The 55,787-nt window shown below is 66.5% G+C and carries 55 protein-coding genes (2 of these 55 only partly in view); 16 read left to right on the top strand and 39 right to left on the bottom strand.

The features are described 5' to 3' along the window. Both VF716_RS12265 and VF716_RS12260 read right to left on the bottom strand, forming a co-directional pair. Nucleotides 1-919: the 5' portion of an alpha-glucosidase gene (locus tag VF716_RS12265; RefSeq protein ID WP_017244392.1), read on the bottom strand. 710 nt of this gene lie to the left of the window's left edge; 919 of the gene's 1,629 nt are visible here — the first part of the coding sequence; the start codon lies at nt 917-919; the stop codon falls past the left edge of the window. A gap of 147 nt (nt 920-1,066) precedes the next feature. Continuing rightward, nucleotides 1,067-1,615 (bottom strand): sugar O-acetyltransferase, encoded by a 549-nt coding sequence (locus VF716_RS12260; protein ID WP_011914504.1) that lies wholly within the window; start codon nt 1,613-1,615, stop codon nt 1,067-1,069. Between the two features lie 164 nt (nt 1,616-1,779). Between VF716_RS12260 and VF716_RS12255 the strand changes: the two genes are divergently transcribed. Next, on the top strand, nt 1,780-2,403 hold the full coding sequence (locus VF716_RS12255; RefSeq protein WP_017244394.1) for a glutathione S-transferase family protein: 624 nt from the start codon (nt 1,780-1,782) through the stop codon (nt 2,401-2,403). Between the two features lie 47 nt (nt 2,404-2,450). Here VF716_RS12255 and VF716_RS12250 read toward each other — a convergent pair whose 3' ends face one another. From VF716_RS12250 to malE, 5 genes are all read right to left on the bottom strand, one after another. Continuing rightward, on the bottom strand, nt 2,451-2,879 hold the full coding sequence (locus VF716_RS12250) for a hypothetical protein (RefSeq protein WP_095460750.1): 429 nt from the start codon (nt 2,877-2,879) through the stop codon (nt 2,451-2,453). A gap of 136 nt (nt 2,880-3,015) precedes the next feature. Beyond that, nucleotides 3,016-5,763, bottom strand: a complete 2,748-nt coding sequence (malT, locus tag VF716_RS12245; protein WP_095460751.1) for an HTH-type transcriptional regulator MalT — start codon at nt 5,761-5,763, stop codon at nt 3,016-3,018. 93 nt (nt 5,764-5,856) lie between these two features. Beyond that, complete coding sequence (gene malG, locus VF716_RS12240) at nt 5,857-6,747, bottom strand: maltose ABC transporter permease MalG (RefSeq protein ID WP_003283570.1); 891 nt, start codon at nt 6,745-6,747, stop codon at nt 5,857-5,859. Between the two features lie 10 nt (nt 6,748-6,757). Then, entirely contained in the window at nt 6,758-8,323 is a 1,566-nt protein-coding gene (malF, locus tag VF716_RS12235) for a maltose ABC transporter permease MalF (protein ID WP_017244397.1), read from the bottom strand. A gap of 67 nt (nt 8,324-8,390) precedes the next feature. Further along, on the bottom strand, nt 8,391-9,578 hold the full coding sequence (gene malE / locus VF716_RS12230; protein ID WP_045633478.1) for a maltose/maltodextrin ABC transporter substrate-binding protein MalE: 1,188 nt from the start codon (nt 9,576-9,578) through the stop codon (nt 8,391-8,393). A 250-nt stretch (nt 9,579-9,828) separates the two neighbouring features. Between malE and VF716_RS12225 the strand changes: the two genes are divergently transcribed. Then, complete coding sequence (locus VF716_RS12225) at nt 9,829-11,901, top strand: alpha-amylase (RefSeq protein ID WP_095460752.1); 2,073 nt, start codon at nt 9,829-9,831, stop codon at nt 11,899-11,901. Beyond that, the gene (locus VF716_RS12220) at nt 11,898-13,010 is read left to right on the top strand and encodes a hypothetical protein (RefSeq protein ID WP_095460753.1); all 1,113 of its coding nucleotides are present in this window, start codon (nt 11,898-11,900) and stop codon (nt 13,008-13,010) included. Before VF716_RS12225 ends, VF716_RS12220 begins: the two co-directional genes overlap by 4 nt. A 174-nt stretch (nt 13,011-13,184) precedes the next feature. Here VF716_RS12220 and mta read toward each other — a convergent pair whose 3' ends face one another. Continuing rightward, nucleotides 13,185-14,846: a glucan 1,4-alpha-maltotetraohydrolase gene (gene mta / locus VF716_RS12215; RefSeq protein WP_014597652.1), complete on the bottom strand. Its 1,662-nt coding sequence runs from the start codon at nt 14,844-14,846 to the stop codon at nt 13,185-13,187. Nucleotides 14,847-15,231: 385 nt separating this feature from the next. Here mta and VF716_RS12210 point away from each other — a divergent pair, with 385 nt between their 5' ends. Next, the gene (locus VF716_RS12210; protein WP_013983953.1) at nt 15,232-16,524 is read left to right on the top strand and encodes a maltoporin; all 1,293 of its coding nucleotides are present in this window, start codon (nt 15,232-15,234) and stop codon (nt 16,522-16,524) included. 116 nt (nt 16,525-16,640) lie between these two features. Next, a complete protein-coding gene (locus VF716_RS12205) occupies nt 16,641-17,564 on the top strand; it encodes a MalM family protein (RefSeq protein ID WP_386414727.1) in 924 nt (307 codons plus the stop codon). A 112-nt stretch (nt 17,565-17,676) separates the two neighbouring features. Here the strand turns inward: VF716_RS12205 and sugE are convergent, their stop codons facing one another. The 6 genes from sugE to zwf form a co-directional block, all read right to left on the bottom strand. After that, on the bottom strand, nt 17,677-17,997 hold the full coding sequence (gene sugE, locus VF716_RS12200; protein WP_013983955.1) for a quaternary ammonium compound efflux SMR transporter SugE: 321 nt from the start codon (nt 17,995-17,997) through the stop codon (nt 17,677-17,679). Between the two features lie 268 nt (nt 17,998-18,265). Further along, complete coding sequence (locus VF716_RS12195) at nt 18,266-19,129, bottom strand: aldo/keto reductase (protein WP_283270240.1); 864 nt, start codon at nt 19,127-19,129, stop codon at nt 18,266-18,268. Nucleotides 19,130-19,141: 12 nt separating this feature from the next. After that, nucleotides 19,142-20,770: an NADP-dependent glyceraldehyde-3-phosphate dehydrogenase gene (locus VF716_RS12190; RefSeq protein ID WP_045159631.1), complete on the bottom strand. Its 1,629-nt coding sequence runs from the start codon at nt 20,768-20,770 to the stop codon at nt 19,142-19,144. 68 nt (nt 20,771-20,838) lie between these two features. Continuing rightward, nucleotides 20,839-21,576 carry a bifunctional 4-hydroxy-2-oxoglutarate aldolase/2-dehydro-3-deoxy-phosphogluconate aldolase gene (locus VF716_RS12185; RefSeq protein ID WP_135265865.1) on the bottom strand — a complete coding sequence of 246 codons (738 nt, stop codon included), beginning with the start codon at nt 21,574-21,576 and terminating at the stop codon, nt 20,839-20,841. 18 nt (nt 21,577-21,594) lie between these two features. Further along, nucleotides 21,595-22,308 carry a 6-phosphogluconolactonase gene (gene pgl, locus VF716_RS12180; protein WP_125921124.1) on the bottom strand — a complete coding sequence of 238 codons (714 nt, stop codon included), beginning with the start codon at nt 22,306-22,308 and terminating at the stop codon, nt 21,595-21,597. Then, a complete protein-coding gene (gene zwf, locus VF716_RS12175; RefSeq protein ID WP_003283592.1) occupies nt 22,295-23,764 on the bottom strand; it encodes a glucose-6-phosphate dehydrogenase in 1,470 nt (489 codons plus the stop codon). Before zwf ends, pgl begins: the two co-directional genes overlap by 14 nt. A 170-nt stretch (nt 23,765-23,934) precedes the next feature. On the opposite strand from zwf, the gene VF716_RS12170 reads away from it, so the two are divergent. Then, nucleotides 23,935-24,804 (top strand): MurR/RpiR family transcriptional regulator, encoded by an 870-nt coding sequence (locus VF716_RS12170; RefSeq protein ID WP_013983959.1) that lies wholly within the window; start codon nt 23,935-23,937, stop codon nt 24,802-24,804. A gap of 123 nt (nt 24,805-24,927) precedes the next feature. Here the strand turns inward: VF716_RS12170 and VF716_RS12165 are convergent, their stop codons facing one another. From VF716_RS12165 to mdtD, 4 genes are all read right to left on the bottom strand, one after another. Beyond that, entirely contained in the window at nt 24,928-25,896 is a 969-nt protein-coding gene (locus VF716_RS12165) for a glucokinase (RefSeq protein ID WP_020306021.1), read from the bottom strand. Next, on the bottom strand, nt 25,893-27,719 hold the full coding sequence (gene edd, locus VF716_RS12160) for a phosphogluconate dehydratase (RefSeq protein WP_440552721.1): 1,827 nt from the start codon (nt 27,717-27,719) through the stop codon (nt 25,893-25,895). Before edd ends, VF716_RS12165 begins: the two co-directional genes overlap by 4 nt. Before the next feature lie 97 nt (nt 27,720-27,816). Further along, nucleotides 27,817-28,077: a hypothetical protein gene (locus VF716_RS12155; protein WP_037004345.1), complete on the bottom strand. Its 261-nt coding sequence runs from the start codon at nt 28,075-28,077 to the stop codon at nt 27,817-27,819. Nucleotides 28,078-28,289: 212 nt separating this feature from the next. Continuing rightward, nucleotides 28,290-29,717, bottom strand: coding sequence for a multidrug transporter subunit MdtD (gene mdtD / locus VF716_RS12150; RefSeq protein WP_020306016.1), 1,428 nt, complete (start codon nt 29,715-29,717; stop codon nt 28,290-28,292). A gap of 336 nt (nt 29,718-30,053) precedes the next feature. On the opposite strand from mdtD, the gene VF716_RS12145 reads away from it, so the two are divergent. The 4 genes from VF716_RS12145 to VF716_RS12130 are packed head-to-tail and all read left to right on the top strand — an operon-like array spanning nt 30,054 to nt 33,172. Continuing rightward, nucleotides 30,054-30,587 (top strand): iron transporter, encoded by a 534-nt coding sequence (locus tag VF716_RS12145; RefSeq protein ID WP_011914526.1) that lies wholly within the window; start codon nt 30,054-30,056, stop codon nt 30,585-30,587. Then, on the top strand, nt 30,587-30,925 hold the full coding sequence (locus VF716_RS12140; protein ID WP_011914527.1) for a cupredoxin domain-containing protein: 339 nt from the start codon (nt 30,587-30,589) through the stop codon (nt 30,923-30,925). The genes VF716_RS12145 and VF716_RS12140 overlap by 1 nt, the downstream gene beginning before the upstream one ends. Nucleotides 30,926-30,944: 19 nt before the next feature. Continuing rightward, a complete protein-coding gene (locus VF716_RS12135; RefSeq protein ID WP_013983964.1) occupies nt 30,945-31,802 on the top strand; it encodes an FTR1 family iron permease in 858 nt (285 codons plus the stop codon). Next, nucleotides 31,799-33,172 carry a 4Fe-4S binding protein gene (locus VF716_RS12130; RefSeq protein WP_011914529.1) on the top strand — a complete coding sequence of 458 codons (1,374 nt, stop codon included), beginning with the start codon at nt 31,799-31,801 and terminating at the stop codon, nt 33,170-33,172. The genes VF716_RS12135 and VF716_RS12130 overlap by 4 nt, the downstream gene beginning before the upstream one ends. Before the next feature lie 97 nt (nt 33,173-33,269). Here the strand turns inward: VF716_RS12130 and VF716_RS12125 are convergent, their stop codons facing one another. The 3 genes from VF716_RS12125 to VF716_RS12115 all read right to left on the bottom strand — a co-directional run bounded on the left by VF716_RS12125 (nt 33,270) and on the right by VF716_RS12115 (nt 36,220). Beyond that, on the bottom strand, nt 33,270-33,965 hold the full coding sequence (locus VF716_RS12125; protein WP_197861084.1) for an anaerobic ribonucleoside-triphosphate reductase activating protein: 696 nt from the start codon (nt 33,963-33,965) through the stop codon (nt 33,270-33,272). Next, a complete protein-coding gene (gene nrdD / locus VF716_RS12120; RefSeq protein WP_011914531.1) occupies nt 33,962-34,117 on the bottom strand; it encodes an anaerobic ribonucleoside-triphosphate reductase in 156 nt (51 codons plus the stop codon). The genes VF716_RS12125 and nrdD overlap by 4 nt, the downstream gene beginning before the upstream one ends. 72 nt (nt 34,118-34,189) lie before the next feature. After that, a complete protein-coding gene (locus VF716_RS12115; RefSeq protein WP_440552740.1) occupies nt 34,190-36,220 on the bottom strand; it encodes a ribonucleoside triphosphate reductase in 2,031 nt (676 codons plus the stop codon). Between the two features lie 219 nt (nt 36,221-36,439). On the opposite strand from VF716_RS12115, the gene VF716_RS12110 reads away from it, so the two are divergent. Together VF716_RS12110 and VF716_RS12105 are read left to right on the top strand one after the other, a co-directional pair. Next, nucleotides 36,440-37,117, top strand: coding sequence for a Crp/Fnr family transcriptional regulator (locus VF716_RS12110; RefSeq protein ID WP_011914533.1), 678 nt, complete (start codon nt 36,440-36,442; stop codon nt 37,115-37,117). Between the two features lie 48 nt (nt 37,118-37,165). After that, nucleotides 37,166-37,549 (top strand): putative zinc-binding protein, encoded by a 384-nt coding sequence (locus VF716_RS12105; RefSeq protein ID WP_011914534.1) that lies wholly within the window; start codon nt 37,166-37,168, stop codon nt 37,547-37,549. 139 nt (nt 37,550-37,688) lie between these two features. Here the strand turns inward: VF716_RS12105 and ubiT are convergent, their stop codons facing one another. The 5 genes from ubiT to norR form a co-directional block, all read right to left on the bottom strand. After that, a complete protein-coding gene (gene ubiT, locus VF716_RS12100; RefSeq protein WP_014597668.1) occupies nt 37,689-38,183 on the bottom strand; it encodes a ubiquinone anaerobic biosynthesis accessory factor UbiT in 495 nt (164 codons plus the stop codon). Next, nucleotides 38,177-39,067 carry a U32 family peptidase gene (locus VF716_RS12095; protein WP_125919281.1) on the bottom strand — a complete coding sequence of 297 codons (891 nt, stop codon included), beginning with the start codon at nt 39,065-39,067 and terminating at the stop codon, nt 38,177-38,179. The genes ubiT and VF716_RS12095 overlap by 7 nt, the downstream gene beginning before the upstream one ends. A gap of 14 nt (nt 39,068-39,081) precedes the next feature. Next, nucleotides 39,082-40,077, bottom strand: coding sequence for a ubiquinone anaerobic biosynthesis protein UbiU (gene ubiU / locus VF716_RS12090; protein WP_014597669.1), 996 nt, complete (start codon nt 40,075-40,077; stop codon nt 39,082-39,084). A gap of 203 nt (nt 40,078-40,280) precedes the next feature. Further along, nucleotides 40,281-40,490, bottom strand: coding sequence for a hypothetical protein (locus tag VF716_RS12085; RefSeq protein ID WP_011914537.1), 210 nt, complete (start codon nt 40,488-40,490; stop codon nt 40,281-40,283). Between the two features lie 73 nt (nt 40,491-40,563). Beyond that, entirely contained in the window at nt 40,564-42,090 is a 1,527-nt protein-coding gene (gene norR, locus VF716_RS12080; RefSeq protein ID WP_285532935.1) for a nitric oxide reductase transcriptional regulator NorR, read from the bottom strand. A 145-nt stretch (nt 42,091-42,235) separates the two neighbouring features. Between norR and ytfE the strand changes: the two genes are divergently transcribed. The 4 genes from ytfE (at nt 42,236) to VF716_RS12060 (ending at nt 44,544) form a co-directional block, all read left to right on the top strand. Next, nucleotides 42,236-42,952 carry an iron-sulfur cluster repair protein YtfE gene (ytfE, locus tag VF716_RS12075; RefSeq protein ID WP_041755762.1) on the top strand — a complete coding sequence of 239 codons (717 nt, stop codon included), beginning with the start codon at nt 42,236-42,238 and terminating at the stop codon, nt 42,950-42,952. Then, the gene (locus VF716_RS12070; protein WP_020306005.1) at nt 42,949-43,467 is read left to right on the top strand and encodes a hypothetical protein; all 519 of its coding nucleotides are present in this window, start codon (nt 42,949-42,951) and stop codon (nt 43,465-43,467) included. Before ytfE ends, VF716_RS12070 begins: the two co-directional genes overlap by 4 nt. Before the next feature lie 134 nt (nt 43,468-43,601). Then, nucleotides 43,602-44,285, top strand: a complete 684-nt coding sequence (locus tag VF716_RS12065; RefSeq protein WP_011914541.1) for a Crp/Fnr family transcriptional regulator — start codon at nt 43,602-43,604, stop codon at nt 44,283-44,285. A gap of 67 nt (nt 44,286-44,352) precedes the next feature. Continuing rightward, on the top strand, nt 44,353-44,544 hold the full coding sequence (locus VF716_RS12060) for a hypothetical protein (protein WP_013983973.1): 192 nt from the start codon (nt 44,353-44,355) through the stop codon (nt 44,542-44,544). 257 nt (nt 44,545-44,801) lie between these two features. On the opposite strand, the gene VF716_RS12055 is transcribed toward VF716_RS12060, so the two are convergent. The 13 genes from VF716_RS12055 to VF716_RS11995 all read right to left on the bottom strand — a co-directional run. Beyond that, complete coding sequence (locus VF716_RS12055; protein WP_049340509.1) at nt 44,802-46,643, bottom strand: nitric oxide reductase activation protein NorD; 1,842 nt, start codon at nt 46,641-46,643, stop codon at nt 44,802-44,804. Between the two features lie 83 nt (nt 46,644-46,726). Beyond that, entirely contained in the window at nt 46,727-48,151 is a 1,425-nt protein-coding gene (locus VF716_RS12050) for a cbb3-type cytochrome c oxidase subunit I (protein ID WP_011914544.1), read from the bottom strand. A 43-nt stretch (nt 48,152-48,194) separates the two neighbouring features. Next, complete coding sequence (locus tag VF716_RS12045) at nt 48,195-48,635, bottom strand: c-type cytochrome (protein WP_011914545.1); 441 nt, start codon at nt 48,633-48,635, stop codon at nt 48,195-48,197. 254 nt (nt 48,636-48,889) lie between these two features. Further along, nucleotides 48,890-49,396, bottom strand: a complete 507-nt coding sequence (gene ahbB / locus VF716_RS12040; RefSeq protein ID WP_011914546.1) for a siroheme decarboxylase subunit beta — start codon at nt 49,394-49,396, stop codon at nt 48,890-48,892. Beyond that, nucleotides 49,371-49,814 carry an Lrp/AsnC family transcriptional regulator gene (locus VF716_RS12035; RefSeq protein ID WP_014597674.1) on the bottom strand — a complete coding sequence of 148 codons (444 nt, stop codon included), beginning with the start codon at nt 49,812-49,814 and terminating at the stop codon, nt 49,371-49,373. Before VF716_RS12035 ends, ahbB (VF716_RS12040) begins: the two co-directional genes overlap by 26 nt. Further along, complete coding sequence (gene ahbB, locus VF716_RS12030) at nt 49,807-50,319, bottom strand: siroheme decarboxylase subunit beta (protein ID WP_014597675.1); 513 nt, start codon at nt 50,317-50,319, stop codon at nt 49,807-49,809. Before ahbB (VF716_RS12030) ends, VF716_RS12035 begins: the two co-directional genes overlap by 8 nt. After that, nucleotides 50,316-50,774, bottom strand: coding sequence for an Lrp/AsnC family transcriptional regulator (locus VF716_RS12025; RefSeq protein WP_440552720.1), 459 nt, complete (start codon nt 50,772-50,774; stop codon nt 50,316-50,318). Before VF716_RS12025 ends, ahbB (VF716_RS12030) begins: the two co-directional genes overlap by 4 nt. Nucleotide 50,775: 1 nt before the next feature. Next, nucleotides 50,776-51,951 (bottom strand): cytochrome D1 domain-containing protein, encoded by a 1,176-nt coding sequence (locus VF716_RS12020; RefSeq protein WP_197861092.1) that lies wholly within the window; start codon nt 51,949-51,951, stop codon nt 50,776-50,778. Then, nucleotides 51,948-52,289, bottom strand: coding sequence for a c-type cytochrome (locus VF716_RS12015; protein ID WP_015275759.1), 342 nt, complete (start codon nt 52,287-52,289; stop codon nt 51,948-51,950). Before VF716_RS12015 ends, VF716_RS12020 begins: the two co-directional genes overlap by 4 nt. A gap of 18 nt (nt 52,290-52,307) precedes the next feature. Beyond that, nucleotides 52,308-52,622, bottom strand: coding sequence for a c-type cytochrome (locus VF716_RS12010; protein WP_015275758.1), 315 nt, complete (start codon nt 52,620-52,622; stop codon nt 52,308-52,310). Nucleotides 52,623-52,940: 318 nt separating this feature from the next. Then, entirely contained in the window at nt 52,941-53,816 is an 876-nt protein-coding gene (locus tag VF716_RS12005) for an ethylbenzene dehydrogenase-related protein (RefSeq protein ID WP_125883072.1), read from the bottom strand. A 47-nt stretch (nt 53,817-53,863) separates the two neighbouring features. Further along, on the bottom strand, nt 53,864-54,472 hold the full coding sequence (locus tag VF716_RS12000; RefSeq protein WP_011914554.1) for a cytochrome c3 family protein: 609 nt from the start codon (nt 54,470-54,472) through the stop codon (nt 53,864-53,866). A 69-nt stretch (nt 54,473-54,541) separates the two neighbouring features. Beyond that, a protein-coding gene (locus VF716_RS11995; protein ID WP_014597680.1) for a nitrite reductase crosses the window boundary here: on the bottom strand, nt 54,542-55,787 show its 3' portion. Its footprint extends 437 nt past the window's final position; only the last 1,246 of its 1,683 coding nucleotides appear in the window; its start codon lies off the right edge, out of view; it ends in the stop codon at nt 54,542-54,544.

Below are 55,787 nucleotides of genomic sequence, written 5' to 3'. Positions count from 1 at the left end.
GGCTGCACTGCTCGGTCAGCAGGTCGAAGGAATAGGCCATGTGCAGGGTGTCGCCGCCACTGGTGTAGGCGGCCATGGTGCGCAGGGATTCGTCGCAGCCGATCTCGGCCACCGACGAAGCGCCGGGGTAACGCTGCAGCAGGGCGCGCAGGCGGCGCAGGAAGGCCAGATTTTCCGGACGGGTCTTGTCGTAGATGTGCCGCTGGTAAGCGTAGGGGTTGTCCACGCGCACGCCGATACTGCCCTCGCGGATCTCCAGGTTCGGCGGGTTGTCGCGCAACTCGAGGTCGTGGAAGTAGAAGTTGGCGGCGTCCAGGCGGAAGCCGTCCACGCCGAGCTTGAGCCAGAACTCCATGTCGTCGAGCAGCTGATCCTGCACGGCCGGGCAGTGGAAATTCAGGTCCGGCTGGCTGGACAGGAAATTGTGCAGGTAATACTGCCGGCGCCGGCTGTCCCAGCTCCACGCGGGGCCGCCGAAAACCGAGAGCCAGTTGTTCGGCACGGTGCCGTCCGGCTTGGGGTCGGCCCAGACGTACCAGTCGGCCTTGTCGTTGTCGCGGCTGGAGCGGCTCTCCACGAACCAGGGGTGCTGGTCCGAGGAATGGTTGAGCACCTGATCGATCAGCACGCGCATGCCGCGCTCGTGGCAGGCTTCCACCAGCCGGACGAAATCATCCAGCGTGCCGAACAGCGGGTCGACGCCGCGGTAGTCGGCCACGTCGTAGCCGAAATCCTTCATCGGCGAGGTGAAGAAGGGCGACAGCCAGATGGCGTCGACGTTGAGGCTGGCGATGTAGTCCAGCTTGTGCAGCACGCCGGGCAGGTCGCCCACGCCATCGCCGTTGCTGTCGAAGAAGCTGCGCGGGTAGACCTGATAGATCACCCCGCCGCGCCACCAGTTCTGAAGTTGCTCGGACATACCACGTACCTTGAGTGAGCGTGAAGACGGGGCCACTCTAGGTGCGGCAAGCGGTCGCAACATCCTCCGGCGGCGGGCGGGCGCAGGCGTAACAGGCGGGCGTAGCTGGCCTGCCGAGCGAGGGCGTAGAGCGGCCCAGCGAGCCGGTCAGCGCACCCGCGCCGGGTTGCCGACCACGGTGGCGCCGGCCGGCACGTCGCGGGTGACCACGCTGCCGGCACCGATCACCGCATCGTCGCCCACCGTCACACCCGGGAGGATGATCGCCCCGCCACCGACCCAGACGTTGCGACCGATATGGATCGGCCGACCGAACTCCACGCCCGAACGACGCGCCTCGGGGTCACGCGGATGGTCGGCGGTGTAGAGCTGCACCGCCGGCCCGATCTGCGCGCCGGCGCCGATGTGCACCTCGACCACATCGAGAATCACACAGTTGAAATTGAGAAAGGCGCCTTCGCCCAGGTGGATGTTGTAGCCGTAGTCGCAGTGGAACGGCGGACGGATCACCGCGCCGGCACCGACCGAGGCCAGCCGCTCGGCCAGCAGCGCCCGGCGCTCGTCCGGCGAGGCTGCCAGCGCTGCGTTGTAGCGCACCATCCAGGCCTTGGCCGCGGCCTGGTCGGCGAGGATTTCCGGGTCGCCTGGGTGGTACAGCTCGCCCGCCAGCATCTTCTGTTTCTCACTCATCGCCATGGCAACGCCTCCTTCGCTGAAAGCCCGAGGGTGCCACAGCGCCCGCCGCGCCTTCCTCCTCCCTGACGGTCGCGAGCGGATGAGACGATCGACGGTCGCGCCTTCGCATTAACCGCCGGGCTCGACTAGGGTTGTTGCACCTCTCCCCGTCCGGAGCACTGCCCGTGAAACTGATCGGTCGCTACATGTCGCCATTCGTCCGCCGCGTCGGCGTCAGCCTGCATCTGCTGGATATACCGTTCACCAACGAGCCCCTCAGCGTTCTGACGGATAGTCTGAAGATTCGCGAATACTCGCCGCTGGGTCGAGTGCCCGCCTTGGTGCTGGACGATGGCCGGGTGCTGATCGACAGCAACGCCATCCTCGACCATTTCGATCAGCAGGCGGGCGCCGAGCGAGCGCTGCTGCCGCTGTCCGGCGCCGAGCGCAGCGAGGCGATGAACCTGCTGGCCTTCGCCGTCGGTGCCTGCGAGAAAACCGTGGCGGCGTACTACGAGCGCGATCGTCGGCCGGAAGGGCTGGTGTGGGACGATTGGTACCGCCATTGCGAAGACCAGGCGCGTGGCGCGCTGGCCTTGCTGGATGCACGCCAGGCCGAGCGCGCCGAGCGGCCCTTGCTGGGCGAACGCATGAGCCAGGTGGATATCAGCGCGGTGGTCGCCTATGACTTCGCCCGCCTTACCCTGCCCGACACGCTGGCGCCGGACGGCGCATTCCCCCACCTGGCCTCAGCGTCTCAGCGCGCCAACAGCCTGCCCGCCTTCGCTCAGACGCAGTGGAAGGGCTGAGCGGCGCACCGCAGGCCGCGCGCTAACAGTGCGCTGCCCCGGCGTACTCAGCGCGGCGCGCGAACCTGCGCCACCACCTCGTCCAGGGTCGGGTTGGCTTTGCCCATGCCATTGAAGAACACCGCCGGGATGCCACCGTTGAGCACCGCAACGGTACGCTGCAGCTGCGCCTGCTGTTCGGCGCTGGGGTTGGTCGTCTCGGTACTGAAATGACTGGAACGCTGCACCGCGATGCCCGTGCGGGTCAGCCCGGCCGCCAGCTCGTCGGCCCGCCGTGCGGCGTCGGAGGGGCAGTTGACCGGTGCGAAGACCATCACCACGCCCGAGCGCGCGCCACCGGGCATCGCCACCGGGACGAACCCCGAGGGGCTGCTTGCCGTGCCTGCCTGGAGCAGCGCCTCCTGCGGATGCCCGCTCCACAGCTTGTAGCCGAGACCCAGGACGGCGGCGATAAACAGGACGCGGGTCAGGCTCATGGGCGGCCCCCGGCGTGCAGTGCGGCGCCGGGCGCACGCCGGCCGGTTCGCTGAGCTGTCTTCATCATCCGCCACGTCCCTGTTGTGCTGTACGGACAGCGAGCATAGCCGCTCGCCCGGGCGGCGGCGAGCGGCCCTACTCGCCCTGAATCTTGCTCAACAGGTCGCGCGCCAGCTGCACCGCTTCGCTGCGGTGGGTGATGTTGAGCTTCTGGTAGAGGCTGCGGATGTGCGTTTTGATGGTGGTCGGCGCGACGTTGAGGTGATCGGCGATCTGCTCGTTGGACTGCCCGGCGTGGATCAGGCTCAGCACCTGCCATTCGCGCCGGGTCAGCGGCGAACGGCGGATCAGCTCGGGCACGTCGGGGCGGTTGATGATGTCCTGGATGACCGCCTCGTCCAGCGTGATGCGAATGGCGCGGCTGAAATCGCGCTGCTGCTGCGCCAGCTGGATCAAGCGCGCGGCGCGCTGGGCCTCGGCTTCATCGAGGGTGCGCTCGTGCAGCAGGCACTTGAGCATGCCGATGATCGGCTTGCCGACGCGCAGGAAGCTGCCGATCGCGCCACTGCCGCTGGCCAGCGTCATGGCCCGCTGCAGGTGGTCTAGTGCCTGCTGGCGCTCCTCGCGCAACCAGTGCAGCTGCGCCAGGAGGATGTGGTTGCGGTTGCGGTCCATGATCAGGCCGTGGCGCTCGGCATCGGTCAGCAGCTGGCGCAGGATCGGCAGGGCGCGCTCCAGCTGCCCCAGCGCCAGGTGGGCACGGGCGTGATTGCGTGCATTGAGCTGGGCGAAATGGTTGGCGCCGCCGCACACCGGCGGGGCACTGAGCAGCCACTGGCGGATCGCCTCGCGATCCTGGCTGGAGTCCCAGTAGGCGAGCATGATCGCGTGGGCATTGGCCAGCCAGTCGATGTGGTAACGGTCGTCGGCGAGCATCGTCTGCAACTGCGCGATGTAGTCGGCACAGGCGTGCTGCTGGCCGCGGGCGTAGGCGACGCCGGCCAGCAGCGCGTAGCTCTGCAGGCGCCAGCGTGGGTCGTCCAGTTCGTCGAGGATCTGGATACCCTGCAGCGCGCACTGCTCGGCAGCGTCCAGCTGGTGCCACTCCAACAGCACCTGGCCGCGCACCCGGTAGATGAACTCGACGATGGGCGTGGCCTGCAGGTTCTGCTGCTCGATGTACTGGATGGCGCGCTCCTGCAGGGTATAGGCCTTCTGCAGATGCCCCTGGGCGATGGCGATTTCCGACAGCTGGCCGAGACTCCAGACCACCAGGTGCGAGGCATTGATCTCCCGCGCGCGGCGCTCGGCTTCCTCGTACTGTTTCTGCGCCTGCGGCAGTTCGCCCTGGACGAAATGCGCCTCGGCCAGGCCCGACATCGCCGCTACCCGTGAGGTGCGCATGATCAGCGGCTCGCGGGTCAACGCCTCCCGCGCCAGGGCGATGGCGCGCTGCTCGTCGCCCTGGTTCATCGCCACCTGCGCGCGTACGGCATTGAACTCGCAGACGATACGCGCCCAGTCCTGCTCCGAGCAGCTGCGCTGCAGCGCCAGCTCGCCGGCCTTGAACCAGCGCTCGACATGATCGAACTGATAGGAGTTCTGCGACACCCAGGCCTGCAGCAGGGTGAGCAGCGGCGAGCCGGCGATCACCGGTTCCGGCAGGGTTTCCAGGCACTGTTGCAACAACCCGAGACGACCCTGGCGATAGAACGCCCGGCCGTGGCGCTGCAGGATCTCGTCGACCTGCTGCGGGTCGCCGGCCTGTACGGCATGGCGCGCAGCTTCCTCGGGCATGTTCTCGGCCAGCAGCGCGGAGGCTGCACGCAGGTGCAGCTGGTTGACCCGCTGCGGCTGGTGGGTGCGCAGCTCGCCCTGCAGGAACACGGCGAACAACGGGTGATAGCTGTACCAACGGCGCAGGCTGTCCAGCGGCTGGATGAACAGGCCGCCACGCTCGAGCCGTTCGAGCATCTCGCGGCCGTGACAGGCTTCGGTCAGGCGATCGGCCAGGGCGGCGTCGAAGCGGTCGAGCAGGCAGGTCGCCTCGAGAAAACCGCGCAGGTCCTCGGGCAGCCCCTCGATCACCTGTTCGCGCATGTAGTCGCGGATGTCCGGGTGGCCGAGCTGCAGGTTCTCCAGGAACAGGTCCATGCCACGGCTGGTCTGCACTTCCTGCAAGGCCAGCTGCAGCGCGCAGGGCCAGCCACCGATGCGGCGGTTGAGACGCTCGACCTGCTCGCGATTGATGCTCACCGGCACGCCCAGCTCCAGCAGCGCCTGCACTTCATCATCCTCGAAGGCCAGCTGGCGCGCGTCGAGCAGCAGCAGCTGATGCTTGACCCGCAGCTCGGCCACGCCCAGTTCGGGCAGGCGTCGGCTGCACACCAGCAGGGTCATCCAGCTCGGCATATGCCGCAGGAAGAAGCGCAGGCCGGCGATCAACTCGGCGTCGTGCAGCACCTCGAACTCGTCGAGCACGATCAGGATCGCCTCGTGCTCGCCCGGCAGTTCGGCCAGCAACTGGGTGAACAACGCATCTAGCGATACCCGGCCCTGCTCGGCCAGCGCCACTGCCAGCGGACAGCCGGCGTCCAGCTGGCGGTCCAGCGCCTGGGTCAGGTAGCGACCGAACTGCAGCCCCAGGTTGTCGCTGGCATGCAGCTGGAACCAGGCGATACGCCCATCGAAGGCCCGCGCCCACTGCGCCGCCAGGGTGGTCTTGCCGAAACCGCTGGCGGCATGCAGCACCGCCAGGCGCACCTGCGGCAGGCGCTGCTGCCACTCGTCCAGGCGCGGCCGTTCGAGCAGGCCCGGCGGCAACATGGGAATCGCCAGCTTGGTGGGGATCAATGGCAGCAGTGGTGGCATCGCGGCATTCATGGACGGTTCCCTGTTCTTGTTCTTGTCGTGGTCTGGCGCACCGGTTCGCACCGCTCCCGCTCCCCGGTTCCGCGCCTCGTTCAACTCAGCTGGTCAGCCCTTCACCCCGCCGGCGGTCAGGCCACCGACGATCCACTTCTGGCAGTAGAGGAACACGGCGGTGATGGGCAGACCGGAGAGTACCGCGGCGGCGGCGAAGTCGCCCCACAGGTAGTTCTGCGGGTAGAGGTACTGCTGCGCGCCGACCGAGAGGGTGAGCTTGTCCACGTCCATCAGCAGCACCGAGGCGATGGGGTATTCGGTGACGCTGGTGATGAAGGCGAGGATGAACACCACCGCCAGGATCGGCACGCTCATCGGCAGCAGGATATGGAAGAACGCCTGCCAGGTGGTCGCCCCATCGACGATGGCAGCCTCCTCCAGCGAGGCGTCGATGCTCTCGAAGTAGCCCTTGATGGTCCAGATGTGCAGCGCCATGCCGCCCAGCGAGGCGACGATCACCGCGCCGTGGCTGTTCACCCCGAGCCAGCTGACGTGCTGGCCGAGCTGGTCGAACAGGGCGTAGATCGCCACCAGCGAGAGCACCGGCGGGAACATCTGGAAGATCAGCATGCCTTTGAGGATCGGCGCCTTGCCGCCGAAGCGCATGCGCGCGAAGGCGTAGGCGCTGGTGGTCGACAGGAGCAGGATCAGCGCCGAACTGACCAGGGCGATCTTCACCGAGTTCCACAGCCACAACAGCACCGGGAACGGCGGGTTCGTCACGCTGCCGTCCTCATGGGTGTAAGGAATGCCGAGGGCCAGCGACCAGTGCTCCAGCGTCGGGTTCTCGGGAAACAGGCTGCCGGTAGCGAAGTTGCCCTCGCGAAAGGAGATCGACACCACCATCAGCAGCGGGAAGAGGATTGCCGCGACGAAGGCCAGCAGCGCCGCGTGGGTCGCCCAGAGCCGGTAACGCGCGGATTTCGGTTGCACCATGGCCATGACCGTCTCCTTATACCTTCACTTTCGAGAGTTTGAGATTCAGCAGCGCCATAGCACCGACGAGGATAAAGATCATCGTGGCGATGGCCGCGGCCAGGGCGAAATCCTGCCCGGAATCCTGGAAGGCGATGCGGTAGGTGTAGCTGACCAGCAGGTCCGTGGTGCCGGCCGGCGTGGTCGCGCCGATGATGTCCGGGCCGCCACGGGTCAGCAGGGTGATCAGCACGAAGTTGTTGAAGTTGAAGGCGAAGCAGGCGATCAACAGCGGCATCAGCGGCTTGATCAGCTGCGGCAGGGTAATGCGCAGCAGGTTGTCCAGCGGACTGGCGCCATCGATGGCCGAGGCCTCGTACTGATCCCGCGGGATGGCCTGCAGCAAGCCCATGCATAGCAGCAGCATGTAGGGGTAGCCGAGCCAGGTGTTGACGATGAGGATCATCGTGCGTGCCAGGGTCGGGTCGCTGAACCAGTCCGGACGGATGCCGAACAACCCCTCGAGCAGCAGGTTGATCTCGCCGAAGTTCTGGTTGAACAGCCCGCGGAACACCAGGATGGAAATGAACCCCGGGACCGCATACGGCAGGATCAGCATCAGCCGGTAGAAGGCCTTGCCGCGCACCAGTTCCCATTGCAGCAGGCTGGCCAGCACCAGCCCCACGGCGAGGGTGAAGACCACGGTGAGCCCGGCGAAGGCGAAGGTCCAGGCGAAGATCTGCACGAAGGGTTCACGGATGCTCGGCTCGCTCAGCACCCGGGTGAAGTTGGCGAAGCCGGCGAACACGGTGAAGCCCGGCGGCACCGCCTTGCCCGTCTCGTCTACATAGAAGCCGCGCTCCATGTCGGCGGTCAGGCGTGCACCGCTGCGGGTGTCGACCAGCACACCGGGGCCGTCCTGCCGGTAGACCGGTTCCACCGCGGCGACCTCACGCAGGCCGTACAAGCGCAGCAGGCTGCCGTCCGGTGCCTGTAGTACCCATTGCTCCAGCGCCTTGCGCCGCTGGATCACGTCGCGCACCGGCAGCGCCTCGCCCAGCCCCTCGACGCCCTCGGCCGGCTGCAGCGTCAGCGGCGCCTGCGGGTCCGGCTCGCCGGTCAGCGGCGGGCTGACGAACACTCCCAGTTCGCCCTTGTCGATGCGCAGACGCTCGCCATCAGGGCTTGGATGCAGGGTGAAACGGAAGCGCTCGCCGGCCAGGTAGGTCTGGCTCAGGTGGTAGCGCTCCACCTGGGCCTGGCTGAGCAGATTGCTGCCGCTGTAATTGGTGAAGCCGATGCCCACCGTGTACAGCAGCGGGAAGATGACGAACACCAGCATCCCGGCCACCGACGGGAAGATGTAGCGCTGCGCGTACATCCGCCGGTTGATGAACAGGTAGCTGGCGATCCCGGTCACCACCAGCCCGAGCAGGGCGAAGGCCATCTGCCCCTGCACGTAGAGCGCGACCACCAGGTACAGCGCAAAGGCGTTGAAGGTCAGCCACGCCAGCCAGCGCAGGCCGTTGGTCAGGGAGCGGGGCAGGCCCCGGGAGGTCGTACGGGTCATGGCTGGGCTGGGCAACTCGGCACGGGCATTCACGGGAGCGGAACCTTTGAGAACGGAGCATAGTCCGCCGGCGCGCCCGAGGCGGCGGCCGGCGACGGGTTCAACGGGTGATGCGCTTGGCGGCATCGTCCAGGGCGGCGTCAACGTCCTGTCGCCCGGAGGTGATGTTGGTCAGCGCGGCGGCCATGGATGACCAGAACGCGCCCATCTCCGGCACGTTGGGCATCGGCTCGCCCATCTGCGCGTTCTCGAAGGTCGCCTTGATGTGCGGATTGCTGGACAGCTCTTCCATGTAGGCGGTGTTGGCCACCGCACCCAGCGGCACGTCGGCGTTCACAGTCTTCAGGCCGTCGACCTCGAGCAGGTAGTTCTCGAGAAACTCCACGGCCAGGTCCTTGTTCGGGCTGGCGGCGTTGAGCAACGCGGCGGCGACGCCGACGAAAGGCTTGCCCGCCTCGCCATCGATGGCGGGGATCGGCGCGACCCCGAAATCGATGCCGCTCTTCTCGATGTTCGACCAGGCCCATGGGCCGCTGATCATCATCGCCGAGTCACCCTTGTTGAAGGCTGCCTCGGCCACGCTGTAATCGGCACCCTTGGGCATCACGCCCTTGTCGATCAAGTCGCGCAGCACCTGTGCACCGGCCTTGGCGCCGGCGTTGTTGACCCCGGTGGATTTGACGTTGTAGCCGCCGTCGGTCTGCTCGAACACATAGCCGCCCTTGGCCGACAGCAGCGGCCAGGTGAAGTAGGTGTTGTTGTAGTCCCAGAGGATGGCGCGCTTGCCCTGGGCGGCGAGCTTCTCGTTCAGCGCCAGGACGTCGTCGAAGCTCTTGGGCGGAGTATCGACCAGGGCCTTGTTGTAGATCAGGCCGATGGTTTCCACCGAGATCGGGTAGCCCCACAGTTTGTTGTCGTAGGTCACCGCCTGCCAGGAGAAGTCGGCGATACCGGACTTGGTCTCGGCGCTGGGGGTGACGGGGGTGAGCAGGCCGCTCTTGGCCCACTCGCCGATGCGGTCGTGAGCCCAGATGAAGATGTCCGGGCCGTTGCCGGTGGCCGCCGCCTGCTGGAACTTGTCGGTGGCGCTGTCCGGGTGGGCCACCTCGACCGGGATGCCGGTCTCGGCAGTGAACCGCTTACCGACCTCGGCCAGGCCCTTGTAACCCTTGTCGCCGTTGATCCAGACGACCAGCTTGCCTTCCTCGATCGCTGCCAGGGCCGGCAGCGGCAGGCTGAAGGTGGCCGCCAGGCCAATGGTGGCGAGACACCAGAATTTAGTGTTCATGCTTCGCGTTCCTCGTGGCTTCTTGTTTTTTGTTCCACCCGCTGCCGGCCTTTGGCTCTGGCAGTCGTTCCATCCTCGGCACCTGACGCGCCATCTGCATCCTCCCCTTCGGGGGCACCGAGGGCGTAGAAGCGGGGCGTAGATCGTTCGGCTCAGCTGCGCGAAATACGCCAGGTGATTCAGGCTTACGCCTATACCTGGCCGGCAACGCGCGGTCAAATGTGGCGAAAAAGCACAATGGAGCTTCTCGATGCGTGCCAACCGCCTGCCTGCCCTGCTGCCGCTGCTCTGCTTCTCCCTGCCGCTCTCCGCCCTGGCTGACCCCGAACTGGCCGCCCGACTGGACGACCAGCCGCTGGCGCTGAGCTGGAATGCGCTGGCCAGCGACCGTTACGACATCGAGCTCAGTCTCGCGCCCGGCCAGTTGCAGTTGCGTATGCCTCAGGCCGGCGACGAGGCCGTGCCGCTCGCGCCCTTTCGCCGCCAGCCGCTTGGCAGAGACAGCGCCTACCGCTACGAAGTGCCCGAGGCCGGTCGCTATCGGCTGATCGTCGAGACCGGCGCCGCGCCAGCCGTGCGTCTGCTGCCGATCAAACCCGCCGCTCCGGTGACAGCCGCCGCGACCTGCAAGCCCTGGGATGGCGGCGAGGTGGAGCTGGCGGTCAGCGAGGTCTTCGGCGAAGGCGAGACCCTGCGTGACGCCTTGTCCGGCGCCACCGCGGTGGTCCGCGACGGCCGGGTCAGGCTGCAACCCGCCGCCGGCAGTGACGGTCTGCTGCTGCTCGAACGCGCCGAATCGCCCGAGCAGCCGATCACACGCGACTGGCGCAACGCGATCGTCTACTTCGTGCTCACCGACCGCTTCGCCAACGGTGATCCAGGCAACGACCGCAGCTATGGCCGCGAGCCGGATGGCAAGGATGAGATCGGCACCTTCCACGGTGGCGACCTCAAGGGGCTGACCAAGCGCCTCGACCATATCGCCAGCCTGGGCGTCGATGCGCTATGGATCAGCGCGCCCTACGAGCAGATCCACGGCTGGGTCGGCGGCGGCGATCGCGGCGACTTCCGCCACTACGGTTACCACGGCTACTACGCGCTGGACTTCACCCAGCTTGACGCCAACATGGGCAGCGAGAACGACCTGCGTGCCCTCATCAGCGAGGCCCATGCCCGCGGCATCCGCGTGCTGTTCGACGTGGTGCTCAACCATCCGGGCTATTCCACCCTGCAGGACATGCAGCAGCTCGGCTTCGGCGCCCTGCGCGACGGCATGGCCGAGTATCTGCCCGAGCAGTGGAGCGCCTGGCAGCCGGAAGCTCACGAGAATCTGCACGCCTACCACAACCTGGTGGATTACGAGCACCCGAGCTGGGCCGCCTGGTGGGGCCGCGAATGGGTCCGTGCCGGCATCGCCGACTACGACACGCCGCCCAGCAGCACCGTCGATCCACTCAAGGGCTCGCTGGCCTTTCTGCCGGATTTCCGTACCGAGTCCGAGGCGGTCGTCGCGCTGCCGGAGTTTCTCGCGCACAAGGCGCAAACCCGTGCCGAGCCACGCGAAGGCTACCGGGTGCGCGACTACCTGATCGAATGGCTGACCGGCTGGGTCCGCGAGTTCGGCGTCGACGGCTTTCGTGCCGACACCGTCAAGCACGTCGAGCCGTCGACCTGGGCCGAGCTGCGCGTGGCGGCCGAGCGCGCCCGCGCCGACTGGGCCCGCGCCAACCCGGACGACCCCATGGCCGGCGAGCCGTTCTGGATGGTCGGCGAAGTGTTCGGCCACGGCCCAGAGGCCAGCGACTATCTCGACCAGGGTTTCGATGCGCTGATCAACTTCGCCTTCCAGGATCAGGCGCTGGCCGCCAGCGACTGCCTGGCCGCCGCCGAGCCCAGTTACGCCGACTACGCCAGGCGCCTGGCCGAGACGCCCGGGCACAACCTGCTGAGCTACGCCTCGTCCCATGACACGGCGCTGTTCATCCAGCTGGCGAAGGGCGACCTGGCGAACCAGCGCGGTCTCGCCGCCGCCCTGCTATTGGCGCCCGGCGCGGTGCAGATCTACTACGGCGACGAAAGCGCCCGCAGCTTCGGCCCCAGCGGTTCGGACCCGTACCAGGGCACGCGCAGTTCGATGAACTGGGCCGAGCACCAGCGACCCGAGATCGCTGGATTGATCGAGCACTGGCAGCGGATTGGTCAGTTCCGTACGCGCCATCCAGCCATCGGCGCGGGTGAACACAAACTGCTTTCGCCCGGCCAGCCCTATGCCTTCGCCCGCGAGCTGGGCGAGGACAAGGTCATCGTGGTGCAGGCCCGATGAGTACTGCATCCCTGACCGCAGCGGCACGGCGCCAGGCCCAGTTGGCCTTTCTCGCCAGCGGCACCGAGTTTCGCCTGGGCCGCGCGGAGGATTGCCCGCTGCCATCGGAACAACTGGCGGCGGTGCGTGGCGACGAGCCCTGGGTACACGCCTGCCTCGACGACGGCCTGACCGCTCGGGTCTACCGCGTGCAGCTGGCCGGGCGCGACTGGGCGCTGAAGGTCGCCCGGCGTCCCTGTCGTGTGCAGAACCCGGACGGCCAGGCGAGTTTCCTCAACGAGCTGCAGCGCCGCCGCGACCTGGCCCGGCTGATGCGCACACCGGAGCAGGCCGAACGCCTGGCCGGCATCGTGCCGACGCAGTACGCCTCGCTGCAGCAGGGCATCCTGCTGTCGCCCTGGGTCGAAGGCCGGCGCATCGAGCGCTGGGACGAGCGACAGCTGGTCGAGCTGTTCGACCTGCTGATCGCGCTGGTGCTGGCCGGCCTGTTCGAATGGGATCTGGCGCCAGGCAATACCCTGGACGATGGCCGCATCCGCCTGTTCGATTTCGGCTACCTCTACCCCTTCGACCCGCTGCGTCAGTACAACAGCGACGGCCTCGCCTCGCCGGGGTTTCATCCGGCCGAACGCTTCGAGACACGCCAGCTGTTCGCCTGCCTCCTGCAGCTGGAACAGCAAAGCGAGGCCTGGGCCCTGGCCGATTTCGAGCAGGAGAAACGCATCGCGCTGGATGCCTACCAGCGCCTGCATCGAGAGCTGACCGCCCGCGGCGCAAGCGAGACGGTATCGGGCTGGCTGAGCGACCTGATGCGTGGCTGGCGCAACGCACTGGCCGGCGATCCGGGCGGGCTATACCTGCAGGAGGCCTGGCGCTCGCACTGGCTGGACGTGAAGGACGACCTCAGCGGGCAGAGCTGCACGCCACTGACCCTGCAGCGCCTGGCCTGGCTCCGGGAAAAAGCCACTACCCTGCATGCCGACCTGCTCGCCAGCGGCGCACTGGCCAACGCGCGCAACCCTGGCCGCGATGCCTTGCTCGATGAGTTACGCCAGGCCGAAGCCCAGGCGATTCGCTGGCAGCTGGGCGATACGCAGAATGCCGGATAGCCGTGAGTGACGCGCCGCGGACCGATCGGTAGCTGACTGACCGCAGTGCTGCGTTGGTGGGCTGATGCGCACCGAGCCCGGAGCGGCGCGGCTGCGCACATAGATCGGGACCGAGACCGGTCAACAAAAAGCCCGCCTCACATCGGCGAGGCGGGCCGTCGCTACCGCTTGCGGCTAGAACCGCCCCGCCGTGGTGGCACCTTCGGTGGGCTTCACGCTGTTGTTGGCCCCGCCCTGCCATTGCCGCACCAGCGTTGCATTGGCCTCGTTGCGGATCAGGCACTTCCATTCCACGTTCTGGCCGGCCGGCAGCGAGATGCGGCCCTTCCAGGTCGGGTAGCCGCTGGTGTCGGTCAGCCGCACCGCGGAGGCAGGGCTCCAGTTGCCGAGCTGGCTGACGTTCCCCACCGCGTAGACGCTGTCGCCGGGTTGCGTCACACCGTTGTCGCAGCGGAAGTTCACGCTGACCAGGGCACCGGGCTCACCGCCGCCATTGTCACCGCCACCACTGCCGGCGCCGGTCCGCCAGACCCGCACCTGGCCATTGCTGGTATTGACTGCTTCGCTGAAGCTGCCGCTGGCGACCTGGCCGGGATTGCTCAGGTTGGAATTGAGCGCCACCACCAGGGTCTGCTGACTGCCGGTGACGGTGGCGACGAGGCCGCTGTAGCCGCTGTGGAAGCTGATCGCCGAATCGGCACGCACGCCAGCGGCGCGACGCACCTGGATCAGCTGGCGGATGAAGTCGCGGTAGCCCCAATCGTACATGTGCGACCAGTACACCACCGGCGTGCCGGGGCTGGTCAGAATGTACGCGTAGGCCTGACGGATCAGCCCGTCCTGCAGCGGCCAGTGATGCTGCCCACCGTTCTGCCCGGGCGAGTAGCCGGTGTCGTGGTTGTCGACAAAGGTCACTGCCACCTCGCGCCAGCGCGGATCGGGGTTGCCGTTAAGGCCGTTCTTCCAGTCGGCGATCGAGCCGTTCTGCATGCGCTCCTTGAGGGCGAAGTCGAACACCGGGCACTTGGCCCGATCGGACCAGTCCTTGATGATCTGCTGCCAGCTTGCCGTGTTGCGCCAGTCCCAGCTCGGATATTCAGAAGGGCCTTTCCACAGCTCGCCGACGCAGAAGCTGTTGTCGGCACTGTCGGTCATCCAGCTGTTGACCCGCTCCGGGGCGAAGCCGCGGACGAAATCGAAGCGGAAGCCGCCGGCGCCGTACTGGCTGCGCAGGTTGGCGAACTCGTCGCGGAACATGCCATAGACCTGCGGATGGCCGGTATTGAGGTCGGCATCGCCGCCGACGAAACGATCGCCGTCGTCGCAGTCGTTGGGGTAGTTGCCCGGGTCGGCGCAGTCGTTGCGCCAGAAGCCCTGGCCAGCCGGCAGGTTGATTTCCTTGTTCGGGTAGCCGCGGTTCATGTGGTTGGGCACCACGTCGTAGAGCACCTTCACCCCGGCACCGCCGAGCGCACCGGCCGCCTGACGCAGCTGGGCATCGCTGCCGTAGCGGCCGTTCTTGTTGAAGTCGTGCCAGAAGTAGCCTTCGCCGCCGCCGGACTTGCCGCCTTCGCTCCAGCTGGAGAAGTCACGCCAGGGCACCGGCATCCAGATTGCCGAGAAGCCGTCGGCCGCGATCGTCGAGGCCTGTTGGCGGAGGATGTTGTACCAGTCGTTGGGCGCTTCGCGGACGACGTTCCAGTGGAAGCCCTGGAGGATGATTTCGTCGCCGCCGTGGTAGCGCACCCCGGCCGGGCTCTTGCCGGCCTGATCGGCCAGTGCGGGAAACGGCAGCAGGACCGCCGCCAATACGGCGGCACGCAGGATGTGGCTCATCGCAATACTCCGGTTCTTGTGCTTGTTCGGGTATCCGACGGCAAGGCCGCCGGACGAGGATGAACGCCGGCCGGGTCTTCGACCGGCACCGGCAGGCTGCCCCTGCACGCCCCGGCCACCAACCTCCCCCGCCCAGTTGCAGGCGGCGTAGTGGCCAGGCCGAAGGCCCCTGGCAATCATCTGCGCCCTGCCGGGCGTAGCCCCGCCCGGGGGATTACGCCGCACTCATCCTGATTACGCCCTCGAGCTGCGCCAGCGAAATCTCTGGGCGGGAGGATGCCGCCAGCGGAGCCATCCCCGAGGCTTTCGCCACCGAGCTGCGCCCTGCGACACGCAGCGAAGGCGTGATCGATTCGGCATTAACAAGAAAAACAAGGACCTCGTCATGAAGCACACCGCGCACCCCCTGTTCGTCCTCAAACCCGCCTGTCTGCTTGCTGCCCTGCTGGTCGGCGGCCCGGCCCTGGCGGTCGATTTCCACGGTTATCTGCGTTCGGGCGTCGGCGCCACGGCCGGCGGCGGCGACCAGGCCTGCTTCCAGGCTGCTGGCGCACCGGCGAAATATCGCCTGGGCAACGAATGCGAAACCTACGCCGAGATCGGCCTCGGCCAGGAGGTGTGGAGCGAAGGCAACCGCAGCTTCTACGTCGACAGCATGATCGCCTACCGCTCCGACCAGGGTAACGACTGGGAAGCCACCGGCACCGACACCAACGGCGGCGAGAACAACCCCTTCGACGAGGCCGGCACCACCTCCATCCGCCAGTTCAACGTGGTCGGCAAGAACCTCATCCCGAGCCTGCCGGGCGCGGCGATCTGGGCCGGCAAGCGCTACTACAAGCGCCACGACGTGCACATCAATGACTACTACTACTGGGATGTCTCCGGCCCCGGCGCCGGTATCGAAGACATCGACCTGGGCTTCGCCAAGGCCAGCGTCGCGTGGATTCGCAACACCGACGGCGACTGGGTCTACCAGGGCTCGGGCACCGGCACCAACCTGGCCAACGACACCCTCGACTTCCGCCTCGCCGAGATCGACGTCAACCCGGGCGGCAAGCTGGAGATCGGCTACGACTACGGCAAGGCCAACCTCACCGACGAGCAGGAACGCGACCCCGGCTACCAGGACCAGAAGGGTCATCTGGTCACCCTCGAGCACACCCAGAGCAACTGGTTCGGCGGCTACAACAAGCTCGCCCTGCAGTACGGCACCGACGGCATCATCGGTAGCAGCGGGCGCAACAGCACCGGCAACAGCGACGGCAAGATGTTCCGCCTGGTCAACCAGGGCGTGGTCGGCCTGACCGACAACATCGAGATGATGTACGTGCAGATCTACGAGGACCGCGACTTCGACAACGACTCCGGGCAAACCTGGGCCAGCTTCGGTGTGCGCCCGGTGTACAAGTGGAGCGACGTGATGAGCACCGCGCTGGAGTTCGGCTACGACCGGGTCGATCCGCAGGCCGACGGCGAGCGCACCCGCGACCTGAAGAAGCTCACCCTGGCCCAGCAGTGGTCGGCCGGCAACAGCTTCTGGGCGCGCCCGCAGATCCGCGTGTTCGCCACCTACGCCCAGTGGGACGGCGGCCGCTATCAGGCCGCCAGCGAATCGATCGATGCCGGTGACGATGACGGCATCACCTTCGGCATCCAGGCCGAGGCCTGGTGGTAACCCGCACTGGCTGAACGCCGTTGCGCGCAACGACAGGCTTTCCGCTCCCACCGTCCAGACGGTGCCTTTTGCCCCGACTCTGGCAGGTCGGGGCATTTTTTATCCGGAGAAGCACCATGCATCCTCTCTCTCTTTTCGCCGCCGGGCTGATCGCTCTGGCACTCGTCGGCTGCAGCAGCGAGCCGCTGCGCCGGGTCGACGCCCTGGCCGCCAGCCCGGCCCCGCTGCAAGGCTCGGTCGAACAGGCCCGTGCCGCGCTGGCGGCCGCGCCGTCCTGCTGCAACGGCCTCGACCAACTGCCGTACGAGCCCTTGGAGGCAGGCTTCAGCAGCAACGTCGTGATTGACAGCCAGGCACCGGCCTATGCCTTCGAGACTGGCAAGAGCTTCTTGCGCGCCTTCAAGCTGCCGGCCGGCGGCCCGTCGTTCGAGCTGCGCCTGTACAGCCAGGCCGGCAGCAGCGTGCTGGCACCCAATGCCATGCTGCTGGACAGCCGCATGCGCCCGACCCGCCTGCTGGATGCCGACGACTTCGTCTACGTTCCGCCAACCGGGCTCAAGGGCGACAGTCTGGACGCACGCCTGCGCATCGATCGCTCGCAGCCCGAGCATCCAGGCAACGAGCGCTACCTGATCCTCTACACCAGCGAGGCGCAGATGGCCGGGCAGACCGTCCTGCAACATCCGGCCAAGGCCTACGCCAAGGCGCTGGGCAACGAACCGCCGAGCATCCCCGATCCGGTGGCGCAGCACTCCCCGGTGGGCGTGATCAAGCTGGTGATGATCCCCGACAGTGCCGCCGGATCGAACGCCAAGGGCTACGTACCGGGCTACAGCATCGGCCAGGAGATGGGCAACGAACTGCCCACCGCGCCGGCACCGACGGTGCTGCCGGAAACCTCGGCCTACTATCGCCAGGCGATCGATGCGGCGCTGGCGCAGAAGGACCTGGAGCGCGCCCTGCGCCTGGCCGACGAGGCCGCGCGCGTCGGCGATACCCAGGCGAAGCAGCATCTGCTGCAGCGAATCGAGATTCGCTGACACGGTCGGCAGCAACGGGTGGATGGGCGAGCGAAGTGCTATCCACCCTGTGGCTCCCTTGGGCTGGGCTTCAGCTCCGCAGAGTGGAACCCTCAGGACGACAGACCCTGCCTCAGGCGGTCAATTTCAGCCCCACCAACCCCGCCAGCAGCAGCACCGCGCTCAGCAACCGCGCCGGCGAGGCGCTTTCGCCGAAGATGACGATGCCCAGCGCCACGGTGCCCAGCGCACCGATGCCGACCCATATCGCATAGGCGGTCCCCACCGGCAGAACCTGCATGGCACGGGCGAGGAGGAAGAAGCTGGCGGCCATGGCCACCAGAGTGAGCACGCTCGGCAGCGGGCGGGTGAAACCTTCGGAAGCCTTGAGGCCAATGGCCCAGCCCACTTCGAGCAGGCCGGCGATGATCAGCATGATCCAGGCCGAATGCATGACGATGACTCCAGCAACGGCAGGGCCGTCCCCGCATGATTCGACACGCCCCGGGTCGTCCCGCGGCGGATGCGACCCTAGCACAGTCGCGCACCGTTTTGGACCACTCACAGCGCCCGTTGATCAGCAGCGACTCTAAGCGGGGATATGCCGAACCATCGGAGATGCTCGCGGTGGATGGGTGAAGCGTCATCCACCCTACGAGTCCCGCGTAGGGTGGAAAACTGCAAAGCATTTTCCACCTCGGATAGCGGACAGATGTCCCTGCTCAGGCCACCTCATGCCCGCGGGCCGCTTCGCTCAGGTAGAACCAGGCGGGACGGTCCAGCTCCAGTTCGGCGCCCAGCAGCGCCTCCTCGATCCGCTCCCAGCGCAGGCTGCCGAGGATCGGCAACGGCCGGCCGGGCAGCTGCCGCAGCCAGGCCAGCGCCAGCTGATTGGCCGTGGCGCCCCGGTCGGCGGCGACTTCATCGAGTGCGCTACATAGCCGATCGCCGAAGCGTCCACCGCCCATGGGCGACCATGCCAGCACCTGCAGGCCGGCAGCCTGCAACGCATGCAGGCTGCCATCCCATACCCAGTGCTGGGCCTGCAGTGACAGCTCGATCTGGTTGCAGCGCAGCGGCACGCACTGCGCAAGTGCCTGGCAATGCAGGATGCCGGCGTTGGACAGCCCCACCCAGCCGACCTTGCCGCTGGCGACCAGTCCGTTCAGCGTCTCGGCCACCTCGTCGACCTGCAGCAGCGGGTCCGGGCGATGCAGCAGGAAACCATCGAGTCGTTCCACGCCCAGTCGCGCCAGGCTGTCGTCCACCGCCCGGCGCAGGTAGCCGGCACTGGAGTCGTAGTGCTTGACCCGCCAGCGCGAGCAGTCCTGCCCCGCCGGCACGATATCGGCCTTGCCGATGATCTGCAGGCGCTGGCGCAGTCCCGGTGCCTGGCGCAGGGCCGCACCGAAGTGCGCCTCGCATTGCCCGCCGGCATAGATGTCGGCATGGTCGAAGCCGTTCAGCCCGCGCTCGACACAGCGTTCGATAAAGCGCAACAACGCCTGGGGCTCGCCCAGCTCGGGGTATTCCAGCAGGCGCATCATGCCCAGCAACAGCGGCTGGGCGAGCACGGGTGCGGCCATCGTGGCGCTCCGTCAGAAGATATAGTCGGTGGTCAGGAAGCTCGACTGGCGGTCACGAATGATCCGGTCGACCAGCTCCTTGTTGGCCTCGTTGAAGCGCGTCGCCACCAGGGTACGGATGGAGAACACGCGCAGGGCGTCATGTACCGACAGCGTGCCTTCGGCGGAATTCTTGCGACCGTTGAACGGATAGCTGTCCGGTCCGCGCTGGCACTGGGCGTTGATGTTGATGCGCCCGACCTGGTTGACGAAGGCATCCACCAGCCGGCCTACCTGCGCCGGGTCGTTGCCGAAGATCGACAGCTGCTGGCCGTAGTCGGAGGCGGTGACGTAGTCGATCACCTCCTGCAGGTCGCGGTAGGGCACCACCGGCACCAGCGGGCCGAACTGCTCTTCGTGATAGACACGCATGGACGAATCCACCGGGCTCAGCACTGCCGGCTGGAAAAAGGTCTGGTGCGACTCGCCGCCGCCGGCGTTGATCACCCGCGCGCCCTTGGCCACGGCGTCTTCCAGCACCGCATGCAGGTAATCGGTCTTGCCCGGCTCCGGCAGCGGCGTCAGCGCCACGCCCGGCTCCCAGGGCATGCCCGCCTTGAGCGCGTTGACCCGCGCAGCGAAGCGTTCGAGGAAGCCATCGAGCACCGCCTCATGCACGAAGAGGATCTTCAGCGCGGTGCAGCGCTGGCCGTTGAACGACAGCGCTCCGGTCACCGCCTCCTCCACGGCATTGTCGAGATCGACCTGCGGCAGGACGATGCCCGGGTTCTTCGCATCCAGCCCCAGCGCGGCGCGCAGGCGGTGCGGACGCGGGTGCAGTTTCTTCAGGTCGGCCGCGCCCTTGTGCGTGCCGATAAAGGCGAACACGTCGACCTTGCCGCTGGCCATCAGCGCGCTGACCGTCTCGCGACCGCGGCCGTAGATGACGTTGATGACCCCCGCCGGGAAGCTGTCGCGGAAGGCTTCGAGCAGCGGGCGGATCAGCAGTACGCCGAACTTGGCCGGTTTGAACACCACGGTGTTGCCCATGATCAGCGCCGGGATCAGCGTGGTGAAGGTTTCGTTCAGCGGATAGTTGTACGGCCCCATGCACAGCGCCACGCCCATGGGCACGCGGCGGATCTGCCCGAGGGTGCCCTGCTCCAGCTCGAAGCGGCTGGAGCTGCGGTCCAGTTCCTTCAGGGCATGGATGGTGTCGACGATGTAGTCGCAGGTGCGGTCGAATTCCTTCTCCGAATCCTTGAGGTTCTTGCCGATCTCCCACATCAGCAATTTGACCACCGCCTCGCGCTGCTCGCGCATACGCGCCAGGAAGGCTTCGACATGGGCGATACGCTCGGCCACGCGCATGGTCGGCCAGGCTCCGCGGCCGTAGTCATAGGCGGCAACGGCGGCGTCCAGTGCACGCAGCGCGGCGTCGGCATCCAGCAGCGGCGTGCTGCCCAGCACCACCTGACGCTCGCTGCCATCGGCCTCGCGCAGAAACACCGGGCTGCGAACTTCCGCCAGCGGGCCGTCCCAGTGCATCAACTCGCCATCGACCAGATAGTCACGCTGCTCGACCGGAGCATCCGGCTGATAGGCAGCGGGAATCTCATCGAGACGGGGAAACAGGTCGGCAAGCGGGCGCGCAGTAGTCATGGAACCTCCAGGTAGCGAATCGGGGCGATCACGGCAGGCCCCACGCCCACCGCGATGGGTCGGACAGATTACAGCTCGCGCTGTTCGGCACGCTCGGCGCGCAAGTCGAAGTCGCGCGGCAGTTCGGCTGGCGCTGCGCTGTCCAGCGCCTGCAGGGCCTGGCGTGTGGCGCTTTCGATGGCGGCCCAGTCGCCAGCACGCACGGCCTTGGCGTCGACCATCCAGGTACCACCAACGCACATCACATTGGACTGCGCCAGGTAGTCCCTGGCATTGCGCGCGTTGACGCCACCGGTCGGGCAGAAACGGATATTGCCGAACGGCCCGCCCAGCGCCTTGAGTGCGGCGACGCCGCCACAGACTTCGGCCGGGAACAGCTTGAAGCGGCGGTAACCCAGGGCGTAACCGAGCATGATTTCCGAGGCGCTGGCCACGCCCGGCAGCAGCGGCAACGGGCTGTGCAACGCGGCATCCAGCAGCTCGCCAGTGCTGCCCGGAGAGACGATGAATTGCGCACCGGCCGCCTCGGCCTGGGCCAGCATGGCGGCATCCAGCACGGTACCGGCACCGACGATCAGTTCGGGGCGCTGCTCGCGCAGCAGGCAGATGGCACTCAGACCCAGCGCCGAGCGCAGAGTGATTTCCAGCACCTTGAGGCCACCGGCGGCCAGGGCGTCGGCCAGCGGCAGGATGTCCGCCTCGCGCTCGATGGTGATCACCGGCAGGATGCGTGCGGCACTGCACCACTGGTCGATCAGGGCGATCTTGTCGGTCATGCTGACGGCGCGGGTTTGGGTAGCTGTCATAAAAGATTCCTTGCGGCCTCAGGGGCACCAGTAGATTTCGAGGGGGCGGGCGAGGAAGGCGCGGATCGGCATCGCTTCATAGGATTCGCCGGCCAGGGCCTGGTTGAGCGTGGCCAGCTTGCCCGGGCCGTGCAGGGCGAGCAGGGTCAGCCGCGCGCTGGCCAGCAGCGCCAGGGACATGCTCAGGCGCTGGCGCGGTACGCTCGGCGCCTGCATCGGCAGGCAGCGCCGCGCACCACGCGGGTCGAGCGCCGCTTCCAGGTTCGGGCTGTCGGGGAACAGCGAGGCGGTGTGGCCGTCCTCGCCCATGCCCAGCACCAGCACGTCGATCGGCGGCAGTTCGGCCAATTTGGCGTCGGCGCGTTCGGCGGCCTGCTCCAGGCTTGCCGCGCTCTGGTACAGGCCAACCAGGCGCGCCGCAGCGGCCGGGCCCTGCAGCAGATGGCGGCGCAACAGGCCTTCGTTGCTGTCGGGATGGCTGACCGGCACCCAGCGCTCGTCGGCGAGGCTGATGGTGACCTTGCTCCAGTCCAATTCCTGCTGCGCCAGGCGCTCGAAGAACGCGATCGGGCTGCGGCCGCCGGACACCACCAGGGTCGCCGCACCGCGCTCGGCGATCGCACTGCGCAGGGCGTTGCTCACCGTCAGCGCCAGTTCGCCGGCCAGCTGGTCGGCGTTGCCGAGGCTGAAACCCAAGGTCTGCACAGGCAGATCGAGATTAGAGATCGTCATACCAACTCCTGCCGTCACGGCTGATCAGGGCAATCGAGGCAGCCGGTCCCCAGCTGCCTGCTGCGTAGGGTTTGGGAGGCGCGCCGACGCGTTGCCAGCCGTCGATCAGCTGGTCGCACCACTTCCAGGCGTATTCGATTTCGTCCTTGCGCACGAAGAGGTTCTGGTTGCCCTTCATCACTTCCAACAACAGGCGCTCGTAGGCATCGGGGATACGCGGGCTCTTGTAGGTTTCCGAGAAGTTCAGCTGCAGCGGGCCGCTGCGCAGCTGCATGCCCTTGTCCAGGCCCTGGTCCTTGGTCATAACCAGCAGCGAGATGCCCTCCTGCGGCTGCAGGCGGATGATCAGCTTGTTGCCGATCAGCTGGCGCTGTTCCGGGGCGAAGATGTAGTGCGGCGGCGCCTTGAAGTGGATAACGATCTGCGACAGCTTCTGCGGCATGCGCTTACCGGTACGCAGGTAGAACGGCACGCCGGCCCAGCGCCAATTGCAGATTTCCGCCCGCAGCGCGACGAAGGTTTCGGTGTCGCTCTGGGTGTTGGAGTTTTCTTCCTCCAGATAGCCCGGCACGTGGCGGCCAAGGATGCTGCCGGCGACGTACTGGCCGCGCACCAGCTGCTGGCCAAGATGCTCCGGCGCGATGGGCGCCAGCGCCTTGAGCACCTTGACCTTCTCGTCGCGGATGCTGTCGGCCGAGAGGTCGCTGGGCGGGTCCATGGCGATCAGGCAGAGCAACTGCAGCAGGTGATTCTGGATCATGTCGCGCAGCTGGCCGGCCTGGTCGAAGTAGCCCCAGCGGCCCTCGATGCCGACGGTTTCGGCGACGGTGATCTCCACGTGGGAGATGTGGTTCTGGTTCCACTGGGTTTCGAACAGGCTGTTGGCGAAGCGCAGGGCGATCAGGTTCTGCACCGTGTCCTTGCCCAGGTAATGATCGATGCGGTAGGTGCGGTCTTCCGGGAAGAAGCGCGCCACCGCGTCGTTCACTTCGCGGGAAGATTCCAGGTCATGGCCGATGGGCTTTTCCAGCACCACGCGGGTGCGCTCGGCCAGCCCGGCCTCGGCCAGCCCGGCGCAGATCGCACCGTAGACAGATGCCGGGGTGGCGAAGAAGGCGACGATGCTTTCCGCGTTGCCGGCCTTGTCCGCCAGCGCAGCGAAATCCTCGGCGCGGCGGAAATCCATGCTCAGGTAGTCAAGGCGCGCCATGAAGCGCTGCAGCACGGCTTCATCGAGGTCGCGCTCGCCGACGTGGCGACGCAGATGTTCTTCGATCATCGCCAGATGGCTCGCCGCCTCGCCGCTCTCACGAGCCAGCGCGAGCAGGCGCGTTTCGGTTGGCAGCAGGCCGGCGCGATCGAGCTGATAGAGCGCGGGAAACAGCTTGCGCAGGGCCAGATCACCGAGGGCGCCGAACAGCGCCAGGGTGCAGGGTTCGACAGATAATGGCGTCATGATGTTTGTTCTTCTACTAACACTGCACTATGAATACACGCGAAGCCGCGTTTATTCAAGGATGATGTAGTAATAAAAACAACATTTAGCAAGAAAAAGAGATTCCGGTAGTCGCTCCGCAGCCCGCTCAGTAGCATAGGGCACCTCTGACCCGCCGCATCAGGATCGTCATGGACCGCGTACACAACCTGCTCGAGCAGATCCAGCGTCGCATCGAAGACCTCAACAAGGCCGAGCGCAAGGTGGCCGAAGTCATCCTGCGCAACCCTCAGCAGGCCACCCGCTTCAGCATCGCCGCCCTGGCGCAGACCGCACAGGTCAGCGAGCCGACGGTGAATCGCTTCTGCCGCTCGTTCGGCGTCAGCGGCTACCCGGAACTGAAGATGCAGCTGGCGCAGAGCCTGGCCAGCGGCGCCGCCTATGTCAGCCAGGCGGTAGAGCCCGACGACGGCCCGGCGGAATACACACGCAAGATCTTCGGCTCGGCCATCGCCTCGCTGGACAGCGCCTGTCAGAGCCTCGACCCGCAACTGGTCAGCCGCGCCGTGGACCTAATGATCCAGGCCCGCCAGATCCACTTCTTCGGCCTCGGCGCCTCGGCCTCGGTGGCGCTGGATGCACAGCACAAGTTCTTCCGCTTCAACCTGGCGGTGACCGCCCATTCGGACGTGCTGATGCAGCGCATGCTGGCGTCCGTAGCGCACACGGGCGAGCTGTTCGTGATCATCTCCTACACCGGGCGCACCCGCGAGCTGGTGGAAGTGGCACGCATCGCCCGCCAGAACGGCGCCTCGGTACTCGGCCTGACCGCCGCCGGCTCGCCGCTGGCCCAGGCCAGCACGCTGAGCCTGAACATTCCACTGCCCGAGGACACCGACATCTACATGCCGATGACCTCGCGCATCATCCAGCTGACGGTGCTCGACGTGCTCGCCACCGGCATGACTCTGCGCCGCGGCGTGGATTTCCAGCCGCACCTGCGCAAGGTGAAGGAAAGCCTCAACGCCAGCCGTTATCCGGCGGACGAGGAGCCGAGCTGACGCCGCCAGCCCGACCGCTCGGGCATCGACAATCCCGAGCCATGATGCGGAGCTCGCAGCCCCGCAAGGAACCACGCACCGCTCCATGATGTTGCTCCAACAACATCATGGATATCGACCGCGCTAGCCGGGCACGCACGCCAGGGCCTGCTCCAGCGCCACTCCGGCACCCTCGAGCCCCGGATATTCCGCGGTTACCAGCCACACCGGCACGTCGGCGAGATAAGCGCTCATGCAGCCCTTGCTGGCAAAGCCACGGGCGAAGCCGCTGGCGGCGAAGAAATCGGCAAAGCGCGGCACCACACCACCGACGATATACACGCCCGCGCGCGCGCCCAGGGTCAGCACGTTGTTGCCAGCCACGCGACCGAGCCACACGCAGAACTGTTCCAGGGTCGCCGCGGCCAGCGTATCGCCGGCCAGCGCCGCCGCCGTGACCTCGGCCGGCGCTGCCAGCCGCGGCGCCTGGTCGTGCAGCAGGCAGAGCGCGCGGTACAGCAGCAGCAGGCCGCCGCCACTGAGCACATCCTCGGCGCGCACATGGCCGAGCCCGGCGAACAGCTGCTGCCACAGCGCCGCCTCGTAGGCATCCGCCAACGGCAGGTCGACGTGCCCACCCTCTCCCGGCAGCGCCTGCCAGCCGCCGCCTGCCAGCGGCAGCAGCGTGGCCACGCCAAGCCCGGTGCCGGGCCCGATCACCAGCGCCGGCGCGCCCGTCTCCGCGGCGCCATTGCAGATGGTGCGCCGCTGCGCTTCGGCGACCCGGGTCATACCCAGCGCCATGGCCGCGAAGTCGTTGATCAGCAGCAGCTCATCCAGCTGCAGGGCACCACAGAAACCCCTGCGCCCCAACCGCCAGTGGTTGTTGGTGAACACGAACTGCTCGCCCTTGACCGGCCCGGCACAGGCCAGGCAGGCCGCACCGACGCTGCCCGGCGCAAGACCGAGCGACGCCAGGTAGTACTCGACCGCCAGCTCGGGCGTGGCGAAATCCGCCGTCGCCAGCACGCGCACCGCTTCCAGCCGGGCGTTACGCCAGAGCGCGAAGCGCGCATTGGTCCCACCGATGTCACCGACCAGCGCCAGCCTCATCGCAGCACCTCCAGCCCGGCGGTGAATACGCTGGCGCCCTGCTCGGCGGAGCTGAACGCCGCCCGCATGAAGCCGAACAGCTCGCGGCCGCAGCCCTGCACGCCCGCCGCCGGCGCAGCAACAGGTGAGCGGTCAGCCAGCTCGACGGCATCCACCAGCACCTCGAGCACACCGGCCTGCCCATCCACACGCAACAGATCGCCATCGCGCAGCCGCGCCAGCGGCCCGCCATCGATCGCTTCCGGGCAGACATGGATCGCCGCCGGCACCTTGCCCGACGCACCGGACATGCGCCCGTCGGTGACCAGCGCGACCTTGAAGCCGCGGTCCTGCAGCACGCCGAGATAAGGCGTCAGCTTGTGCAGCTCGGGCATGCCATTGGCGCGCGGTCCCTGGAATCGCACCACGGCGACGAAATCACGCTCCAGCTCGCCGGCCTTGAACGCCTCCACCAGCTCCAGCTGATCGGAGAAGATCCGCGCCGGCGCCTCGACCACGCGATGCTCCGGCGCCACGGCGGACACCTTCATCACCCCGCGCCCGAGGTTGCCGCTCATCAGCCGCAATCCGCCCTCGGCGGAGAACGGCCGCGCCACGGGGCGCAGGATGCTGTCGTCAAGGCTTTGCGCAGCCCCTTCACGCCAGGTCAGCCTGCCATCTTCGAGGAAGGGCTCCTGGGTATAGCGATGCAGGCCTCGCCCCATCACGGTATGCACATCGTCGTGCAGCAGGCCGGCGTCGAGCAGCTCGCGCACCAGCAACGCGACACCGCCAGCGGCATGGAAGTGATTGATGTCCGCCGAGCCGTTGGGATAGACGCGGGCCAGCGTCGGCACCACTTCGGAGAGGTCGGCCATGTCCTGCCAGGTCAGCTGAATGCCCGCCGCCTGGGCGATGGCCGGCATGTGCAGGGTGTGGTTGGTAGAGCCGCCGGTGGCATGCAGCGCAACCACGGCGTTGACCAGCACGCGCTCGTCGACCAGCTCGCCGAGGGGCGTGTGGCAGCCCCCCTGAGGCGTGAGCCGCGTGACCTGGCGCGCCGCCTCGATGGTCAGCGCATCGCGCAATGGCGTCCCCGGATTGACGAAGGACGAGCCGGGCAGGTGCAGCCCCATCACTTCCATCAGCATCTGATTGGTGTTGGCGGTGCCGTAGAACGTGCAGGTGCCGGGGCTGTGATAGGCCTGCATCTCGGCAGCGAGCAGCTCGTCGCGGCCAGCCTTGCCTTCGGCGTAACGCTGGCGCACCGCGGCCTTGTCCTTGTTGGCCAGGCCGGAGGGCATCGGCCCGGCCGGCACGAACAGCGCCGGCAGATGACCGAAGCGCAGCGCACCGATCAGCAGGCCAGGCACGATCTTGTCGCAGATGCCGAGCAGCAGCGCGGCGTCGAACAGGTTGTGCGACAGCGCCACCGCCGTGCTCATGGCGATCACCTCGCGGCTGGCAATGGCCAGCTCCATGCCAGGCTCGCCCTGGGTAACGCCATCACACATCGCCGGCACGCCGCCGGCCACCTGACCCACCGAGCCGATCTCGCGCAGCGCCTGGCGCAGGCGCTCCGGGTAGTCCTCGTAGGGCTGGTGCGCCGAGAGCATGTCGTTGTAGGCGGTGACGATGGCCACGTTGGCCGCATCAGGCAGGCGCAGGCGCTGCTTGTCCTTCGCGCCACAGCCGGCGACACCATGGGCGAAGTTGGCGCACTGCGCCGCGTTGCGGGCCGGCCCGGCGCTCGCGGCGGCGCGAATCATGGCGAGATAGGCCTCGCGCGTCGGACGGCTGCGCTCGATCAGGCGCTCGGTGACTTCGACGACCCGGGGATGCATGAAACCTCCAAGATTGTAGTTTTTATAACAAACAGGAGCGCATCATAGCCGTACACATCGGCCTTTCGAAGTAATATGTTCGTACTAACAACAAATTTCAGCGACGCAGCAGCTCGATTTGCCGACGCAACTGGGCGACGTGGGCTTTTTCCGCGCGCAACCCCGATGTCAGCTCGGCCTTGTCCTTCTCCAGCCGCACGATCACCTGCCCGAGGCCGTCGAGCAGTTCACGCAACACCGTCAGCTCGCACCGCTGGCTCCTGCGTTCCAGCCACAGCAGCCATAGCAGAACCAGCAGCACCATCACGCTGCACAGCGATCCTCCGATCAGCAGCCAGGCCAGGCTCATCCCATTCATTCCTTCGCTCCTTCCATAACGGCAGAATGCCAGTCCAGAGCCGCAACAATATGTAGCCTGATACGACAGGTCGATAATGTTTACTTGAACAGGTAAACAAATGCAGCGGGTTCGCGGTGGCGCAATAGCCATCGCGATCAAGCCTGCAGGGAGCGCGCCGTGGGGCGGCTGACCGACCTGCCCACAAAGCTTACAGGTCGCAACCAGCTGTTCTACTCGGCCACGTCAACGGCGCGCCGCGAGTCATCGTCGTGGCCGGGGTCGCGGGGCTCCAGCTGCAGAAACAGCGCGGCCGCGAGCATGGCCATGACACCCACGCAGAGGAAGGTCAGCTGGAAAGCGTGCAGCACCTCGCTGCCCGCCGCACCCTCCACGGTGAAGCCGCCGAGCAGCGCGCCAGCGGTGGCGACACCAAGGCTCATCGACAGCTGCACCACCACCGACAGCAGGCTGTTGCCGCTGCTGGCATCGGCATGGCTGAGGCCGATCAGGGTGACGGTGTTCATCGCGGTGAACTGCATGGAGTTGACCATGCCGATCAGCCCGAGATGCACCAGCAGCAGCCAGGTCGGCGTCTGCGTGCCGATGGTCGCCAGGCTGGCGATCAGGCCGCCGAGCAGCAAGGTGTTGCCGATCAGCAGGCGACGATAGCCGAGGCGGTCGATGATCGGCTTGGCCAGGGATTTCACCGCCATCGCCCCCAGGGCCAGCGGAATCATGCTCATGCCCGCCTGAGCCGGCGAATAGCCCAGCGCCACCTGCAGCAACAGCGGCACCAGGAACGGCAGAGCGCCGCCCCCCAGGCGCGCGAACAGGTTGCCGAAGATGCCGACCGCGAAGCTGCGGGTATGGAACAGCGTGGGACTGAACAGCGGCGCATCGATGCGACCGGCGCGCAGCCAGTAGGCAGCCATGCAGGCGGCACCGCCGAACAGCAGCAGCATCACCCGCGCATGCGGCATGTGCATCTCGCCGAGCCCTTCCAGGGCGATGGTGATCAGCACCATCGCGGCACCGAACAGCACGAAACCCAGGGTATCGAAACGCACCCGCTCCGGCCCCTTGAGATCCGGCATGAAGCGCAGCGCGGCGATGCAACCGATCACGCCCACCGGCAGGTTGATCAGGAAGATCCAGTGCCAGGAGGCGTACTCCACCAGCCAGCCGCCCAGGGTCGGCCCGAGCAGCGGCCCGACCAGCCCCGGCAACGCGATGAAGGCCATGATCCGCACGAATTCGCTGCGCGGAAAGGCGCGCAGCACCACCAGCCGCCCCACCGGCAGCATCAGCGCCCCGCCCAGCGCCTGCAGCACGCGGGATGCGACGAGCTGGTTGAAGCTGGTGGACAGCGCGCAGAGCAGCGAACCCAGGGAGAACAGCACGATGGCCGCGACAAAGATTCGCCGACTGCCAAAGCGATCGGCAATCCAGCCCGATGCCGGAATCAACAAGGCGACCGTTAGCATGTAGGCGATCACCACACCCTGCATGCGCAGCGGGTTCTCGGCCAGGTCGCGGGCCATGGCCGGCAGCGCGGTATTGAGAATGGTGCCGTCCAGCGTCTGCATGAAGAAGGCGATGGCCACCAGCCACGGCAGAATTCGCGCAGTGCGGGCATCGAGTGCTACGGGCGGTTGCATGAAGTCCCCGGGAACGAAAGGTGCACCATCTTAGAGGATTCCCCAGGCGACGGTTCGCGCCGCCGCGGCTTCGTCAGCGCAGCCGTTTGCTCCACCGGAACGGCGACGTGCTGCAGCGAGGCTTCGACACGACCGGAGTCAGTGCCACGACGGCGCTGTGACGACCGGTCGCAGTCAGCCGCCGACGCCCGCCAACAGCGGCCTGCAGCGGCATACGGCTTTGCATACGGGCACCGGTAACAAAATATTTCTTGGGAAATTGACGCGAATCATTATCATTCGGAAGCGCAAGTGCAATCTTCGCCCCGTCCTTTACAGCTTTCCGGAGGCTCCCCAATGCGCATCCCCGCCACGCTCGCCATCACGTCCCTGCTGCTCACCCCGCTCGCCCAGGCGAAGGAATATCCCATCGGCGAACCGCAGCAGTGCGGCGGCATGGAGGTCGGCGCAGTGTACCTGCAACCGGTCGAGATGGACCCGCCGGGCATGATGCGCGCCGCCGCCGAGTCCGACGTGCATCTGGAAGCCGACATCAGCGCCACCGAGGACAACCGCAACGGCTGGCAGGAAGGCAGCTTCGTGCCCTACCTGAGCATCCACTACACGCTGCGCAAGAAGGGCTCCGACGAAGTGGTCGAAGGCGATTTCCATCCGATGGTGGCCAACGACGGCCCGCACTACGGCGACAACGTCAAGCTGCTCGGCCCCGGCAAGTACCAGCTGACCTACAAGATCCTGCCGCCGGGATCGGGGCACGCCATGTTCGGTCGCCACACCGACAAGGAAACCGGCGTCGCGCCCTGGTTCGAAGGCTGCGAGCTGAACTACGAGTTCACCTACGCCGGCATCGGCAAGAAAGGGGGCTACTGATGGGCCGCGCCGGGCGTTCGCTGCTCGGCGTGCTGCCCCTGCTGGCCGGGCTTGCGGGCCCGGTGCAGGCCGCGCTGCCGACCTACGAGCTGACCATCCGCGACGGCCACTTCGAGCCGGCAACCATCGAAGTCCCGGCCCGTCAGCGCTTCAAGATCATCGTGCACAACGCCGGCAGCGGACCGACCGAGTTCGAGAGCACACCGTTGCGCGTCGAGAAGGTGCTGTCACCGGGTGTGACCTCCTTCGTCGTGATCCATCCGTTGAAGCCGGGCCGCTACCCGTTCTTCGACGAATTCCATATGGATCTTCCCGAAGGCGAGATCATCGCCAAGTAGTTTTTCCGAGGAGAACCCCATGGGCCAATCCATGTTCATCGTCTGGCGCGAAAGCGTCGAGGCCCTGCTGGTCATCGGCATCCTGCATGCCTGGCTGCGTCAGCAACCGGGTGCCGGCAACGCCCTGCGCATGCTCTGGGCCGGCGTCGCCGCCGGGCTCGGCCTGGCCGGCGCGCTGGGCTGGGGCGTGCTGCAGGCCGGCGACTGGCTGGCCGGCAGCGGTGGCGAATGGTTCCAGTGCGCGATGCTGCTGGTAGCCAGCCTGCTGATCCTGCACATGGTCGGCTGGATGCACCAGCACGGCCGGACCCTGAAGACCAGCCTGCAGAACAGCGCGGCGGACAAGCTCAGCCAGGGCAGCGGCTTCGGCCTGCTGGTGCTGGCCATGCTCGCCGTCGGGCGCGAAGGCAGCGAGACGGTGGTGTTCCTCTACGGCATCGGCAACCAGCAGCAGGGCCAGGACCTCACCGGCTTCGTCATCGGCGGAGTTCTGGGCTTTGTCCTCGCCCTGCTCAGCTATGCCGCGCTGCAGGCTGGCAGCCGCTACTTCAGCTGGCGGCGTTTCTTCCAGGTCAGCGAGGTGATGTTGCTGCTGCTCGGTGGCGCCCTGCTGATGGCCGCGCTGGATCGCTTCAGCGGCCAGCTGATGGGCATGGATGTACCGGAAGTGTTCTATACGGTGTTCGGCGATCCGCTCTGGGACACCTCCGCCCTGCTGGATGACGGCAGCGCCCTCGGTGGCACCCTGGCCGGCCTCACCGGCTACCGCGCCATGCCGTCACTGGCCGCGGTGGTGACACTCGGCCTGTACTGGCTCGCCGCATGGGCCTGGCTCAAACCCCGGGCCCAGGTGCAGCTCGCTGCGAGGCCGGCGTGATCATCCAGGCGCCATGGCTGGCGCGACTCGGTGATCTGCTGCGCCAGCATGCGAAGGCCATCCGCACGCTGCAGTGGCTGGTGGTGGGCTTCTACCTGACGCTGCTGGTGATTCCCGCCTTTCTCGACCTGCCGCCGGCCCAGGCCGGCATGCTCGACAACCTGACGGTGCTGGCGCAGTTCATCTTCTGGGGGCTGTGGTGGCCCTTCGTGCTGCTGTCGATGATCTTCTTCGGCCGCCTGTGGTGCGGCGTACTCTGCCCCGAAGGCTCGCTCAGCGAGTGGATCAGCTGGCGTGGGCTGAACAAGCGCACGCCGCGCTGGGTGCGCTGGAGCGGCTGGCCGACCATTGCCTTCATCCTCACCACCGTCTATGGCCAGCTGATCAGTGTCTACGACTACGCTCAGGCGGCGCTGCTGATTCTCGGCGGCTCCACCGTCGCGGCGATGCTGGTGGGCTTTCTCTACGGCCGCGGCAAGCGCGTCTGGTGCCGCCACCTGTGCCCGGTCAGCGGCGTGTTCGCCCTGCTCGCCCGGCTGGCGCCGGTGCACTACAAGGTCGATGAGCAGCGCTGGCTGGAAAACCGCGAACCGCACCTGCCGACACCCAACTGTGCGCCGTTGATCGACATTCGCCGCATGCAGGGCAACGCCGACTGCCATGCCTGCGGCCGCTGCAGCGGACAGCGCGGCGCAGTGCAGCTGAGCGCCCGCTCACCAAACGCGGAAATCCTCATTGTCGGCGGCCAGCGGCAAGGCGAGCACTGGGACAGCACCCTGCTGCTGTTCGGCATGATCGGCCTAGCCATGGGCGCGTTCCAGTGGACGGTCAGCCCCTGGTTCATCGCCCTCAAGCAGGCCGCGGCGGAATGGCTGGTGGATCGCGATATCTTCTGGCCGCTGGAAGCCAACGCGCCCTGGTGGCTGCTGACCCACTATCCGCAGGCCAACGATGCCTTCACCTGGCTCGATGGTGCGGCGATCCTCACCTATATCTTCGGCGCCTCGCTGCTGATTGGCGGCGCACTCTGGCTATTGCTACGTGCAGCCGTGCGCGTCATGCGCCGCGGCGACAATGTGTTCCAGCACCTGGCGCTGGCGCTGGTGCCGCTGGGCGGCGCCGGGCTGTTTCTCGGCCTCTCGGCGACCACGGTCAAGCTGCTGCGCTACGAGGGTTTCCTGCTGGCCTGGGCACAACCGGCTCGCGCCGCGCTGCTGATCGGCGCCATCGCATGGAGCCTGTATCTGGCCTGGAACGTCATCAGTCGCCACGGCGGCAACGGCCTGCGCCGGCTGCTGGCGTTTGCCTGCGTCAACGCCGGCTGCGCGCTGGTGGGCTATGGCTGGTGGTTGCAGTTCTGGGGTTGGTGAGCCGCCTGCTCATGGTGGGCTCAAGCCCACCCGCGTTCCCCCTCTTCACTCCAGCAAGCCCGGCCCCGGGGCCGGGGGCTGCAGGGAGCGCCTGCGACTAACCGCGCAACACGAAGGACGGGAACAGTCGATCCAGGCGTTCCCACAGCCGCTGCTGGTCGTAGGGTGCGCGGCTCTCGGCAAGGTTGTCGTCGAGCATGCGCGCGGTGCGCACGCATTGCACGGCGAAGCGTTCGACACCCAGACGGCGCAGACGCTGGGCCATGTCCCACAGGCTGTCGGCATCGAACAGCTGCCAGTGCACGGTGGTCCGGCATTCATGCTCGACACCGCTTTCCAGCAGGTGCTCGAGGCTCCTCCAGTTGGCCGTGCCGCTGCCGTCCACGCCGGTGATCGCCGTGCTCTGCTCGGGCAGCGCCTTGACGTCGAAACCGACCCAGTCCACCAGCGGCAGGATACCGGCGAACAGCTTCGGCTTGATGCCGGCGCTGTGCAGGCCGACCTTGTAGCCCAGCGCCCGCACCTGGGCGATAGCCTCGGGCAGCGCGGTCTGCAGGGTTGGCTCGCCGCCGCTGAACACCACCGCCTCGAGCAGGCCGACGCGTTGCTCGAGGAACGCCAGAATCTCCGACCAGGGCTTTTCTTCGTTGCCACAGGCGGGAATCAGCTGCGGGTTGTGGCAGTAGCGACAGCGCCAGCCGCAGCCCTGGCAAAACAGCACGCAGGCCAGATGGTCGGGAAAATCCAGCGTGGTCAGGGGGACCAGCCCCCCGACGCGAAGTGCTGCGGTCACCGCGCCGCCGCTTCAGTGAAGTGCAGGCGCTCGCGATGCTCGGACTGCTTGCCCGGATTGAATGCGGCGACCGGGCGGTGATAGCCCATCACGCGGGTCCAGACTTCGCAACGCTGGCGCTGGTCCTGGGGCAGTTGGTTGGCTTGGGTCATGCTGATGCTCCTTTGCGGGGGGTGAGTATGCGGCGCCGCACCTCATGGCGCGGCGTGACATGGGATCGCAGATCAGACGGCCAGGGCCGCTTCGGCCTGCTGCTTGTGCAGCAGCGCCTCGTCGCATTTCGGGCAGAACTCGTGCTCGCCGGTGAGATAGCCGTGCACCGGACAGATCGAGAAGGTCGGCGTCACCGTCAGGTAGGGCAGGCGGAAGCGCGACAGCGCATTGCGTACCAGCTTCTTGCAGGCTTCGGCCGAAGAAATCTGCTCGGCCATGTACAGGTGCAGCACGGTGCCGCCGGTGTACTTGCACTGCAGTTCGTCCTGCAATGCCAGCGCCTCGAAGGGATCGTCGGTGAAACCCACCGGCAGCTGCGACGAGTTGGTGTAGTACGGCGCCTCGGCCGTACCCGCCTGGAGGATGTCCGGGAAACGCTTGCGGTCTTCCTTGGCGAAGCGATAGGTGGTGCCCTCCGCCGGTGTCGCCTCGAGGTTGTAGAGGTGCCCGGTGTCTTCCTGGAACTGCACCAGCCGCGCCCGCACGTGGTCGAGCACCTCGAGCGCCAGCGCGCGACCGGCTTCGCTGTGCAGCCCCTCGGCGTCATCGGTGAAGTTGCGCAGCATCTCATGCAAGCCGTTCACGCCGATGGTGGAGAAGTGATTGCGCAGGGTGCCGAGGTAACGCTTGGTGTAGGGGTAGAGCCCGGCATCCATATGCTGCTGGATGACCTTGCGCTTGACCTCCAGGCTCTGCCGCGCCATCTCCAGCAGGCGATCCAGCTGCGCCAGCAGGGCCGCCTTGTCGCCTCGGTAGAGGTAACCCAGCCGCGCACAGTTGATCGTCACCACGCCCAGCGAACCGGTTTGCTCGGCCGAGCCGAACAATCCGCCGCCACGCTTGAGCAGCTCGCGCACGTCCAGCTGCAGGCGGCAGCACATGGAACGCACCTGGTTGGGCTGCATATCCGAGTTGAGGAAGTTCTGGAAGTACGGCAGCCCGTAGCGCGCGGTCATCTCGAACAGGCGCTCGGCGTTGTCGCTGTCCCAGGGGAAGTCGTGGGTGATGTTGTAGGTCGGGATCGGGAAGGTGAACACCCGGCCGAGGCCGTCGCCGGCCTGCATGACTTCGATGTAGGCGCGGTTGATCAGCTCCATCTCGGCCTGCAGCTCGCCGTAGGCGAAGGGCATTTCCTCGCCGCCGATGTAGGGGATCTGCTCGCGCAGGTCTTCCGGGCAAACCCAGTCGAAGGTCAGGTTGGTGAACGGCGTTTGCGTGCCCCAGCGCGACGGCACGTTGAGGTTGTAGATGAACTCCTGGATCGCCTGCCGCACCTCGTCGTAACCGAGCCGGTCCTTGCGCACGAAGGGCGCGAGGTAGGTATCGAAGCTGCTGAACGCCTGGGCGCCGGCCCACTCGTTCTGCAGCGTGCCGAGGAAGTTGACCATCTGCCCCAGGGCGCTGGACAGGTGCTTCGGCGGGCCCGCCTCGACTCGCCCGGGAATGCCGTTGAAGCCCTCGTTCAACAGCGTGCGCAGCGACCAGCCGGCGCAGTAGCCGGCGAGCATGTCCAGGTCGTGGATATGCAGATCGCCTTCGCGGTGCGCCGTACCGATCTCCGGGCTGTAGACCTCGTCCAGCCAGTAGTTGGCGGTGACCTTGCCCGACACGTTGAGGATCAACCCACCCAGTGAATAGCCCTGGTTGGCGTTGGCCCGTACGCGCCAATCCTCACGCGAGAGGTATTCGTTCATCGAGGCCGCGACATCCACCACTGCCTTGCGATCACGCCGCAGGCGGGCGTGCCGCTCGCGGTAGACGATGTAGGCACGCGCCGTGTCGAAGTGGCCGGCGGCCATCAGCGCACGCTCGACAGCATCCTGCACCTGCTCGACTTCCACTGCCGTGCGGCGGGCCAGTTGCAGCCGCACCGCCTCGGCCAGGGCCTGTGCGACCGCTGCATCGAATTCACCCGTGGCCGCCCCGGCCGCCGCAATGGCGCGCTCGATCTTGGCCAACTCGAACGCCGCCAAGCGGCCATCGCGCTTGCGCAGCGAGACCGGTTGGTTCACCTCTGCCTGTCTGGGCACTCCCGCCTCCATAACCATATGTAGTGTTATTTTTTCAGAAAACCACAATATGGTGTGACTTTAGCGGTGGAAATCCATTGTCGAATTGACCATCGTCAAGCCCGAGCGGCTGGCCGGCGAACGGCATCGACCCTGCGTGACGCGCAGACTTGTCCCTGATCAAGGAACCTCCCGCGGCGGCGCTCCTAGGATGCAGCCAGATAAGACCCGGCCCAGCCCGGGGGAGGAACCATGCTCACCGAAAAGACCCTGGTAGCGGAGCTACGCCGCCATCATCTGTTCAGCCGGCTGCCGGACGCCGCGCTGCAGGAGGTATGCGCTTCGGCCAACCTCAAGCGCCTGCCGGCCGGAGCCTCGCTGTTTCACCAGGGCGACAAGGCCGACCGCTTCTATTTCCTCTTCAGTGGCCAGATCAAGCTGCATCGGGTGGTCTGCGACGGTCAGGAGAAGCTGGTGGAAGTGATGCGCGCCGGCGAGTCGTTCGCCGAGGCACTGCTGTTCAAGGGCACGCCCTGCTATCCGGTCAGCGCCACCGCCCTCAAGGCCAGCCTGGTGGCAAGCCTGAACGGGCCCCACTACCGACGCATCCTCGAGCAGCAGCCGGACATCTGCCTGGACATCCTCGCCACCCTCAGCATCCGTCTGCACCAGCGCATGACCGAGATCGACACCCTGACCCTGGCCAACGCCAGCCATCGGGTGGTGCGCTTTCTCGCGCAGTCGCAGCAGGACGACAGCGGCGTGGTGGTGCTCGATGTGCCGAAACGGCTGATCGCTTCGAAGCTGGGCATCCAGCCGGAAACCTTCTCGCGCATCCTGCATCGACTGATCGACGCCGGAACCATTTCCGTACAGCGTCGGCGCATCGAGATCCTCGACAACCGCAAGCTGGCCGCCTATGACGAATGACCCGCGGCATGTCCGCCCGCCAACCCACACCACTGCCGGGAGCGCGCGATGACCGTCACCCCCATCCCCCTGGTCTATTCCTGTTCCGGCTGCTCGAACGTCGCCCAGCTGGCCAACACGCTGGCCGTCCGCCTCGACCGCGCCGGGCTCGCGGAAATGTCCTGCATCGCCGGCGTCGGCGGCCGCGTCGCGGCGCTGGTGAAGAAGGCCCACTCCGGACGACCGATCCTGGCCATCGACGGCTGCCCGATGCACTGCGCCCGCGCCTGCCTGGCACAGCACGGCGTGATGCCCGATGTGCACATCACCCTCAGCAGCTACGGTCTGCGCAAGCGGTATCGGGAAGACTGCAGCGAGGAAGAGATCGCGGCGCTGTTCGAGGACATGAAACAGATCATCGCCAGCGACCGCATGCAGATGCGCGCTGTGTGACATCTGCCGAAGCTGACGCTGGCCCGATCAATCCGGGCCAGCGCAACGAGATCACGGTTTGCAGGTGGGCCGAAGCCACCGTTCGTGCCAACGAGCAGAAGCGCCTGCGATTCGCGGCGCTCCGGCTTGGGTGCCTCGATCAGGCGTTTGCCGCCTGCGCCCGATTGGCCGCGGCCACCTCCTCCCCCGCGCCCTGCAGCAGCTTCCACAGCCAGCTCGGCAGGGTGTCCGGGTCGAGGCTGTCGATCAGGTTCTTGATCGCCAGGCCCAGCTCGGTATCCCCTTCGATGACCAACCGGCGGCGGAAGAACAGGGTGTCCGGGTCTTCCTGACGGCTGGCCAGCAAGAGGAACTCGCGCCAGTTGCCGCGGATGGTCACCTCGACCGGCGCCTGCGCCGCGATGCGCAGCTTGCCGCGCTCGCAGGTCAGGCACCAGGCGAGCCCCAGATCGGCGACCTCGAGCTTCATCCAATGGCCATCAAGCACGTCGAAGGCCCCGTCGTTCAGAGCCTCGGCGAATACCTGATTGAGACTGCGCTCCAGCGCCAGGCGCTGGAGCAGGAATGGCGTTTTCGCCGCCAGTGGCAACAGGCGGCCGCCAAGATTCACCAGATGGGCACGCGGATTCAGCATAAACCGGCCTCCTCGGCACGCAGCATGCCCGGCTGGCCATGCCAATAACCATTGCAACCATCCACCGCCAGGGGCGGCAGCGCGCCCTTGCGCACCGCGTCGAAGGCGCCGATCACCTCCTCCATGCCGGCGGCCCGCGGGCTCAGGCGCAGCAGGTCGGCGCCGCTGTCCACCAGCCCCTGATAGTCGGCGAGCAGGTTGCTGACCGAAGCGGACATGGTCTGGATGCCATTGATGGTGAACAGCGCCTCGCCTTCCTGGCTGAGCAGCGGGATGCCCTCGGGGTAGTTCTGGCAGCAGAACTGGCAATCGTCCTTGGGCCGGTTCTCGGCTCGCGCGGTGAAGCAGCGCGCCGAATAGGCCAGTGGCAAGTGCCCGTAGGCGAAGATTTCGATTTCCGGCAGCGCCACGCCCAGTTCCTGCAGTTGCGCGCGGGCGCTCTTGATCAGCTTGCCGGAGGCTTCCACCGGCGGCACCCAGCGGCTCATGCCGCTGGCCACCAGCTCGGCCAGGGCGTGGCCGTTGTAGAGGTTGAGCGCCGGGCCGCCGACGAAGGGCAGCTTGCGCTCGGACATCAGCTGCACTGCGCCCATGTCGTTGGCCTCCACCAGCAGCTCGCCGTTGTAGCACAGGCGGCGCAGGCTGGACAGCTCGGAGGCGGCCTCGACCAGCGTCAGACCGGACAGGACCAGTTGCGCCGACGAGGCTTCGGCGAGGTCGCGGGCCAGCCCCAGCCAGTCGTCGAGCATCATGGCGCGGCGCTTGGAGCACACCGTTTCGCCGAGGTAGATCACGTCCAGTGGCTGTTCCGCCATGTTCGCGTAGAAATCCAGTGTCTGCTGGCGATCCCAGTAGAACAGCACCGGGCCGAGAGAGAGTTTCATGCGTGGCTCCTCGTTCATTGCCAGGCTCGGTGGTAGGCACCCAGGGTGGTCTGCGAGCCTTCGGAAAGGCCATCCAGTACCTGCCGCCAGCCGGGTTCGACCGCATAGCGCTGCGGTGCCTTGAGGTAGCTGTCCAGCGCCGCGCGCCAGACCCGGGTGACCTGCTCGACGTAGGCCGGGCTGCGTTGGCGCCCCTCGATCTTCATCGCGGTGACGCCGATGGCGGAAAGCTCCGGGATCAGGTCCAGGGTATTCAGGCTGGTCGGTTCCTCCAGCGCATGGAAGCGTTGGCCGTTGACCATGAAGCGACCCTTGCACAGCGTCGGGTAACCGGCCGATTCGCCTGCGGCGTAGCGGTCGATGAGCACGTTGTTCAGGCGCGAGGTCAGCCCCTCAGGCTCCTCGCTCCAGCGCACCGCCTTGGCCGGCGAGCAGACGCCGCAGAGGTTGGGCGACTCGCCGGTGAGATATGAAGACAGATGGCAACGCCCCTCGGCCATGATGCACAGGCTGCCAAAGGCGAACACCTCGATCGGCACCGGACTGCTCGCGGCGACCTGCTTGACCTGCTTGAGCGAGAGCACCCGCGGCAGCACCGCGCGGCTGATGCCGTAGCGCTGCTGATAGAAACCCAGCGCCGCGGCATTGGTGGCCGAGCCCTGTACCGACAGGTGCAGCTTGAGCTTGGGGTGGCGCTTGCTGGCATAGCCCAGCACGCCGGGATCGGCGGCGATCAGCGCATCGACGCCCATGTCGGCGGCCTGATCGACGGCGCGCTGCCAGCGATTCCAACCTTCCGGCTGGGCATAGGTATTGACGGCGATGTACAGCTGCCGCCCCTTTTCACGGATCAGCTGCAGGCCCTTGTCCAGCTGCTTTTCGTCAAGATTGAGGCCGGCGAAATGGCGGGCGTTGGTGTCGTCGCGAAATCCGACGTAGATGGCATCGGCGCCCTGCTGGACGGCGGCCTTGAGCGCGGGCAGGCTTCCTGCCGGGCAGACCAGGTGCATGACAACTCCTAGACATTCGGGTACATGCGCGCCGCGCAAACAGCGCAGCGGTCGTTCGGCTGAACGGAAAACAGCCGGCAGTCTAGGCAGCTGACCAGTGGCCAGCATTGATAGGGGTCAAGATTGACCGGACGTCGCGACTGCGACGAAATGCAGCGGAAAATCCGCGCCGACCGCACGGCCGCCGGCGCAGAGCGGGGCTCTCAGATGCCCTCGTCACCCTCGAATTCCTCGGTGGCGCGGGCGACCATCTGCCGCCAGGCTCCGGACTCTTCGCCGAGCAGGCGCATGGCCTTGAGGCTGGCGGCGAAGGCATCACGGTAATGCAGCGGGTTGTTCTCGCTGGCGGCGCGCTCGGCGAAGGCTTGCGCCTCGTTCAGCAGGGCGTTGAATTCATTGTTGTCCAGGGCCATTGGGCGTTCCTCGAGTGATGACCTGAGGTTAGACCATAGCTGGCCACCGGCGTCCTCGACCGGCCGACAGGCGCTACTTGAGCTTAAGCCGCCGCGCCAGCTTGTGCAGGTTGCTCGGGTCGACATCCAGCAGCCGCGCGGCCTGCGCCCAGTTCTCGCCGGAAGCCTCCAGGGCGTAGACGATGGCCCTGCGCTGCGCCGCGTCCACCGTCTGGCGCAACGGCAGTATCTCGTCGACTGCCAGCGGCTGCTCGGTCGGCGCTGGCGCTTCCGTGCCCGCGACATGGCTGTCCAGATCCAGCAGCTCGGGCTCCAGGGTGAGAATCTCGCTGCGCGAGGCGCCCCGGCTGAGCAGGCGCAGGGCCGCGCGGCTGACCACGTGTTCCAGTTCGCGCACGTTGCCCGGCCAGGAGTAGGCCAGCAGCGCGCGCTCGGCCGCCGGCGACAGGCGCATGCTGCGCAGCCCCAGGCGCGCGCGGTTGAGTTCGAGAAAATTCCCGGCGAGGATCAGTACGTCATTGCCACGCTCGCGCAGCGGCGGGATCGGCGCCGGGTAGACCGACAGCCGGTGATAGAGGTCGGCGCGGAAATGCCCGTCGCGCACACTGTCGCGCAGGTTTCGGTTGGTCGCCGCGATGATGCGCACATCCACCTGCCGCGGCTTGTCCGCGCCCAGGCGCTGGATCTCGCCGTTCTGCAGGGTGCGCAGCAGCTTGGCCTGCACCGTCAGCGGCAGTTCGCCGACCTCGTCGAGCAGCAGCGTGCCGCCGTTGGCGGCATCGAACCGCCCCGGACGGTCGGTGGTGGCGCCGGAGAAGGCGCCCTTGACGTGCCCGAACAGCTCGCTCTCGGCCAGCGACTCCGGCAGCGCCGCGCAATTGACGTGCACCAGCGGCTTGTTGCGACGGCGGGAATGCCGATGCAGCCAGCGCGCGAACAACTCCTTGCCGACCCCGGTTTCGCCCAGCAGCAGCACCGGCAGCTCGGAGTCGGCCACCACCTGCAGCTCGCGCAGCAGCTCGCGGATCGCCTCGCTCTGGCCGAGAATCTCACCCTCGCCGTGCTCCACCGAGGACTCCAGCACATCGCTGCGCGCCAGGCGCAGGCCGCGGTTCTCATGTTCCAGACGGGTCACCCGCACGGCGGCCTCGATCACCAGGGTGAAACGCTGCAGGTCGCAGCGGGCCGCATCGTCGAAGGTGCCGGCATGCAAGGCATCGAGGGTCAGCGCGCCCCACAGCTTGCCCTCGACGTAGAGGCTGACGCCCATGCAGTCGTGCACCGGCAGGGGTTCGCCGACATGCGCGTCGAGCAGGCCGTCGTAGGGGTCGGGCAGGCGACTGTCAGGCTCGAACCAGGTCGGCTCGCGTTGCGAGAGGATCGCCGCCAGCCGCGGGTGCTGGGCAACGACGAAGCGCCGGCCGAGCGCCTCCTGTACCAGACCGACCGCCGCCAGCGGACGCAGGCTGTCCTCGTCCAGCCGCAGCAGCACCACTGCGCCGCAGCGAAAATGCTGGTGCAAGGTGTGCACCAGGCGTTGCAGGCGCACGGCGTTGGGCAGTTCGGTGGTCAGGTCGGCAAGCAGGGCATCAGCCATCATGGTTCTAGTTACCCTCAAGGTTTTCCGCACCATAACCTGCACGGGTAATTTTCACCAGCGGCGTGCTGCAGTTGGCGATTTTCGGTGTCTCCAGCGATGGCACGCCTGTTGCGATGGCTCAGTCATCGTCATCAGGAACGTTGTCATGAGCACAGACCTTATCGACCAGACCCTCGGCAACCTCGCCTGCTCGCTGCCGGGAGCCACCCGCGTCTTCCGCCACTATCGCCTGGACTTCTGCTGCGGCGGCGATCTCTCGCTGGGCGAGGCCGCACGGCGTATCGGCGTCGAGCCCCAGATCATCGCCGAGGCGCTGCTCGCCCTCGAGCCTGAGGAAGCGCAACGGGACTGGCGCAACGTGCCCGCTGGCGAGCTGATCGACTACCTGCTGGCGCGCTTCCACGAACGTCACCGTGACCAGTTCCCCGAGCTGATCCGCCTGGCCAGCCGGGTCGAGCAGGTTCATGGCAGCCGCCCCGAATGCCCCAACGGGCTCGCCCAGCACCTGTGGCACATGCAGCAGGAGCTTGAGAGCCACATGCTCAAGGAAGAGCAGATTCTCTTCCCCATGCTGCAGCGCGGCATGCGTTTCCCGCAGGCCCAGGGGCCGATCTCGGTGATGCGCTACGAGCATCAGGAGCACGGCAACGCGCTGGAACGACTGGCCGCACTGACCAACGACATCACGCCGCCGGCCAACGCCTGCAATACCTGGCGCGCGCTGTACCGCGGGTTGGAGGAAATGCGCAGCGACCTGATGCAGCACATCCACCTGGAGAACAACGTGCTGTTCCGCAACGCCGAAGCGCCGCTCGCGGCCAGCGCAGACGACGCTCAAACCATCGAGGTGCGGCAGCCATGAAACAGTACCTGCAACCGCTCGCCTGGGGCATGGCCATGGCCTCCATCGTCGCCGTGGCCAGCGGCTTCGCGCTCAGCATGGTGGCCAGTACCGCGCAGGCGGCGATGGCCCACGATCATGGCCCGCACGGCCAGGCAATGATCAGCGAGCCCCCGCCAGGTGCGCGCTGGAGCACCGACGAGGCCCTGCGCGAGGGCATGACCCGCATCCACGAAGCGGTCCAGCGCAGCCTGCCGGACACCCCGGGCCAGCCGATCGGTGACGAAGCCGCCGCCGATCTGCAGCGCGACATCGAGGCAGCGACCAGCTACCTCATTGCCAACTGCAAACTGCCGGAAGCCGCCGATGCCGGGCTGCACGGTCTGCTCATCGACCTGCTCAGGGGCGCCGAGGCGTTGTCCGAGGCCGACCAGCGCGAGCAGGGCCTGCAACGCCTCGTCGAGGCGCTGGAGCGCTACCCGCAGCTGTTCGCCGAGCCGCTCTGGCGTGACGGTTTCGTCGCTCGTCTGCACTGATCCCACGCCGCGGCGACACGACCTATTGGCCAGACCTTGACCGTCATCAACGTCTGGCCTGCGCCATCGCCCAGCACTTGCGCTAGGCTGAAGCCCGACGTTTGTTGTTGTTCAATTGAAACAGGACGCCTTGCATGGTGCTTCACCGCGTACACCACCAGATCCTCCGCAGCCATCACCTGTTCGAACCGCTCAACGAAGAGCAGATGGAAGAACTGCTCAATGCCAGCCAGCTGCTCAACCTGGACAAGGGCGACAACCTGTTCCATCAGGGCGAGCCGGCACACAACTTCTACTTCGTCATCTCCGGTGCGGTGAAGGTCTACCGCCTGACACCGGACGGCCAGGAAAAGGTCTTCGAGGTGATCGGCAACCGGCAGACCTTCGCCGAAGCCATGATGCTGATGGACACGCCCAACTACGTCGCCTCGGCCCAGGCGGTCTGCCCGTCGCAGGTCTACCGCTTCTCCAACGCTGCCTACATGCGTCTGCTGGAGGCCAACCAGCGACTGACGTTCGCCCTGCTCGGCAAGCTCTGCGTGCGCCTGCACCAGCGCATCAACGAGATCGAGACGCTGTCGCTGAAGAACGCCACCCACCGCGTGGTGCGCTACCTGCTGACGCAACTGGCGCGGGTGAAGGACGACAGCAACAGCTTCGAACTGCCGATGGCCAAGCAGCTGGTGGCCGGGCACCTGTCGATCCAGCCGGAGACGTTCTCACGGATCATCCGCCGACTGATCGACGAGGGCATCATCACCCAGGAAGGTCGGCAGATCGCCATCCTCGATCGCCAGCGGCTCGAGCAGTTCGAGTGAGTTGATCGCCATCAAAGTCAACGGCGCGAGCAGCGTGTCAGGCTTTGCTGGCGAGGAGGAGCACCACATGCCCAAATGCCTGTACTGCCAGCAAGACAATCCGCCGGGGGACGCCGAATGCAGCAACTGCGGCATGCCCCTGCCGGAACACGCCGATGGCGCCCCGGAGCGCCGCCAACGGCGTTTCCTCTGGTTCTGCATCGCCCTCAGCATCTTCTGCGCGGTGATGATCGTCTGGCTGCCGCGTTATCTGTTCTGATCGCCAGGGCGAATCACGCTTAACCGATCCCCACGAACGGTGCGCCGCGGGCGTGAACAGCGCCATCCACCTACATGCCACGCCAGCCGCCCGGCCAACGAACCCCGTCGGCCGCAGGATGGACCGCGCCTCACCGATTTCACGGAATGGCCATCCACCGAGCGGCTGCTCGGTGGACGTGAAAAGCTACATTCACCCTACCGTCCTGCAATACAGAACCGCGGCGGCTGCGCAACACGATATCCGCCATTGCCCGCCTACGGCTGGGTCAGCTGCTTGTACAACTGCGGCAGGCGGAACGGCAGCTGCTGTGGCTCCTTGATCAGGGTGTAGCCGTTGGCGCCGAACATGTACGGCAGGTAGTCGCCGGCTTCGCGGTCGATGGTGATGCAGAACGGCAGCAGCCCCTGCTTGCGCGCTTCCATGACGGCCTGACGGGTATCCTCGACGCCGTAGCGACCTTCATAGAGATCCAGGTCATTCGGCTTGCCGTCGGTGACCAGCAGCAACAGCTTGCGCCGCTGCTTGCAGGCACCGAGCAGTTCGGTGGCCTGGCGGATGGCCGCGCCCATGCGGGTGTAGTAACCGGGCTTGAGCGCCTGGATGCGCCCGCGAGTCTCGTCGCCGTAGGGCTGGCGGAAGCTCTTCAGCTCCTGCATGCGCACCTGCTGGCGGCGCAGCGAGGAGAAGCCGTACAGCGCAAAGGGATCGCCCACCGCCGACAGCGCCTCGCCGAACAGCAGCAGGCTGTCGGTCACCACGTCGATCACCCGGTGCTCGTTGTCCAGGTGCGCATCGGTGGACATCGACAGGTCGGCCAGCAGCAGACAGGCCAGGTCGCGGCGATTCTGCCGTTGTTCCATGAACAGGCCGCGCTCGGCGCACTGGCCGTTCTGCCGCTCGACGTGAAAATCGAGCCAGGCCTGCATGTCCAGCTCGGAACCCTGGGGTTGCTGGCGCAGCCACTGGCGGTCGTTGCGCAGATGCTCGAACTGCCGGCGCAGGCGCCGCGCCAGGGGCGACAGGTGCAGCGGCAGCGGCTTCGCCTCGGCGCCACGGGGCAGCATCAGCTGCAGGTTGACGAAGTCCTTCTGCAGGCATTGCTTGCGATAATCCCATTCGGGCAGCTTGATGCCCTCACCCAGCGGCACATCGTCGAAGTCCGCGGCCGGCAGGTCCAGGTCCAGCTTCAGGCCGCCACCCTGACGCATGCGCTGACGCGACAGAGCCAGTTCGTCGAGATCCTCGGCGACACGGGCCGCGTCCAGATCCTCGGTATCGTCGCCGCAGCGATCCAGCTCGATATGCTCGGACCAGCTGAACAGGTTTTCCAGACGGAACAGCAGCAGGCCGCCCTTGCTCGAGCTTTCCTCGACCCGCCGAGCCCGCTTGCGCTGGCGCGACTCGCCACCGGGCGGGGTTTCCAGATTGCCCTCGCCTTCCTCGGCGCGCTGCGCGGCCTGGGGTTCACCGAGGTTGTCCGCCGGATACAGCCACAGCGGCAATGGCCAGGGCGCGCGCTCGCTACGCGGGAACTGGCTGACGCTGCCCGGTTCACGCAGCGCCTGGCACAGCGCGCGTTCCAGTGCGGCCTCGGCCTTGGGCAGCTGGCTCGGGTCCGGGCGCAACTGCAGATGAGCCTCGACCAGGCGCCGGTAACGCGCACGCATGGCCGGGAACTGCTCGAGGATGGCCTGGGTCCAGCGCTGGTTGTCCCGCGCCCAATGGCGCATCTGCCCCGCCTGCGCGGCGAGCAGCGCCAGCCAGCGATACAGGTCCTGGTTCAGCGAGACTTCCGGGTACACCGCCAGGCTCTGTGGCAGCCGCAGGTTGCTGGCGTCGCACCAGGCCACCGGCAGTTGCTTGCAGGTGCCGGCGACCTGCTGCAGCAGGTTGCGCCGCACGAGCATGTCACGCGCGCTGGCGGCCTCGACACCCACGCCGCTGGCGCCGCCCATGGCGCGGAACAGCAGCGACAGCGGCCGCTGCATGCTCTCAAGTTCCACTCGTGCCTCGGGAAAGTCCGGGCTGGCGCGACGGGTGATGAAGCGGTGCCAGACACTGCCGACCCACTCTTCCACTTCGATGGTAAAGGCCATGGCGGGTTACTCCGTGCTGGCAGTTGGAACGCAAAACGGCCCGCTATTACCAGCCGGGCCGTCGATGCTCATTGCGAACCGTCTCAGGCCGCGGCGGCTGCCGCTGCTGCGACCGGTACTCGACCGCGCTGGCGGAAGCTGTACAGGTAGCAGACCAGACCGATCAGGAAGAACACCCCGGCGACCAGGCGCAGCCAGAAGAAGATGGCCAGCTGGTCGGCAGTCGCCATGAAGGACATGGCGGCGCCATCGGCAGGGATGCGTTGCAGCCAGACCTGCACCACGCCGGCAGCAGTCAGGAACAGGGTGATGGCGACCATGGACAGGGTCATCAGCCAGAAGCCCCAGACCTCGACGCGCTGTGCCCGTGCATCCGGTGCTTCGCCCAGGCCACGCAGACGCGGCATGGCATAGCTGATCATGGTCATCACGATCATCGCGTAGGCGCCGTAGAAGGCCAGGTGACCATGCGCAGCGGTCAGCTGCGAACCGTGGGTGTAGTAGTTCACCGGGGCCAGGGTGTGCAGGAAGCCCCATACACCGGCGCCGAGGAAGGCGGTCACGGTGGTGCCGATGGCCCACAGCGAGGCGGCCTTGTTCGGGTGTTCGCGGCGACGACGGTTCACCATGTTCAGGGCGAACAGCACCATGGCGAAGAACGGCAGCGGCTCAAGGGCGGAGAAGATCGAGCCCAGCCACAGCCACACGGTCGGTGCGCCGATCCAGAAGAAGTGGTGGCCGGTGCCGATGATGCCGGTGATCAGCGCCATGGCGATGATCACGTAGAGCCACTTCTCGACCACTTCGCGATCCACGCCGGTGATCTTGATCAGGACGAAGGCCAGCATCGAACCCATGATCAGTTCCCACACGCCTTCCACCCACAGGTGCACGACGAACCACCAGTAGTACTTGTCGCGCGCCAGGTTCTCCGGGTTGTAGAAGGAGAACAGGAAGAACACCGCGAGGCCGATCAGACCGGTCATCATCACCGTGCTGACCACGGTCTTGCGACCCTTGAGCATGGTCATGCCGATGTTGTAGAGGAAGCCCAGCGCCACGATCACGATGCCGATCTTGGTGATCGTCGGCTGCTCCAGGAACTCGCGCCCCATGGTCGGCAGCAGCTCGTTCTTGGTCATTTCCGCCAGGCCCGCATAGGGCACGAACAGGTAACCGAGAATGGTCAGCACGCCGGCGGCGGCGAACACCCAGAACAGGATGATGGCCAGTTTCGGGCTGTGCAGTTCACGGTCCGCTTCCTCGGGGATGAGGTAGTAGGCCGCGCCCATGAAGCCGAACAGCAACCAGACGATCAGCAGGTTGGTGTGCACCATCCGCGCCACGTTGAACGGCAGCAGCGGGAACAGGAAGTCGCCCACCACGTACTGCAGCCCCATGATCAGACCGAACAGGATCTGACCGACGAACAGGATCAGTGCAAACACGAAGTAGGGTTTGGCGACCGCCTGCGATTGGAATTTGAGATGCGGGTTAATGATGCCCATCTCGTGGCCCTCCTTTGAATTCGGAAACAAAGACGTTCATCACTCAACCTTCCTTGTTTGGCGGCCAGTTGTTGGTGTCGATCTTCGAAGTCCACTTGAGGAACTCCGCCATATCGTCAACTTGCTGCTCGGTCAGATTGAATTGCGGCATCGCGCGGCGTCCGGGGGCGCCGAGTGGCTGAGCCTTCATCCAGGCGTGCAGGAAGGGCTTGAAGGCCTCCTCACCCCCCCGGCGGACGAACACGTTGCCCAGCTCCGGCGCGAAGTAGGCGCCTTCACCCAGCAGGCTGTGGCAGCCGATGCAGTTGTTGTTTTCCCAGACCGCCTTGCCGCGAACCACCGCCTCGGTCATCTCCGATGCATTGGTTCGTTCGGGGAAAGTCTGCTCTGTGTGGTAAGTGAGGCCGAGGAATACCAGGAAGAAGAACACGCTTCCTCCGAAGTAAATATTCCTGGCCATCCCTTTGGTGAAGGTCTCGGACATGGTCGCCTCCTCATGGCTTGGCGTGGCCAGTTTAAGAAGGGGGCTATCGAAACCTGCTTGATGGCAATCAAGAAAAACCCGAACGCAACAGTCAGGCTTTCCAGGGGGATCGAAGGGAGGTCGCAAGCCCTTGCGGGGCAAGGGTTCCAGCGCTTTTCAGGCGCGCCCGCCGGGCATCGTGCCGCTGTGCAACGGGCCTGTGCACCCGCTGGCCGGCGCTGCCGGCGAGGGCGAACGGCAGCGCCGACGGGGGCTCAGGCGCGGCGCTGAGCGGCCAGGCGCAGGCCGGTCTTCTTCAGGATGCGACTGGACACCAGCATCTCGTTCGCGCGACAGGCACTGCCGAGCAGCGCGCGGATCTGGTTGCGGTAGGCCTCGATGTCGCTGGCATCGCGCCCGTGCACCATGGCGAACAGGTTGTAAGGCCAGCCCTCGCGGCGTGGCCGTCGATAGCAGTGGCTGACGAAGGGCTGGGCACCGATCAGCGCACCCAGACGGTCGATCTCGGCATCGTCGACATCCCACACGGTCATGCCGTTGTGCCGGTAACCCAGGCGGTAGTGGTTGGGCACAGCGGCGATCCGCCGAATCGCCCCTTCGGCCTGCAGGCGCTGCAGCAGCGCCAGCGTGTCGTCCACCTCGAGCCCCAGCTCGTCGGCGAGCCAGGCCCAGGGATCGGCCACCAGCGGCAGCCCGGCCTCGGTCAGCTCGACCAAGCGACGCACCAGGACTTCATCAGACAGGGAAGTGCAAACCGACATGAAAGGTTTCCTCCTTCGGCAGGTTGAGCACCGTCAGGCCGGTCTGCGCCTCGATGCGAGCGATGGCTTCGGCGATGCCCGCAGGGGTCTCGCAGCCGAGCACGAACCACATGTTCCACGGGTGCTCGCGGCGGTAGTTGTGGGCGACCTCGGGCATCGCCTCGAGCAGCGCGGCGACCTCGTCGAAACGCGCCTCCGGCACCGCCAGCGCGGCCAGGGTGAAGGCGCCACCGAGGCGGTCGACATCGAACATCGGCCCGAATCGGGTCAGCGTGCCATCGTCGAGCAGGGCCTGGACCCGCTGACGCAGCGTTTCAGCCGAGCTGCCCAGCTCTTCGGCCAACGCCTCCCAGGGATGTCGCACCAGCGGCAGACCGTGCTGCAGGCGGTTGACCAGCAGGCGATCGAGCTCATCCATGGGCAACCTCCCGCGGCGGCGGGGCGAAACGCCCACCGCACTGCTTGAAGGCGCGGGTGCTGAACAGCAGCTGGTGTGGCACGCCGCTCAGGCCGTGCTCGGCCAGCAGCTGCTCGATCAGCTGGCAGACCTGTTCGCGCTCGCGCCCATGCACCATGCAGAACAGGTTGTAGGGCCACTGGGGCAGGCGCCGCGGTCGCTGGTAACAGAGATTGACGCCGGCGGCCTGGCCGAGGCGACGGCCGACTTCGTCCACCTGCTCATCGGGGATGTCCATCACCAGCATGGCGTTGGCCCGGAAACCCAGGGCGCGGTGCTTGAGCACCAGGCCGACGCGGCGGAACAGTCCGACCTGTTGCCACTGTTCCACCTGCTCGAGTACCTGCTGCTCGCTGCAGCCGATCTGCTCGGCCAGCTGACGGTACGGTCGGGCCGCCAGCGGCAACCCGGTTTCCAGCAGGCGCCGCAGCTGCAATGCCCGTGGTTCGTCGAGACAAGCGTTCATCGGATGTCTCCCAGCGGGAAGCCCAGGTCGATACGGAAGGCCTGCTGCATCGGCAGATCGAGCGGAACGAGGCCGGTGTCCGCCTCGATCTCGGCGAGCAGGCGGTCGATATGCGCGCGGTCCGGCCCGGTCAGGACGAACCAGAGGTTGTAGCGATGCTCCCGCAGGTAGTTGTGATTGACCTCGGGAAAGGCGTTGATGCGTGCCGCAACCTGCTCCAGGCGCGCCTCGGGCACGGCCAGCGCTACCAGCGTGCTGGCCCCGGCGCGGCTGTGCTCGAACACCGGGCCGATGCGCGACAGGCCACCGCCCTCCTGCAGTTGTCCAAGACAGGCGAGCACCTCGTCCTCGCTACAGCCAAGCTCTTCGGCCATGGCGCGGTAGGGTTCGGCACACAGCGGCATGCCATGCTGGTAGCGGTCGATCAGGCGGCGGCTGAGTGCGTCGATATGCATGTCACAACCCCGTCTCGTGGGCGCGGCTGCTGAAGAAGATGCCGCTCGGACTGTGCGCCGGCAGTCGCTTGAGCAGCTTCAGGGTATAGGGATCCCAGACCTGGATTTCCTCGCCATCGCGCACCGACAGCCAGAGCTGGTCGCCGCGGGCGGTGAACTCCATGTGCAGCACGACCGGGCCCGGTTCCAGATCGGCGATGATCTCGTGGGTCTCGCTGTCGATGACCTGCACCTTGCCGTTGTCGGGATGGGCGAAGTTGACCCAGATCTGCCGCGCGTCCGGTCGCGCCATGACGAAGATCGGCTGACCGGCAACATCGATGGCCGCGGTCTGCTGCCAATTCTGCGAGTCCATCACCAGCACCCGGTGCTGGCCGACCGCGGGCACGAAAGTCTGGTTGCCGGCCACGGTCCAGCCTTCCAGATGCGGCATCTTGTACACCGGCAGTTTCTGCTGGCCGCGACCGTAGCCATCGAGAATGCGCTCGACGCCCCGCTCGGGATGCCAGAGATCGATCTTGGCCATGCCATCTTCGCCGAACAGGCCGGCGATGTAGTAGCGGCCCTCCGGCGTCAGCAGGGCATCGTAGGGCTGGCGGCCGATACCCTCGAAACGGGTGATCTGCGGCTCGTTGCCCTGGCTGAAATCCAGCAGCCAGGTTTCGTCGGTGTCGAACAGGCTGTAGATGAAGCGCCGGCCGGGTACGTCGATCACGCCGACGACGCGGGCATTGCGGCTGCCATCGGCCAGCGGCGTGGCGGGAATATCGGCCACCAGTTCCAGGGTATTGGCGTCGAACACCTTGACCCCGCCCGGCTCGTAGTTGCCGACCGCGATCAGCGTGCCGTCCTGACTGATCGCGCCGCCGATGCTGTTGCCACCCTGGATCACCCGGCGATCGATGCGCTGGCGCAGCAGGTCGACCTTGGTCAGCCCGCCATCGCGGCCAAACACGTAGGCGTAACGCTGATCACGGGAGAACACCACCGAGGCGTGGGACAGATCGCCCAGTCCTTCGACACGGGCAAGCTGGCTCTGGTTGGTGCTCTCGATGATCTGCAGGCTGCCGGTGGCGCGTTCCACCACCACGCCCAGGTCACCGGTACCGCGCAGCGGTTGCTGTGCGCAGGCCGCAAGCAGGCCAGCCGCAGCCAGCAGCAGGAAAGGACGAATCATGGTTTGGGATATCCTTCGAGAAGGCGGTCGACCAGCCAGGCGATGTCCTGCTCGTCGAGCAGCGCATTCCAGCCAGGCATGGCGGTGCCGGGGCGGCCGTGGGTAACGGTAGCGATCAGGCTGTCACGGGGTTTGCCGGCGAGCGCCTCGCGGGTCAGCGCGGGGCCGAGGCCGCCAGTCATGCGCAGGCCATGGCAGGAGCCACAGTCCTGAAGTAAGAGATGGTCGAGCTTTGCCTGACGCTCGGCAGCGGGCGCTGCGGCCAGGGAAAGAGGAATCAGGAGAAAGGACGCCAGGGCCAGCCCCAGACGTGAAACGGCGTGTCGGGCAACTGTCATGGCGTCCTCCGGGGCGACTTACTTGAGGCTAAGAACCCACTCGGCGAGGGTCTTGGCTTCCTCTTCGGTAACTGGGTTTGGCGGCATCGGGATCGGACCCCAAACGCCTTGACTGCCATTCTTGATGTGCTGGGCCAGGGTGTCGGCGGCGCCTTCGACGCCCGCGTTCTTGGCTGCGACTTCTTTCAGAGCCGGGCCAACCATCTTGGTGTCGACGCTGTGGCAGGCCGCGCAGGGCTTGCTCTTGAACAGCGCTTCACCGTCCTGAGCCAGGGCCGGCTGCAGGGTCAGCGCGCCACCAAGGGCGAGCATCGGGATAAGGATTTTCTTCATTAGAACTATTCCTCAAGGCTAAAGGGGTGAACGTTACCGCCCACCCAAAGGGTGCTCAGCAAAAACGCACTGAGCAAGTGCACGGTAAATTTACCGCTTGTGCTAGGCAACCTTTTGTCCTTGGTCATTGTTTGTGGGTTCCGGACCTCAAACGGCTGCGTCGCAACCGGTGCGGGCAAGCTCAGGATGAATGAGCCGCGGCAGCGCTTCCTTGACTGCAATCAAATCGTTCCTCCGGCGCGCTGCCGCTGCCTGCCGTTGGTCGGCGGCCGGAAAACACAGGGCCGGCATCATGCCGGCCCGTTGCCTCTCGCCTGGTTACTGCTTGGCGGCAGTGATGTCGCCCTGGGCGTCGATACCCAGCGTGTAGCCGAGCGACACGTGGTGGTAGCGACCAGTGGCACTGTCATCGTGGATGGCAAAGCCGAAGTTGTAGAGGTTGCCGGGTGCCAGTGTGACGTCACCCTCGCCGCCGGCGAACTTGCGGGTGAAGACCACCGACCAGGTGTCGCCGTCGAGCTGGCCCTGAGCACCGACCAGCGCCTGCCCGCCCTCCATCACCCGCTCGCCGGCGATGTAGCCGTCGAAGGCCTTGTTCTCGCCACTGCGCCACTGGTTCAGGTCGTAGAACACGCCATCGGCCAGCGAGCCGCCCTTGACGTACTTGGTCTTGGTCTCGACGGCGCCGGGCATGGTCCGCGCATCGCCGTGGCAACTGCCCCAGCAGCCGCCCTGCTCGGCCAGCTCCACCTTGGAGCCGCCTTCGAGCATGTAGGCGATCTTCACCGGGTTGGCGGCATCCATCGGTGCCGCGCCGGAGGCGGCCGGCTGCTTCCAGGTGAAGCGCAGGTAGAGGTTCTCGCCGTCATTGGCGGCCTGGACCTTGGCATTGATGAAGGGCGCCTTGCCGGCGATCGGGCTGGGCTCGAGCTTCTGTCCGCTGGCCATCTTGGCGCCCATGTCGCCGGCTTCCTCGGAGTGGCAGCCGGCGCAGGTTTCGCCTTTTTTCAGGGCGCGCGCGCCGCCGTGCTCGGTGCCCTTGGTGATCCACTCCACCGGCGATACACCGGGGTAGAACAGGGTGACGTCGGTCGCGGCCACCGAGCTCCAGTCGGCAGGCGCGGCGGCCATGGCGCTCTGTGCGCCGAAAGCGATCACCGCCCCCACCGCACTGGCCATCAGAGTCTTTTTCATAGTCGGTTCCTCATCATCGATGGTTGGCTGGCCCGCCAGAACCTGGGTCAGTCTTCGTCTTCTTCGGTCATGCCTTCGGGCAGGTGATGCGCGATGCCCTTGTGGCAGGCGATGCAGGTCAGGTTGTCTTCGCGCGCCATCTCGTGCTGCTTGCGCGCGCGCTGCTTCTGCTTGTCGGAGCTCATGCTCTCGAGGCTGTGGCAGTTGCGGCATTCACGGGAATCGGATGCCCGCATCCGCGCCCATTCGCGTCGGGCCAGCGTCAGCCGCTTGGCTTCGAACTTCTCCTGGGTGTCGATGGTGCCGACGATCTTGCCCCACAGTTCCTTGGAGGCCTCGACCTTGCGCACCATCTTGTGCGTCCAGTCGCGCGGGACGTGGCAGTCCGGGCAGGTGGCACGCACGCCGGTGCGGTTGCTGTAGTGGATGGTTTCCTTGTATTCGGGGTAAACGTTGTTGCCCATCTCGTGACACGAAATGCAGAAGGTTTCGGTGTTGGTGGCTTCCAGCGCGGTGTTGAACCCGCCCCAGAAGATGATGCCGGCAACGATGCCCACTACCAGAATGCCGCCGAGCGAATAGCGCGTGCTCGGCCGCCGCAGCAGTGCCAGGATGCCGCCGCCCTTTTGTTGCTTGTTGCCGTCTTGATCGGTCATGGAATCGGTTCCCTTGCCAGACCCACCACGCCGGGCGTGGTGGGTGTTAACAGGCAATCCTCGGGCGGATTAGTACACGTCGTGCATGGTGTTGAAGACGTTGAACTTGCCGGTCGGCGTGACGATCGCCGGATCGGTGATCACCTTCTTCAGCTTCAGCGTCTTGTCGTCGTAGATCACGATCGCGGACTGGTCGGTCTTGCCGCCCCAGAGGGAGATCCACACCTCGTCACCCGCCTCGTTGTACTCGGGGTGGGTGGCACGACGGATCGCCTTGCTTTCCGGCAGGCCGGAGTCCTTGGCGACGTCCAGCCGCTTGGGCTCCTTGCTGAGATCGGCCAGGTCGTAGACGTAGACGGATTCGGCGACTTCCCGCTCGGGGTTCATCGGCGCGTCGGCCCAGAGGTTCTTCGACTTCGGATGGGTCTTGACGAACAGGTTGCCGGCGCCCGGCATCTTCAGCTCCTGCACCACCTTCCAGTTGTGCTCCTTGTACTTGGCGTACTTCGGATCGTCCGATGCGGTGGAGATCAGCGAGACCACGTCGTCACCCAGGTGGCCGGTGGTCCAGACCGGGCCGAACTGCGGGTGGATGAAGTTGGCGCCGCGCCCCGGGTGCGGGATCTTCGCGGTGTCGACCAGCGCGGCCAGCTTGCCGGTCTTGGTATCGACTGCCGCGACCTTGTTGGAGGCGTTGGCGGCGACCATGAAGTAGCGTTTGGAGTAGTCCCAGCCGCCGTCGTGGAGGAACTTGGCCGACTCAATGGTGGTGGTCTTGAGGTTCTTCAGGTCGGTGTAGTCGACCAGGATGATCTGCCCGGTCTCCTTCACGTTGACCACCCACTCCGGCTTGATGTGCGAGGCGACGATGGACGCCACACGCGGTTCGGGGTGGTATTCGCCGTCGACCGTCTGGCCACGGGTGGAGACGACCTTGATCGGCTCCAGGGTCTCGCCGTCCATGATCGAGTACTGCGGCGGCCAGTAGGTGCCACCGATCAGGTACTTGTCCTCGTAGCCCTTGAACTTGGAGGTGTCCACGGAGCGCGCATCGGAACCCAGGCGCACGGTGGCGACGGTGGTCGGCTCCTCGTACCACATGTCGATGATGGTGGTCAGGCCGTCGCGGCCCACGGTGTAGACATAGCGACCGGAGGCGGACAGGCGCGAGATGTGCACGGCGTAGCCGGTATCCAGCACCTTCCAGATGGTGTGGGTGTCGCCGTCCACTAGCGCCAGCTTGCCGGCATCGCGCAGGGTGATGGCGAAGACGTTCTTCAGGTTGATCTTGTTCATCTGCTTCTTCGGACGCTGA

It is taken from the genome of Stutzerimonas sp. Brlt_14 (genome assembly GCF_051948915.1).
Taxonomy (GTDB): domain Bacteria; phylum Pseudomonadota; class Gammaproteobacteria; order Pseudomonadales; family Pseudomonadaceae; genus Stutzerimonas; species Stutzerimonas stutzeri.
The sequence above is the reverse complement of the archived record's forward strand: the minus strand, read 5'-3'. Positions and strand labels throughout refer to the sequence as shown.

Coding starts and splice junctions, on each gene's coding strand:
- mdtD (WP_020306016.1), bottom strand. CDS start 29,717: ATGCAACCGCCCGTAGCACTCGATGCCCGCACTGCGCGAATTCTGCCG.
- VF716_RS12060 (WP_013983973.1), top strand. CDS start 44,353: ATGCCCAAATGCCTGTACTGCCAGCAAGACAATCCGCCGGGGGACGCC.
- VF716_RS12210 (WP_013983953.1), top strand. CDS start 15,232: ATGAAGCACACCGCGCACCCCCTGTTCGTCCTCAAACCCGCCTGTCTG.
- ubiU (WP_014597669.1), bottom strand. CDS start 40,077: ATGCACCTGGTCTGCCCGGCAGGAAGCCTGCCCGCGCTCAAGGCCGCC.
- malE (WP_045633478.1), bottom strand. CDS start 9,578: ATGAACACTAAATTCTGGTGTCTCGCCACCATTGGCCTGGCGGCCACC.
- ahbB (WP_011914546.1), bottom strand. CDS start 49,396: ATGTCGGTTTGCACTTCCCTGTCTGATGAAGTCCTGGTGCGTCGCTTG.
- VF716_RS12085 (WP_011914537.1), bottom strand. CDS start 40,490: ATGGCCCTGGACAACAATGAATTCAACGCCCTGCTGAACGAGGCGCAA.
- VF716_RS12020 (WP_197861092.1), bottom strand. CDS start 51,951: ATGATTCGTCCTTTCCTGCTGCTGGCTGCGGCTGGCCTGCTTGCGGCC.
- VF716_RS12065 (WP_011914541.1), top strand. CDS start 43,602: ATGGTGCTTCACCGCGTACACCACCAGATCCTCCGCAGCCATCACCTG.
- VF716_RS12095 (WP_125919281.1), bottom strand. CDS start 39,067: ATGAAACTCTCTCTCGGCCCGGTGCTGTTCTACTGGGATCGCCAGCAG.
- malT (WP_095460751.1), bottom strand. CDS start 5,763: ATGAATGCCGCGATGCCACCACTGCTGCCATTGATCCCCACCAAGCTG.
- mta (WP_014597652.1), bottom strand. CDS start 14,846: ATGAGCCACATCCTGCGTGCCGCCGTATTGGCGGCGGTCCTGCTGCCG.
- VF716_RS12025 (WP_440552720.1), bottom strand. CDS start 50,774: ATGCATATCGACGCACTCAGCCGCCGCCTGATCGACCGCTACCAGCAT.
- norR (WP_285532935.1), bottom strand. CDS start 42,090: ATGATGGCTGATGCCCTGCTTGCCGACCTGACCACCGAACTGCCCAAC.
- VF716_RS12260 (WP_011914504.1), bottom strand. CDS start 1,615: ATGGCGATGAGTGAGAAACAGAAGATGCTGGCGGGCGAGCTGTACCAC.
- VF716_RS12225 (WP_095460752.1), top strand. CDS start 9,829: ATGCGTGCCAACCGCCTGCCTGCCCTGCTGCCGCTGCTCTGCTTCTCC.
- VF716_RS12135 (WP_013983964.1), top strand. CDS start 30,945: ATGGGCCAATCCATGTTCATCGTCTGGCGCGAAAGCGTCGAGGCCCTG.
- VF716_RS12070 (WP_020306005.1), top strand. CDS start 42,949: ATGAAACAGTACCTGCAACCGCTCGCCTGGGGCATGGCCATGGCCTCC.
- VF716_RS12050 (WP_011914544.1), bottom strand. CDS start 48,151: ATGGGCATCATTAACCCGCATCTCAAATTCCAATCGCAGGCGGTCGCC.
- sugE (WP_013983955.1), bottom strand. CDS start 17,997: ATGCATTCGGCCTGGATCATGCTGATCATCGCCGGCCTGCTCGAAGTG.
- VF716_RS12205 (WP_386414727.1), top strand. CDS start 16,641: ATGCATCCTCTCTCTCTTTTCGCCGCCGGGCTGATCGCTCTGGCACTC.
- pgl (WP_125921124.1), bottom strand. CDS start 22,308: ATGACGATCTCTAATCTCGATCTGCCTGTGCAGACCTTGGGTTTCAGC.
- VF716_RS12000 (WP_011914554.1), bottom strand. CDS start 54,472: ATGACCGATCAAGACGGCAACAAGCAACAAAAGGGCGGCGGCATCCTG.
- ubiT (WP_014597668.1), bottom strand. CDS start 38,183: ATGCTGAATCCGCGTGCCCATCTGGTGAATCTTGGCGGCCGCCTGTTG.
- VF716_RS12055 (WP_049340509.1), bottom strand. CDS start 46,643: ATGGCCTTTACCATCGAAGTGGAAGAGTGGGTCGGCAGTGTCTGGCAC.
- VF716_RS12140 (WP_011914527.1), top strand. CDS start 30,587: ATGGGCCGCGCCGGGCGTTCGCTGCTCGGCGTGCTGCCCCTGCTGGCC.
- VF716_RS12115 (WP_440552740.1), bottom strand. CDS start 36,220: ATGGAGGCGGGAGTGCCCAGACAGGCAGAGGTGAACCAACCGGTCTCG.
- VF716_RS12110 (WP_011914533.1), top strand. CDS start 36,440: ATGCTCACCGAAAAGACCCTGGTAGCGGAGCTACGCCGCCATCATCTG.
- malG (WP_003283570.1), bottom strand. CDS start 6,747: ATGGCCATGGTGCAACCGAAATCCGCGCGTTACCGGCTCTGGGCGACC.
- ahbB (WP_014597675.1), bottom strand. CDS start 50,319: ATGAACGCTTGTCTCGACGAACCACGGGCATTGCAGCTGCGGCGCCTG.
- VF716_RS12190 (WP_045159631.1), bottom strand. CDS start 20,770: ATGACTACTGCGCGCCCGCTTGCCGACCTGTTTCCCCGTCTCGATGAG.
- VF716_RS12005 (WP_125883072.1), bottom strand. CDS start 53,816: ATGAAAAAGACTCTGATGGCCAGTGCGGTGGGGGCGGTGATCGCTTTC.
- VF716_RS12010 (WP_015275758.1), bottom strand. CDS start 52,622: ATGAAGAAAATCCTTATCCCGATGCTCGCCCTTGGTGGCGCGCTGACC.
- VF716_RS12170 (WP_013983959.1), top strand. CDS start 23,935: ATGGACCGCGTACACAACCTGCTCGAGCAGATCCAGCGTCGCATCGAA.
- VF716_RS12145 (WP_011914526.1), top strand. CDS start 30,054: ATGCGCATCCCCGCCACGCTCGCCATCACGTCCCTGCTGCTCACCCCG.
- VF716_RS12155 (WP_037004345.1), bottom strand. CDS start 28,077: ATGAATGGGATGAGCCTGGCCTGGCTGCTGATCGGAGGATCGCTGTGC.
- VF716_RS12105 (WP_011914534.1), top strand. CDS start 37,166: ATGACCGTCACCCCCATCCCCCTGGTCTATTCCTGTTCCGGCTGCTCG.
- VF716_RS12250 (WP_095460750.1), bottom strand. CDS start 2,879: ATGAGCCTGACCCGCGTCCTGTTTATCGCCGCCGTCCTGGGTCTCGGC.
- VF716_RS12185 (WP_135265865.1), bottom strand. CDS start 21,576: ATGACAGCTACCCAAACCCGCGCCGTCAGCATGACCGACAAGATCGCC.
- nrdD (WP_011914531.1), bottom strand. CDS start 34,117: ATGACCCAAGCCAACCAACTGCCCCAGGACCAGCGCCAGCGTTGCGAA.
- VF716_RS12015 (WP_015275759.1), bottom strand. CDS start 52,289: ATGACAGTTGCCCGACACGCCGTTTCACGTCTGGGGCTGGCCCTGGCG.
- zwf (WP_003283592.1), bottom strand. CDS start 23,764: ATGACGCCATTATCTGTCGAACCCTGCACCCTGGCGCTGTTCGGCGCC.
- VF716_RS12035 (WP_014597674.1), bottom strand. CDS start 49,814: ATGGATGAGCTCGATCGCCTGCTGGTCAACCGCCTGCAGCACGGTCTG.
- ytfE (WP_041755762.1), top strand. CDS start 42,236: ATGAGCACAGACCTTATCGACCAGACCCTCGGCAACCTCGCCTGCTCG.
- VF716_RS12195 (WP_283270240.1), bottom strand. CDS start 19,129: ATGGCCGCACCCGTGCTCGCCCAGCCGCTGTTGCTGGGCATGATGCGC.
- edd (WP_440552721.1), bottom strand. CDS start 27,719: ATGCATCCCCGGGTCGTCGAAGTCACCGAGCGCCTGATCGAGCGCAGC.
- VF716_RS12045 (WP_011914545.1), bottom strand. CDS start 48,635: ATGTCCGAGACCTTCACCAAAGGGATGGCCAGGAATATTTACTTCGGA.
- VF716_RS12220 (WP_095460753.1), top strand. CDS start 11,898: ATGAGTACTGCATCCCTGACCGCAGCGGCACGGCGCCAGGCCCAGTTG.
- VF716_RS12165 (WP_020306021.1), bottom strand. CDS start 25,896: ATGAGGCTGGCGCTGGTCGGTGACATCGGTGGGACCAATGCGCGCTTC.